Source organism: Mesorhizobium sp. BR1-1-6, assembly GCF_020165355.1.
GTDB lineage: Bacteria > Pseudomonadota > Alphaproteobacteria > Rhizobiales > Rhizobiaceae > Mesorhizobium.
This window is the reverse complement of record NZ_JAIUHZ010000005.1, coordinates 282,534-338,347: the sequence shown is the minus strand read 5'-3', so window position 1 is coordinate 338,347 and position 55,814 is coordinate 282,534. Positions and strand designations below refer to the sequence as shown.

Sequence of the window (55,814 nt, the reverse complement as noted above, 5' to 3'; positions counted from 1 at the left end):
CGCCGGCGAGCCAGACATGGCCGGGCTCAAGCGTCCGCGGCTTGAAGTTCAGCCGGGCAAGCGCCTGTTGGAGCGCGGCGTTCTCGCCCTTATTTTTGGTGCTGTCGCTCACAATCCGTCCCGTCCGCGAAAACGCCGTTGGTAATGCGCGTCGTACAATGAACTCTCGCCAAAGCCTTCCGCCGCCAGCGAGCGGCCGACGAAGATGATGGCCGTACGCTCCATCGGGTCGGCGGCCAGTTGTGCCTCGATGGTTTCCAGCGTGCCGGTCAGCACGCGCTCGTCCGGCCAGGAGGCACGGAAGACGACCGCCACCGGGCAATCGCGGCCATAGAGCGGCGTCAGCTCGGCGACGATGCGATCGATGGCGTGGATGGCAAGATGAATGGCAAGCGTGGCGCCGGTGCGGCCGAAACCGGCCAGCGTTTCGCCAGGCGGCATTTTTGAAGCGCGGCCGGAGACGCGGGTCAGCACCAGGCTCTGGGCGACTTCGGGAATGGTCAGCTCGCGCCGCAGAGCAGCCGCCGCGGCAGCGAAAGAGGGAACGCCCGGCGTCAGCGTGTAGGGAATGCCGTGCCTTTCCAGCCGGCGGATCTGTTCGGCAACCGCGCTCCATACCGACAGGTCACCGGAATGCAGCCGCGCGACATCATGGCCGGCCTTGTGGGCGGCCAGATATTCGGCCTCGATCTCGTCGAGCGACATCGGCGCGGTGTCGATCAGCTTCGTTCCCGGGGCGCAATGCTGCAGCAATTCGGGCGCCACGATCGAGCCGGCATGGAGGCAGACCGGGCAGCTTGCCAGCAGCCGCGCGCCGCGCAGGGTAATGAGGTCGGCGGCGCCCGGACCGGCGCCGATGAAATGCACGGTCATGCCGCGTCTCCGCTGATGGCGATGGCGCAGGTGACCGGGCCGAGCACGATGCGTGGTCCCAGCAGCCTGGCGCCTTCGCCGGCGACGGCCAGCGCCGATGCTTCGGAAACCGACGGTGTGCCGGCCAGACCCTGCGAGAGGCTGGAGTTGCTGAGCGCCTTCGTCGACGCTGCTTTAAGCGCTGCCTCATCGACGACGATGACGGGAAGGTTGAGTGTGCGACCTGCGGCAGCGATCGCCTGTTCATCTTTCTTGAGCATGGCGGTGGCGAGCGACGAGAGCGCCGTCATCGCCAGCCCGTGCGCTTCGAGCGCGGTTTCTATCGCGGCAAGCACGTCCTCGACGCTTACACCCTTTCGGCTGCCGACGCCCGCGACCATCATGGCTTGATCCAACTCCATTGGGTAACCGGCATCGCCGGCCGCCAGGCCTGCATCGAACCGACAGGCGCGGCGCGGGATATGGCGATGCGGGTCAGATCGCCCCCGAGCTCGGTATGACGGGCAAGAAGCAGCGTCTCCATTTCCAGCGTCACCGCATTGGCAACGAGGCGGCCGCCGGTGCGCAGCGCCTTGATGGCGGCGGCCAGCACGCCGGCGTCGCTGCCGCCGCCGCCAATGAAAATCGCGTCTGGCGTATCGAGCCTTGCAAGCGCCTTGGGTGCGCTGCCTTCGACTACGATGAGTCCGGGAACGCCGCAGGCAGCAGCGTTGTGGCCGATGCGGGCGGCGCGGATCGGGTCGGCTTCGATGGCAACAGTGCGCATCGAAGGGTGGGTGAGCATCCATTCGATGCCGATGGAACCGGAGCCGGCGCCAATATCCCACAGCAGTTCGCCGCGCCTCGGCGCCAGCGCCGACAGCGTGATGGCGCGGATCTCATGCTTGGTGATCTGGCCGTCATGGTCGAACAGATGATCGGCGAGGCCTGATGTCAAAGGCAGGATACGCGCATCCGGACCAGATTGAATTTCGAGCGCCAGCACATTGAGCGGATTGATGTTTTCGAGGTTGAAGGCATCGGCCCGGGCCGTGCGCAGGTTCTCGTTCGGCCCGCCCAATGCCTCCAGGATCGTCAACCGCGAGGCGCCGAAATCAAGCTCGGTGAGCAGGCGGGCGATTGCCGCCGGTGCATCGCCGTCGGATGTCAGGGCCAGGATGCGTGCGTTGGGTTGCAGCAATGGCCGGATCAGGTCGATGGGGCGGCCATGCAGCGAGACGGTTTCGATGTCCTGCAGCGCCCAGCCAAGGCGAGCGGCCGCCAGCGAAATGGCCGACGGCGCGGGAATGACATGCATCTCCCGCGGCATGACCTTGCGGGCGAGGGTGACGCCGACGCCGTGGAAAAAGGGATCGCCGGAGGCAAGAACGCAAACGCGCTTGCCGGCGAGCGACAGCACGTCGTGCATCTTGGCATCGAAGGGAACCGGCCATGGGCGCGGATCGCCCTTGGCGAATGATGAGACGAGCGCCAGATGCCGCTTGCCGCCAAAGATGATTTCAGCGTCGGCGATCCGCTGCTTGGCCTCGTCGCCGAGACCGGCTACACCGTCCTCGCCTATGCCAACGATGGTGAGCCATTTTTGGTTGGCGCCGCGTAGACTCTTAGCAGGCATGATGACCCACCGCATTCTGATCCTCGGCGGAACCACCGAAGCCCGGCAACTGGCTGGAAAACTGGCAGCCGGTTACTCGGTGATGCTGTCGCTGGCGGGCCGCACCGAAAGCCCGGTGACGCAGGGCGTGCCGGTACGCAGTGGAGGGTTTGGCGGCGCCGATGGTCTGGCCGCCTATCTCAAGGAGACAAGCATCGAGCTGCTGATCGACGCCACGCATCCCTACGCGGCGCGAATTTCCGCCAATGCGGCGCAGGCCGCGCGCATGGCTGGGGTGCCGATCGTCGCTCTGCGCCGTCCCGGCTGGGAGCCTGTCGAGGGCGATCGCTGGACGCAGGTCTATACGACAGGCGATGCCGTGCAGGCGCTTGGACCGGCGCCGCGCCGTGTATTCCTGGCTCTCGGCCGGCAGGAGGTCGCGGCTTTCGAAGCCGCGCCCCAGCACCACTATCTCATCCGCAGCGTCGATCCGGTCGAGCCGAAGCTGGCAGTGCCCGATGCCACCTATCTCCTGGCGCGCGGGCCGTTTCGCGAGGCGGAGGAACACACGCTGCTCCAGCGGCACGGCATCGACATCGTCGTATCCAAGAACAGCGGCGGCGCGGCGACTTATGGCAAGATCGCCGCGGCGCGGGCGCTTGGCCTCGACGTCGTCATGGTGCGCAGGCCTGCGCTGCCGGAGATTCCTTCGGCTGCGACCGTTGATCAGCTTGCCGACATGGTCGATCATCTTGTCGAGCCTGCCGCGGAGCGCGGCGTGTAAACCAGCGCCGGCCTGTTACCGCGCCTGATGATCCGGGTTTCTGGCGAACCGATGATGATGCAGGTTGCCATATCCGCCTTGTCGGCATCGGCATCCGCCAGCAGGAACACCTCGATGCGCTCATCGGGCCGGCCTGCGGCACGGCCGAATATAACGGGCGTGGTGCCCGGCAGAATGGCCTTCAGACATTCGAAGGCGCGGCCAAGCTGCCAGGGGCGCGCCTTGCTGATGGGATTGTAAAGCGCGATGACGAAGCCGGCGCCGGCGGCCGCCAGCAGGCGCAGTTCGACCAAGTCCCATGGCTTCAGATTGTCGGACAGCGAGATGGCGCAGAAATCATGGCCGAGCGGTGCCCCGATGCGGGCAGCGACAGCGAGCATGGCGGTGACGCCAGGCACGATTGCGAGATCGATCGCGCGCCATTCGGAGGGGCCGGCTTCGATCGCCTCGCAGACGGCCGCCGCCATGGCGAAGACGCCTGGATCGCCCCCGGAGACGACGGCGACATTGTGACCTTCGGCCGCCTTCGCCAGCGCCTCGTTGGAGCGGGCAAGCTCTTCGCGATTGTCGGAGGCGATGCGGGTCTGGTCCGGGCGCAATTCCAGCCGGTCGAGATAGGGCTTGTAGCCGTAGAAGAAGCTTGCCTCGGCGACGGCGTGGCTCGCCTGCGGCGTCACCTGATCGGCGTTGCCAGGTCCGAGCCCGATGACAGTGAGGCGGCCGCTCATGCGCCACCCGCCGACGCGACAGGGCGTCCGGACCAGCCGGCAACGAGCACAATGGCGAAATAGGGCGCCTTGTCGTCCGGCTTGTCGGTGAGCCGCATCGAGACGCTGCCCGGCATGGTGCCGCGCTCGACATAGACGGCGCGTGTCAGCTTGCCGGTGGCCTCCAGCGCCCGCCGGATTTTGGGCAGGTTGCGGCCGACCTTCATGATAACGGCGGCATCGGTGTCGGCGAGGCGCCGGGTCAGTTCGAACTCGCTCATCGTGCCCGGCAGCACGGTCAGCACGTCGTCGCCCTGGACGATCGGCAGGCCGGTCGCCGACCAGCAGCCCGACATGGCGGTAACGCCGGGAATGACCTCGGTCGGAAAACGATGGGCGAGGCGCACATGCAGATGCATGTAGGAGCCATAGAAGAGCGGATCGCCTTCCGACAGCACGGCGACCATCCTACCGGCATCCAGATGACCGGCAACGGTCTCGGCGGACTCCTCGTAGAAGGCCGATATCTGCGCGCGGTAATCGTCGTGATCCTTGTCGATCTCCGTGGTCACGGGATAGAGCAACGGCAGTTCCAGCATGTCGGGCCGGAAGCGCGTTTCGACGATGGCGCGCGCATTGCTGTTGTTGCCGCGCTTGGCGAAATACGCCACCACATCGGCCTCGGCCAGCGCACGCGCGGCCTTCAGCGTCAACAGTTCCGGGTCGCCGGGACCGGTACCGACGCCGACCAGGCGGCCCCTCGGGCCGGTTTTGGGGAGCGCGTTCACAGGCCGGGCCTCGCGAGAGAATTGAGGGCTGCCGCGGTCATGGCGCTGCCGCCAAGCCTGCCGCGCACGATTGCATAGGGTACGCCGTAGGAATTCTGCGCCAGCGCGTCCTTCGATTCGGCGGCACCAACGAAGCCCACCGGCATGCCGATGATGGCGGCCGGTTTCGGCGCACCGTCGCGCAGCTTCTCCAGAAGATAGAAGAGTGCGGTCGGCGCATTGCCGATGGCCACCACCGAACCGGCGATGCGCTCGCCCCACAGGTCGATCGCGGCGGCAGAACGTGTGTTGCCGATCGTCCTGGCGATTTCATGCGTGCGCGGGTCGCGCAAGGTGCAGATCACCTCGTTGCCGGCAGGCAGACGGGCGCGGGTGACGCCGTGCGAGACCATTTCGGCGTCGCAGAAGATCGGCGCGCCGGCGGCAAGCGCGGCCCGTGCGGCGGAAACGAAATCGCTGGAGAAGACAAAATTCTTGGCGGCTTCCACTTGGCCGCAGGCATGGATCATGCGGACCGCGACATCGGCCTCTGCTTCGGAAAAGCGCGCGAGATCAGCCTCGGCGCAGATGATGGCAAAGGAGCGTTCGTAGATCGCCGTGCCGTCGTGGATGTAGTCGTAGGCGACCATTGTCATTCCTGTCGATAAGCCTCTGCGATGTCGGCCGGCCCCAGCCTCGTCAGGCAGGCGGCGGCGGTCTCGCCCTGATAGCGTTCGCTGCGGATTGCCGCCGCGACGCGGCCGATGCCGCGCGCGGCGTCATAGCCCGGCCTGTAACCGGCAGGAAGGGCCTTTGCCGTCGCGTTCACGACAAGTCCGGCTCCATTTTCGCCGCCGACCACGGTCAGCGCCGCTGGGCCGGGATGCGCGCAACCCTTGGCGCAGCCAGAAACATGCAAGGTGAAGTCAAGACTATCGGCGTTTTCGGTGGCGATCGCCTCGGCAATGTCGCGCGTGGCGATGCGACCCGAGGCGCAAGCCGGCGCGCCGGGACAAGCAGCGATGCGCGTGCGCGGGTCGGTGGGGGCGGTGACGAAGCCGAGGGTGGCGGCTGTTTGCTGGAGGGAAGGATTGGCGGCTGGTGGCTGGCCGAGGAAGAGCAGGGCGCGGCCCGGGGCGAGGCGGATTTCTGACGTGCCGAGAGTGACGGCGCTTTGAGCGAGGGCGATGAGCCTTTCGGTGGGCATGCTGCCGTAGGGGAGACCGATGCCGAGAGTGGGGACGTCGCCGGCTAAGGGGAAAAGGCCGATAGGTTTGCGCGAGGCGCCCCCCTCTGTCCTGCCGGACATCTCCCCCTCGAGGGGGGAGATCGGCGGCTTCGACGTCGGCTTTTCTTTAGCAGCACCGGAAATTGGCGAAACCGTCGGTGACCACGTAATCTCCCCCCTTGAGGGGGAGATGTCCGGCAGGACAGAGGGGGGCGCCTCGCGCAAACTTGTCAGGCATAGCCAACCCGCCAGAGACACCAACTGCCGCTCCGACAAATCCCTTGCGTGAGCATCGCGGCCTTTCTCGGCGATCATCCTTAGAGCCGCGACGGCTATATCACGAGCCACACCTTCATCAGCAACCGCGAGCAGCCTTGCATTCCGCCCGTCACCGGCAACCGACACCCGCCAGCGGATTCCCGCCTCGGTGCTCACCGCCTTCAGCCGCACGTCGGCCGTCACAGCATCCATCGTCAGTTGCCCGCCACCGTCGACAACGACCGAAACCTTCGGCCCGAGCCGCTGCGACAGCCCGGCGTCCTCGACCGCTTCCCTGATCCGATCAGCCAGCGGCCTGGGGTCGACGATCTCCTGCGGATCGATGCCGGCCAGTGGTCCGGTCTCCACTGGTACGCCAGTGCGGACCACAATGCCCAGCGCATCGACTTCCTTCGCCAGCAGGGTTGCACTTTGCGTGGTCAATCCGCGTATTTGCAAGCTGCCGCGCGCTGTCACTTCCATGATGCCGTTGCCGTGCCGCAGGGCGGATTCTGCCAGCCCGATCAGAAGCTTCGGCGACAATCCGCCAGAAGATGGGCCTCCGGCGACCGGGTTGAGCCGCACCAGCAGGCCGTCGCCGGTCTGCATCGGCGCCGAAAGGACCGGGCAGGCGCCGCGGCGTGAATAGGCGTTCATGCCGCCAACTCCCGTGCCTCGGCGATCAGTGCCGCAAGGTCGTCGTCGATCGAATTGCGCAAGGGATGCCACAGGCCCCGCCGGCGCGCCGACAGGAGGCGTTCGGCAATGGCCTTCGCGGCGGCCGGGTTTTCGCGCAGGATGAAGGCGCGGACGTCCGCATCGCCGAGATAGGCATCGTGCACGGCCTCTATAAGCGCGCCTGGTATGGCCTGTGTGGTTTCGGCGAAGCCAACCAGCCTGTCGACGGTTTCGGCGAATTCCGAGGCGCCGCGGGGGCCGTGGCGCATCTGGCCCGCTATGAAGCGGGCGTTGACGGCGCGGGCGCGCACGACGCGCGTCACGGCCTCACTAACTGAACGCGGCTTCGGCCTCTGCGGATCGGTCGTGTCGAGCACGATGACGTCGGCATTCCTGCCAAGCGCTGCAAGGGCGGCCGAGAAGCCGCCGATGAAAGCGACATCGGCCGAGCCTTCGAGGATGTCGCGGCCGGGATCGTCGCCGGTGTGGACGAGAAGATCGGCTTCGGCGATGCGGTTCTCGAATGCGCCGGGCGCGGCGATCCCCTCACCGCCGGCGCCGCCATAGGAATGCGACGTGGCATCGAGATAGGCGCGGCCGATTTCCTCGCGCGCCGCCCAGTCACCGCTCGACAGGATTTCCTCGACGCCAGCGCCGTAAGTGCCAGGCGAGGTGCCAAAGATGCGCGGGCTGATCTTGCCCTCGGCGCGGGTCCTTGCGGCGAGCGGATTTTCCGAATCGACCTCGTCGCGCGCGGCAACGGCGTTGGCAGCGGCATCGATCAGCGCGATCTGGGTCGGGAACATGTCGCGGAACAGGCCCGATATGCGCCAGGTGACGTCGACGCGCGGGCGGCCAAGCGCTGCCGGCGCCAACACCTCGATGCCGGTGACGCGACCTGTGGCGGCATCCCATTGCGGTCGGCAGCCCATCAGCGAAAGCCCCTGCGCGATCTCTTCGCCGCCGGTGCGCAAAGACGCCGAACCCCAAAGGTCGATGATCAGCGAGCGCGGCCAGTCGCCATGCGATTGCATATAGGCGCGCACCACTTCCTCGGCGGCAGCCTTGCCGATGTCGTAAGCCGTCGGCGTCGGCATGGCGCGCGGGTCCGACGTGAACAGGTTGCGGCCGGTGGGCAGAACGTCGGAACGCCCGCGCGCGGGCGCGCCGGCCGGGCCCGCGGTGACATGACGACCGTCGAGCGCGGCAAGAAGGGCGGCCTTTTCGGCCTCGGCGCTTTGCCGGCGCATAAGGTCGGGCTCTTCGTCGGGCGCGCGGCCGTAGACATGCAGCCCATCCTTGATAGCGAAATCCTTCAGGTCGCAGAGCCAGGCATCGATGCGGCGCAGGGCCTCGTCCGGCGCGTCGGTGCGGGCAACGCCGGCCTCCGCGGCGAGGCCCGTCGTCTGCGCGGTTTCGACGATCAGACTGGCCAGACGGTCGCGGCGGCGGCGGTCGAGACCGTCAGCCTGGGCGTATTCGTCGACCAGCCGTTCGAGCCTGTGCTGGTTCTTGTCCAATCCGGCGCCGGTGAGCGGCGGCGGCAGATGGCCGAGCGTGACGGCGGCGATCCGCCGCTTCGCCTGCGCCGCCTCGCCGGGATTGGAGACGATAAAGGGATAGATGACGGGCAGGGGACCGGTGACGATCTCGGGGAAGCAGCTTTGCGAAAGCGCAACCGTCTTGCCCGGCAGCCATTCCAGCGTGCCATGCGCGCCAACATGGATGAGCGCATGGACGCCGAGCAATTTGCGCAGCCACAGGCCGAAGGCGAGCAACGCATGGCGCGGCGGCAGCGTCGGGTCGTGATAGTCGGCGCGGCGGTCGGCCGAGCGGCCGCGGTCTGGAGCCAGCGCCACGGTGATGTTGCCGAAGGTCGCGGCGCGGAAGGGGAATTTGGCGGCGGGCAGCGCTCCCTCTGTCCTGCCGGACATCTCCCCCGCAAGGGGGGAGATTGGCAGTTTCGACGCTGGAGCTACTCTTGCAACGTTGGAGATTGGCGAAGACAGAGATGACGGCGTAATCTCCCCCCTTGCGGGGGAGATGTCCGGCAGGACAGAGGGGGATGCCTCGCGCAAACCTGTCTCGCCTTCGGCTTTGCCCCAAGCTGCTTCTACGGCAGCAATTGCTGCGCCCGGCAATTCCGTTGAGAAGGCAAGGTACTCATCCAACTCCAACCCAGCCTTGCTGCGCTCCAGCGCATCCAGCAACGCACGCGACGTTTGGGGAATTCCCTCAACTACATAGCCCTGTTCCTGGAGGTCGTGCAGCATCGCCAGCACGCTGGATGGCACATCCAACCCGACCGCATAGCCGGTGCGGCCGGGAGCGCTCGGGTAATCGGGGATCAGAATGGCGACCTTGCGCTCGGCGCGCGGCGTTTCCCGAAGCCTGATGAAGGCCGCGACCCGGTCCGCCACCTGTTCGACGCGATCGGGCTCCGGCCGGTTGGCAAAGGCGCGGTGGCCGAGCGCCGGGTCGGTCTCGCTTTCGCCCTTGAACGAAACGGCGCCGGCGAGGATGCGGCCGTCCAGTTCGGGCAGAACGACATGCATGGCGAGGTCGGCGGGGGCCAGCCCGCGCTGGTTCTTCTCCCATACGTCGCGGCGGGTGGTGGCGACGATGACCTGGAAGACGGGAACGCCGGCGCGGTCGAACAGGGTTTCGACGCCGGGTTCGGCGCCGGACGCGAAAGCGGTCGCGGTGATGATGGCGGCGGGCTTGGGCTGGGCAATCGCGGTTTCAACAAAAGCCAGAGATTCCGGGTCTTTCAGGCTGGAGACAAAGATCGGCACCGGCAGCATGCCGCGCTGCCGTAGCGCCTCGAAAAGCGCGTCGATGGGCGCGACATCGGCGGCGAGCAGCATCGAGCGGTAGAAGAGGATGGGAATCACGGGTGGGTTGACGTTGCCGGCGTCGAGTTCCGTCACACCCCCCTCTGTCCTACCGGACATCTCCCCCGCAAGGGGGGAGATTGCTCTTTCATCGACGATTTCGCCTATCGCGGATGGTCGAGATAAATCCCTGTCCAAGGGGACAGAAGAGGAGCCGGCCTTGATGACAGCCGATCTCCCCCCTTGCGGAGGAGATGTCCTGCCGGACAGAGGGGGGTGTGAAGGATCGTCAACATTCGATAAGTCCGGCTTCTCCACGACTCCGCGCCCCGGCTCATAAAACCCGGCTTTCGGCACGCTTACCGGCTCGGCAATCTCGCCATCAGACCCCGCCAACCGCGCCAGCCTGCGCACCAGCGCGCTCATATTGGCCGGGCCGCCCTGGCGGAAATAATTGAGCAGCCCGTCCAGTTCCTCGCGCGGCAGCGTCGAGGCTTCGATCAGCCTGATATCCTCGTCGTGGCTTTCACCGGGAAGTAATGCCAGCTTTATGCCGCGCTCACGGGCAACCACGGCCAACTGGTCGCAGCCGTAGCGCCACCACTCGTAACCGCCGAGAATACGCACCAGAATGACTTTGGCGTGACGGGCGACGCTGTCGATCCAGAGGTCGACGGACATGGGGTGGCGCAGGTCGCGCAGCGCGGCCAGCCGCATCGTGGGCAGCCGATCGGCGTCGCCTTTCCAGGCCGCTGCCAGTCCGGCCAGGTCGCTGTCCGTGAAGGACAGCGCCACCATTTCCGCCGGCGTCTGCCGCAGATCGACCGGCTCGGCGAGATCGTCGAGCGAGGCGGATGTGGTGGTGAGGATGTGCATCGCGGTCGGTGTTGCCTCAGCCGGCGAGGATATGCTCGATCGCCGGGCGGTTCAGCCCCTTGAGGCCGATGACGACCAGGCGCGAGCGGCGGTCGTCGTCAGCCGTCCAGGCGCGGTCATAATAATGATTGACGCGCGGACCGACCGCCTGCAGCAACAGCCGCATCGGCTTGCCGCCGACCTCGACGAAGCCTTTCACCCGCAGCACGTTCTCCTGTTCGGCGGCGGTCGCGACGCGCTTTGCCAGGTCGTCCGGGTTGGCGATCGAGGGGATGTCGACGATGAACGTATCGAAGTCGTCGTGCTCGTGGTCGAAGGCGCCGTCATGATGGGACTTGCGGTTCTCGATGTCGTCCTCGACGGCGAGGCCTAGCCCGAGCAGCACGGACGGATCGACCTTGCCATGAGCCGTCGGCACGACCTTCACGGCGCGGGCGGAGTGTTCGCCAATGATGGCGTTGGCGCGAGCCGAACCTGCGGCATCCATCAGGTCGCTCTTCGACAGGATGATGAGGTCGGCGCAGGCGATCTGGTCCTCGAACACCTCCTCGACGGGGTCGTCGTGGTCCAGTGTCTGGTCCTGCGCGCGTTGCGCCTGCAGGGCGTCCATGTCGTTGGCGACGCGCCCCTCGGCCAATGCCGGACCGTCGACCACGGCGATCACGCCGTCGACTGTCACCCGGCTCTTCACTGTCGGCCACTGGAAGGCCTGGACCAGCGGCTTGGGCAGAGCCAAGCCTGAGGTCTCGATCAGGATGTGGTCGACCTTCGGCGTCAGCGACAGGATCTGGTCGAGCGCCGGGACGAAATCGTCGGCGACGGTGCAGCAGATGCAGCCATTGGCCAGTTCGACGATGTTTTCCTCCGGGCAGGTGTCGATGCCGCAGCCCTTGAGGATCTCGCCGTCGATTCCGATGTCGCCGAATTCGTTGACGATGATGGCGATCCGCTTGCCGCCCGCGTTTTCCAGGAGATGGCGGACCAGCGTGGTCTTGCCGGCACCCAGGAAGCCGGTGACCACGGTACAGGGGACGCGGGAGAGAGTGGCGGCGGAAACTGCGGCGGTCATGATCAGTCCTTCAGCATGTCGAGGGGAGGAATGCGGGCGACGAGGCCGCGCTTGAGGGAATCCGGGCGACCACGCCACGGAATGAGGCCGTTGGTCGAAGCGGCGAAGAGTTTCGCGCCGGTGACGAGATCGGCGCCGCTGGCGATGTTCAGGTCGCCGAAGACATAACTCCAGCAGCCGTCGCGAAGAATCGCGGCACTGAGACGGCGCTTGCAGTTGCCGAGGCATTCGACGGTGCGGACACGGACATTGTCGGCCGTTGCGGCTTGGCGCGTATCTTGAGCCAAAACTTCGCCGGCGCGGGGATGGGCATCGGAACCGGTCTCGTCGCGGCAGGAAGCGCAGATGATGACAGTGACGCCGGCCAAGGCGTCGCTATCGCCAGACAAGTCGCTATCGCCAGACAAAATGTCCGCTGTTTCAGCCGGGAAACTGCTGTCGCGTTCCAAATCGGGCTCCTTGCCCGGAAAACCCGCCGGGCGATCGGATTCTTATGTCTCAGACGGCAGGTCTCCTGGCTCGCGGGTCATCGCCTTCGTGCCGCCTTCCCGGGACCGTCCCAGTGGTTTTCGGCCTTGGCTCGTCGCTTACAGTTGCGGGGACAGCCGCGGATTTGAAATCGAGATTTCGCACCGCATTCCCTCTTGGCTCCTCCCTTTGCCGAGAGGAGACCGTCTGGAATGGATTTAGGCTCTTGCAGGCGGCGGTGTCAACGCGCGTCTACGACACGGCAATGTCGGCGAGCGGCTGCCCAAGGTCGCCGGCGGGCGTAACCTCGATCCGTTCGAGGCCGAGCCAGCCCTGCATCTGCGTCAATTCCTGGAAGAGTTGCGCGGCGGTTTCAGGCGGCGCGCTGGGCTCGGCATAGGCCGCGTGGACGCGTAGCACGCTGGCCGGCCGGTCGGCCTTGAGGTCGACGCGCGCCACGATCCTGTCGCCGAGCAGGAACGGCAGGACGTAATAGCCGTATTGCCGCTTTTCGGCAGGGGTGTAGATTTCTATGCGGTAGTGGAAATCGAACAGCCGCTCCGTGCGCGAGCGCTCGAAAACGACCGGATCGAACGGCGCCAGCAAGGCGCGGGCCTCGATTTTTCGTGGAATACGGGCCTCCTTATGGAGGTAAGCCGGTTTGTTCCAGCCCTCGACACGCATCGGCACCAGCTCGCCTGTTTCAACCAGCTCCTCCAGCCGGCCCTTCATGTCGGCCGGCGACAGGCGGAAATAGTCGCGCAGGTCGCTTGCTGTCGCGACGCCATGAGCGCGGGCGGATATCCGCAGCAATTCCCGATGCGCGTCCTCGGCAGACGGCACCGGCAGATCGAGGATCGCCTGCGGCAGTACGCGCTCGGGCAAATCATAGAAGCGTTCGAAGCCACGGCGGTGCGCGGTGGTGATGCGTCCTGCCCAGAACAGCCATTCGAAGGCATGCTTGGCGTGGCTCCAGCCCCACCAGCCGCCGGACCCTTTCTGGCCTTCGAGCGCGGAGGCGGCGATCGGGCCGCGCTCCGCGACCTCGCGGTAGATCTCTTCGATATAGGCGGCGTGCTCGCGGCCCCATTTGGCGAGACCCAGATACATTTCATCGCCACGCTCCGCGCGCTGCATGCGCCAACGCATCAGGGGATAGGTCTCGACCGGCAGGAAGGAAGCCTCGTGCGCCCAGTATTCGAAAACCGTGCGCTTGCGCGTGACGGCGGCGTTGTCGAGCAAGGCGAACGGGTAGGGGCCAAGGCGCGAGTAGAGCGGCATGTAGTGAGCGCGCACCACCGCGCTGACGGAATCGATCTGCAGCAGGCCGGTGCGCGAGAGCACGCGGGCGAAGTGGCGTCGGTCGGGCGTGCCGGCGGGGCGGGGATCAGTGAACCCTTGGGCGGCGAGCGCGATGCGCCGGGCCGTGGCAAGCGAGATCTTTTCCTTCATTCGGATGCGACTCTGATGGCTTGTTGAGCGTCGTTCGGACGGTTGATTCCGGCCATGCTAGCAGGGTTTTGGCGGCAACTCTGTCAGGAGAGAAAAGTGGAGTAAAAAGCGAAGGAAATCAAACAGGAGCGGATCGGACCAGTTTCTTCCCTTCTGCCGTCCAGGCCAGTGTTTTGAACAAGGTTTGACTTGCTTCGCCGGAAGCGCTGCGCTAACCCTCGCCGCGTTGCAGCAAAGGCCCCCTAAAACGGTTCAGCGGTTAAACTGTCACGCTTCCGCAATAGGGTCTGGTGCTGTAATCAAAATGGATTGGCGCCAACGGAAAGCCGCAGCATGAACGCACTTCTCAGTTCGTACCTGCCCATCGTCCTGTTTATCGCAGTGGCGGCGGCTGTCGGCGTCGCGCTTATCGTGGCGCCGTTCCTGGTGGCCTATCGCAATCCCGACCCGGAAAAGCTTTCCGCCTACGAATGCGGGTTCAACTCGTTCGATGACGCCCGTATGAAGTTCGACATCCGCTTCTACCTGGTGTCGATCCTGTTCATCATCTTCGACCTGGAAGTGGCCTTCCTGTTTCCGTGGGCGGTGTCGTTCTCGAAAATCGGCATGCTCGGTTTCTGGTCGATGATGGTGTTTTTGGCGGTGCTGACCATCGGCTTTGCCTATGAATGGAAAAAAGGAGCGCTCGAATGGGATTGAGCGACAGTTCCGGCACGCTCGTCGCGCCGAAGCCCAAGGGTCTGATCGATCCCAATACCGGCAGGCCGGTTGGGTCCGATGATCCGTTCTTCCTCGAAATCAACAACGAACTCGCCGACAAGGGCTTTCTCGTCACCTCGACCGAGGCGCTGATCACCTGGGCGCGCAGCGGCTCGCTGATGTTCATGACCTTCGGTCTCGCCTGCTGCGCCGTCGAGATGATCCACACCTCGATGCCGCGCTACGATTCGGAGCGGTTCGGTGTTGCTCCTCGCGCGTCTCCGCGCCAGTCCGACATCATGATCGTTGCCGGCACGCTGACCAACAAGATGGCCCCGGCGCTGCGCAAGGTGTACGACCAGATGCCGGAGCCGCGCTACGTAATCTCGATGGGCTCCTGCGCCAATGGCGGCGGCTATTACCACTATTCCTATTCGGTGGTGCGCGGCTGCGACCGCATCGTGCCGGTCGACATCTATGTGCCCGGCTGTCCGCCGAGCGCCGAAGCGCTGCTCTATGGCATTCTTCTGCTGCAGAAGAAGATCCGCCGCACCGGCACGATCGAACGGTAAATCCATGGCCGCATCCCTGAGCGAACTGTCGACCTATCTCGGCGAAAAATTGATTGGCCGCGTCAATGAAGCAGTGTTCGCCTATGGCGAACTCACCATCCATGTCGAACCGCGCGATCTGATCGAAGTGGTGACTTTCCTGCGCGACGATCCGCGCTGCCAATTCATCTCGGTCATCGATGTCTGCGGCGCCGATTATCCGTCACGGGCCAAGCGCTTCGACGTCGTCTATCACCTGTTGTCGCCGAAGCAGAACGTGCGTATCCGCATCAAGGTGCAGGCCGACGAGGAGACGATGGTGCCGTCGATCACCGGCGTCTATCCCGGCGCCGACTGGTTCGAGCGCGAGACCTACGATCTCTATGGCGTGCTGTTTTCGGGTCACCCCGATCTGCGGCGCATTCTCACCGATTACGGTTTCGACGGTCACCCGCTGCGCAAGGATTTCCCGCTGACCGGCTTCGTCGAGGTGCGTTACGACGACGAAGCCAAGCGCGTCATCTACGAGCCGGTGGAACTGAAGCAGGAATTCCGCAATTTCGATTTTCTGTCCCCATGGGAAGGCACCGATTACGTGCTGCCAGGGGATGAGAAGGCAAAGCAGTAATGGCCGAAACTTCCGTCCGCAATTTTAACATCAACTTCGGACCGCAACACCCTGCCGCGCATGGTGTTTTGAGATTGGTTCTGGAGTTGGACGGCGAAGTGGTCGATCGTGTCGATCCGCATATCGGGCTCTTGCATCGCGGCACCGAAAAGCTGATCGAGCACAAAACCTACCTGCAGGCAGTGCCTTATCTCGACCGGCTCGACTATTGCGCGCCGATGAACCAGGAGCATGCCTTCGCACTGGCCGCCGAGCGCCTGCTCGGCATCGAGGTGCCGAAGCGCGGTCAGCTGATCCGCGTGCTCTACTGCGAGATCGGCCGCATCATGTCGCACATCCTCAATGTGACGACGCAGGCGCTGGACGTCGGCGCGCTGACGCCGCCTCTGTGGGGCTTCGTCGAGCGCGAAAAGCTGATGGTGTTCTATGAGCGCGCCTCGGGTTCGCGCATGCATGCCGCCTATTTCCGTCCGGGCGGCGTCCACCAGGACCTGCCGCAGAAGCTGCTCGAGGACATCGGCAAGTGGATCGATCCGTTCCTGAAGTCGATCGACGACCTCGATCAGTTGCTGACCGGCAATCGCATCTTCAAGCAGCGTAATGTCGATATCGGCACGGTTTCGCTGGCCGACGCCTGGGCCTGGGGCTTTTCCGGCGTCATGGTGCGTGGCTCGGGCGCTGCCTGGGACCTGCGCAGATCGCAGCCCTATGAATGCTATTCGGAGCTCGATTTCGATATTCCGATCGGCAAGAACGGCGACTGTTTCGACCGCTACCTCGTGCGCATGGAAGAGATGCGCCAGTCGGCGAAGATCATGCGCCAGTGCATCGATCTCCTGCTCGGCAAGGAAAGCGCCGGGCCGGTGTCGAACCTCGACGGCAAGGTCGTGCCGCCAAAGCGCCAGGCGATGAAGCGCTCGATGGAAGCGCTGATCCACCACTTCAAGCTCTACACCGAGGGCTACCGCGTGCCGGCCGGCGAGGTCTATGCGGCGGTCGAGGCGCCCAAGGGCGAGTTCGGCGTCTATTTGGTCTCCGACGGCACCAACAAGCCTTATCGCTGCAAGCTGCGCGCGCCCGGTTTCGCGCATCTCCAGGCCATGGATTTCCTGTGCCGCGGTCACATGCTGGCCGACGTCACCGCCGTCCTCGGCTCCCTCGACATCGTGTTTGGTGAGGTCGATCGCTAAATGTCAGTCCGTCGTCTCGCAGAAGCCAGCGTCCAGCCAGCATCCTTCGCCTTCAACCGGGCGAACGCGGCCGCGGCCAAGCAATGGATCAAGAAGTACCCGAAGGGCCGGGAACAGTCTGCGATCATTCCACTGCTGATGCTGGCGCAGGAGCAGGAAGGCTGGGTCACCAAGGCGGCGATCGAGACGATTTCGGACATGCTCGGCATGCCGCGCATCCGCGGGCTCGAGGTCGCGACCTTCTACACGCAGTACCAGCTGAATCCTGTCGGCACGCGGGCGCACATCCAGGTTTGCGGCACCACGCCCTGCATGCTGCGCGGCTCGGAAGCGCTGATGGACGTGTGCCGCTCCAAGATCCACCATGACCAGTTCCACACCAACGACAAGGGAACGCTGTCGTGGGAAGAGGTCGAATGCCTCGGCGCCTGCGTCAACGCGCCGATGGTCATGATCTTCAAGGACACGTTCGAAGACCTGACGCCGGAACGGCTGGCCGAAATCATTGATCTCTACGATGCGGGCAAGGGGGCCTCGGTGACGCCGGGGCCGCAGAACGGCCGCACCGGCTCGGAGCCGGCCGCCGGCCTCACGACGCTGAAAAGCGAGAAGGCGATCCTCAAGTCGACCCGTGACAGGGAGGCCAGGGAAGCCGCCAAGGCCGCCAAGGCGGCACCCGACGCGATCATCGCGGCGCCGGTGCCAACGCCGGCCGCCACCCCTGTCGCGCCGTCCAATGCCAGCAAGCCGAAAACCGATGCGGCTGAAACCAGCCCGGCGCTGAAAACGCCGTCGCCGGCCAAGGTCGCGTCGGCAACGGAAAAAGCGGCGAGCGTCGCGGCTCCCCGCCACTCGGCGACAAACGCCAACAAGGCGGCGCCCGAGGTCGAGAAAGTTTTGAAGCCGCGCAGCGGCCCCCTGAACAAGGCTGAGCCGGCTTCCGCGTTCAAGTCGCCGGAAACCAAGCTTCCCGCCAAAGCGGCCAAGCCTTCGTTGGAAGACAAGAACCGGCCGGCCGGCATCGCCAGGCCGGCGCTGGTCGACGATCTCAAGCTGATCTCCGGCGTCGGCCCGAGGACCGAGAGCATCCTGCATTCGCTCGGCATCTTCACCTTCGCCCAGGTTGCGTCTTGGAAGAAGGCCGAACGGGAGTGGGTGGACAGCTATCTCTCCTTCCGCGGCCGCATCGAGCGAGACGACTGGGTCAAGCAGGCCAAGGCGCTCGCCAAGGGCGGCGTCGCCGAATATATCCGCGTCTTCGGCAAGAAGCCGGTCTGAGGGACGAACAATGCTTCAGGACAAAGACCGCATCTTCACCAACATCTACGGCCTCTTCGACAAGTCGCTGGCCGGCGCAATGGCGCGAGGCGCCTGGGACAACACGCCCGGCATCGTCGCCAAGGGGCGCGAGTGGATTGTCAACGAGATGAAGGCGTCGGGCCTGCGCGGCCGCGGCGGCGCCGGTTTCCCGACCGGCCTGAAATGGTCGTTCATGCCCAAGCAGAGCGATGGCCGGCCGAGTTATCTCGTCATCAATGCCGACGAATCCGAGCCCGGTACCTGCAAGGACCGCGACATTCTGCGCAACGATCCGCACACGCTGGTCGAAGGCGCCTTGCTCGCCGGCTTCGCCATGGGCGCGGTCGCGGCCTACATCTATGTGCGCGGCGAGTTCATCCGCGAGCGCGAGGCGCTGCAGCGTGCCATCGACGAGGCCTATGAGGCCAGGCTGATCGGCAAGGGCAACACTTCAGGCTACGATTTCGACGTCTATATGCACCATGGCGCCGGGGCTTATATCTGCGGCGAGGAGACGGCGCTGCTCGAAAGCCTCGAGGGAAAGAAGGGCCAGCCCAGGCTGAAGCCACCATTTCCGGCTAATGTCGGCCTTTATGGCTGCCCGACCACCGTCAACAACGTCGAATCGATCGCGGTGGCGCCGACGATCCTGCGCCGGGGCGCGGCCTGGTTCTCATCCTTCGGCCGGCCCAACAACGTCGGCACCAAGCTGTTCTGCGTCTCCGGCCACGTCAACAATCCGTGCACCGTCGAAGAGGCGATGTCGATCCCGTTCCGCGAGCTGATCGAGACGCATTGCGGCGGCATCCGTGGCGGCTGGGACAATCTTCTGGCGGTCATTCCTGGCGGCGCCTCGGTGCCGCTGGTGCCGGCCGAGCAGATCATCGATACGCCGATGGATTTCGACGCGCTGCGCGACCTCAAATCCGGCCTCGGCACGGCGGCCGTCATCGTCATGGACAAGTCGACCGATGTCGTCAAAGCCATCGCGCGGCTGTCCTACTTCTACAAGCATGAGAGCTGCGGCCAATGCACGCCGTGCCGTGAAGGCACCGGCTGGATGTGGCGGGTGATGGAACGGCTGGTGCGCGGCGAGGCGCAGAAGCGCGAGATCGATATGCTGCTCGACGTGACCAAGCAGGTCGAAGGCCACACGATCTGCGCGCTGGGCGACGCGGCCGCTTGGCCGATCCAGGGCCTGATGCGGCACTTCCGCGGCGAGGTGGAGCGGCGCATCGACGAGTTTTCGCGCAACGCGCACCGGGCCGAGCCGGTGTTGGTGGCGGCGGAATAGAGAAGCATTGAATGGGCGATAGCCCGGAGCGAGAAGAACGGGGCGGGGCGAACGAAGAAACGACCAGGAGAATTCTATGGCGCCGTATTCGACACCCCACCCGTTGATGCCCAATTTGGACCAGATCGAGAAGATGAACCAGGACCTGACCAGGATGATGCCGAAGGAGATGGCCGGCGCCGTCAACCTTCTGGCGCACCCTGTCGCGGGCGCGGCGGCGATGTCGGCCCTGGGGCTTGGGCTCGCCAACCACGCTTTCGGCGTCTGGTTGGGCGCGCTGTCGGGCGCAGCCGAGGCGTCGCAACGCCTCATGCAGCCGCTCATCGAGGATTTCGAGGCGCGCGTCGAACAATTCGAGGATGCGAGCCTTTCATCCACCAGAGCGCGGGCGACGGCCAAGACCCTGATTGCGGAGGCGCAGTCCTTCGCGCAGGAAGTCACCGACATTGCCGCCAGGGAGGCCGCCACCACGGTGCCGGCGGCACAGGCGGGGCGGTCAGCGGACGAGCTTTCGGATGTGCTGCTGCCCGAGGATTTCCGGCAGCCCAAGGCTATTGAGAGACCGGCGAAGCCTTCGGATCTCAAGAAGATATCGGGCATCGGCCCGAAGCTGGAGACGGTGCTCAACGGGCTCGGCATATGGACGTTCCGCCAGATCGCCGACTGGTCGCCCGAAGAGATCGCCTGGGTCGACGACTACCTCTCGTTCAACGGCCGTATCGTGCGCGACGACTGGATTGCCCAGGCGGCCGCGCTCGCGCCTGCCGGCAAGGCCAGGAAATAGGGGGCGGCGATGCAGGTTCACGACCAGCGCGATGTCCTTGATGTGCGCAGCGCCATCCTTATGAATTCGAGTTTCGATGACGTGACCATGTCCAACACGCGGTTGCACAATGTGAACCTGTCGGTGGCGATGATCCTGCGCGCCAACCTGAGCAACGCCAAGGTGGAAGACGCAAACCTTTCGAATGCGCATTTCACCAATGTGAATATGAGCAATGTGAAGATAGAAAACGCGCAGGTCGCCGGCATGATGATCAATGGCATCAGCCTCGGCGACCTGTTCCATGCATATGAGACGGCGAAGACCGCCGGGGGCAATTGATGGCAAAGCTCAAGGTCGACGGGAAAGAAATCACTGTACCCGACCATTACACGCTGCTGCAGGCGGCAGAGGACGCGGGCGCCGAAGTGCCGCGCTTCTGCTTCCACGAGCGGTTGTCGATCGCCGGCAATTGCCGCATGTGCCTGATCGAGGTGAAGGGCGGGCCGCCCAAGCCGCAAGCGTCCTGCGCCATGGGCGTGCGCGACCTGCGTCCTGGTCCGAACGGAGAAGCGCCGGAAATCTTCACCAACACGCCGATGGTCAAGAAGGCCAGGGAAGGCGTGATGGAATTCCTGCTGATCAACCATCCGCTGGATTGCCCGATCTGCGACCAGGGCGGCGAATGCGACCTGCAGGACCAGGCGATGGCCTTCGGCGTTGATTCCTCGCGCTATCACGAGAACAAGCGCGCGGTCGAAGACAAGTATATCGGCCCGCTGGTCAAGACGGTGATGAACCGCTGCATCCACTGCACGCGCTGCGTTCGCTTCACCACCGAGGTTGCCGGCATTTCCGAACTCGGCCTGATCGGCCGCGGCGAGGATGCCGAGATCACCACCTATCTCGAGCAGGCGATGACCTCGGAGCTGCAGGGCAATGTCATCGACCTGTGCCCCGTCGGCGCGCTGACCTCCAAGCCTTTCGCCTTCCAGGCACGGCCGTGGGAACTGACCAAGACCGAATCCATCGACGTCATGGATGCCGTCGGCTCGGCGATCCGCGTCGACAGCCGCGGCCGCGAGGTGATGCGCATCCTGCCGCGCGTCAACGAGGCGGTGAACGAGGAATGGATCTCCGACAAGACCCGGTTCATCTGGGACGGCCTGCGCACGCAGCGCCTCGACCGGCCCTATGTGCGCAAGGACGGTAAGCTGGCCCCGGCGAGCTGGGCCGAGGCCTTCGCGGCAATCAAGGACGCCGTGTCGAAGACTACGCCCGAGAAGATCGGCGCCATAGCAGGCGATCTTGCCGCGGTCGAGGAAATCTACGCGCTGAAGCTCCTGATGGCCGCACTCGGTTCGAAGAACATGGATTGCCGCCAGGACGGCGCCGCGCTCGACCCGTCGCTTGGCCGGGCAAGCTACATTTTCAACCCCACCATCGAAGGCATCGAACAGGCGGACGCGGTGTTGATCATCGGCGCCAATCCGCGCTTCGAAGCCTCGGTGCTCAACGCCCGCATCCGCAAGCGCTGGCGGGTCGGCAATCTGCCGGTCGGCGTCATCGGCGATGTCGGGGATACACGCTATGACTACGAACTGCTGGGCGCAGGACCGGAATCGCTCAAGGATCTGGCTGACGGCGATGGCAAGTTCTTCCAGGTGCTGAAGAAGGCCACGCATCCGCTCATCATCGTCGGCCAGGGCGCGCTGGCACGCCCCGATGGCGCGGCGGTGCTCGGCCAGGCAGCGAAGCTCGCCATGGCCGTGAACGCCGCGCGCGCGGACTGGAACGGCTTTGCCGTGCTGCACAATGCGGCTGGACGCGTCGGCGGCCTCGACCTTGGCTTCGTGCCGAGCGAGGGCGGCAGGAACGTCGCCGGCATGCTGGGCGAGACGGACGTGCTGTTCCTGCTCGGCGCCGACGAGATCGACATGGCAAAGACCGGCGGCGCTTTCGTCGTCTATGTGGGCACCCATGGCGACGCCGGCGCGCACCGCGCCAACGTCATCCTGCCGGGCGCTGCCTACACCGAGAAGTCGGGCACCTATGTCAACACGGAAGGGCGCGTGCAGCAGACCAACCGCGCCGGCTTCGCGCCGGGCGACGCGCGCGAGGATTGGGCCATCGTCAGGGCATTGTCGGATGTACTGGGCAAGAAGTTGCCGTTTGATTCGCTGCCGCAGCTGCGCGCTAAACTCTACGGCGAATACCCGCATCTTGCCCGCATCGACCAGGTTGCTGCGGGCAATGCCGAGGATATCGCCAATGTGGCGAAGCTTGGCGGACGGCTGAACAAGGGCACGTTCACGTCGCCGGTCCAGGACTTCTACCTGACCAACCCGATCGCGCGGGCCTCTGCCGTGATGGCGGAATGCTCGGCGCTTGCCAAGAGCGGCTTCAAGCAGGCGGCGGAATAAGCATGGACACCTTCTTCTCCTTTTACGTGCTGCCGGCGCTGATCATCGTGTTGAAGTCGGTCGTACTGATCGTCGTGCTTCTCATCGCCGTCGCCTACCTGCTCTATGCAGACCGCAAGATCTGGGCGGCGGTGCAACTGCGCCGCGGCCCGAACGTCGTCGGCCCCTGGGGCACGCTGCAGGCTTTCGCCGACCTGTTGAAGTTCGTCTTCAAGGAGCCGGTGATCCCGTCCGGCGCCAACAAGGGCGTGTTCCTTTTGGCGCCATTGGTATCGGCGGTTCTGGCGATCTCGGCCTGGGCGGTCATTCCGGTCAGCCAGGGCTGGGCCGTCGCCAACGTCAATGTCGGTATCCTCTATGTCTTCGCCATCTCCTCGCTCGAGGTCTATGGCGTGATCATGGGCGGCTGGGCGTCCAATTCGAAATATCCGTTCCTCGGGGCGCTGCGTTCGGCCGCACAAATGGTGTCCTACGAGGTCTCGATCGGCTTCGTCATCGTCACCGTGCTGCTTTGCGTCGGCTCGCTCAACCTGTCCGACATCGTGCTGTCGCAGCAGGATGGGCTCGGCACCAGGCTCGGCCTGCCCAACACCTTCCTCGACTGGCACTGGCTGTCGCTGTTGCCGATGTTCGTCATCTTCTTCATCTCGGCGCTAGCCGAGACGAATCGCCCGCCTTTCGACCTCGTCGAAGCCGAATCGGAACTGGTCGCCGGCCACATGGTCGAATATTCGTCGACGCCGTTCCTGCTGTTCTTCCTCGGCGAATATGTCGCCGTCGTGCTGATGTGCGCGCTGGCCACCATCCTGTTCCTCGGCGGCTGGCTGCCGCCGTTCGACTTCGCGCCCTTCACCTGGGTGCCGGGGGTGATCTGGTTCGTGCTCAAGATCTGCCTGATGTTCTTCATGTTCTCCATGGTGAAAGCGTTCGTGCCGCGTTACCGCTACGACCAGCTGATGCGGCTTGGCTGGAAGGTGTTCCTGCCGATCTCGCTGTTCATGGTGGTGCTGACCGCCGCCTTCCTCAAGATCACGGGGTTTGCGTGATGTCCGCTCTGTCCCAGGCCGCCAAATCGCTGCTGCTGAAGGATTTCGTCAGCGCCTTCTTCTTGTCGATGCGCCAGTTCTTCGCGCCGAAGGAGACGATCAATTATCCGCACGAGAAAGGGCCGGTGAGCCCACGCTTCCGGGGCGAGCATGCCTTGCGCCGTTATCCCAATGGCGAGGAACGCTGCATCGCCTGCAAATTGTGCGAGGCGATCTGTCCGGCGCAGGCCATCACCATCGAGGCCGGCCCGCGCCGCAACGACGGCACGCGCCGTACCGTGCGCTACGACATCGATATGGTGAAGTGCATCTATTGCGGCTTCTGCCAGGAAGCCTGCCCGGTCGACGCCATCGTCGAGGGGCCGAATTTCGAATTCGCGACCGAGACGCGCGAGGAACTCTACTACGACAAGGACAGGCTGCTGGCGAATGGCGACCGGTGGGAGCGCGAACTGGCGCGCAACATCTCGCTGGACGCACCGTACCGCTGATATCGCATGGACAGGGGCGAGGGCCCTTGTCCGGGGATGACCCGAAGCATTTCAGGCAAGGTCATCCCTCAGGACTTCAGAGTTGCCCATGTTTCTTTGCGCCGGGTCTTTCAACCCGGTTGGAACATGGGCTAGGACAACGCGGCTTCGCACCGGAGGCGGAACGAAGCCACAGACAACAAACAGGACGAACGTCCTGTTTGGACAGGAACCCGGGGGAACCCCAATGCTGAGTGGACTAGAGGCGGCCTTTTTCTACCTCTTCGCCTTTGTCGCCGTGGCGTCGGCGTTCATGGTCATTTCGTCGCGCAACCCCGTGCATTCGGTGCTGTTCCTGATCCTGACCTTCTTCAACGCCGCCGGCCTGTTCATGCTGACGGGCGCCGAGTTCCTGGCGATGATCCTGCTCGTCGTCTATGTCGGCGCTGTCATGGTGCTGTTCCTGTTCGTCGTCATGATGCTCGACGTCGACTTCGCCGAGATGAAGGAGGGCGCTCTGCAATATGCGCCGATCGGCGCGCTGGTCGGACTGATCCTGGCGGCGGAACTGATCGTGGTGCTCGGCGGCTATACCTTCGCGCCGCAGCTCGCCTCGACGGTATCGAAGCCGATTCCCGATCTCGCGGCGCGCTCGAATACGGCAGCGCTCGGCGACATCCTCTATACGGACTACCTCTACTACTTCCAGATCTCGGGCCTCGTGCTGCTGGTGGCCATGATCGGTGCCATCGTTTTGACGCTGCGCCACAAGGAAGGGGTCAAGCGGCAGTCGATCGCAGCCCAGGTCGCCCGCACGGCGGCGACGGGCATGGAAATCCGCAAGGTCAAGTCGGGCGAAGGAGTCTGAGATGGTCGTCGGCATCGCACATTATCTGACCGTATCGGCGATCCTTTTCACGCTCGGCGTGTTCGGCATCTTCCTGAACCGTAAGAACGTGATCGTCATCCTGATGTCGGTCGAGTTGATCCTGCTTGCGGTCAACATCAATTTCGTCGCCTTTTCGGCGGCTCTCGGCGACCTCGTCGGCCAGGTGTTCGCGCTGTTCGTGCTGACGGTCGCAGCGGCGGAGGCCGCCATCGGACTTGCCATTCTCGTCGTCTTCTTCCGCAACCGCGGCTCGATCGCGGTCGAAGACGTGAACATGATGAAGGGTTGACGGAACCACCATGTACCAGGCCATCGTCTTCCTTCCGCTGCTCGGCTTCCTGATCGTCGGCCTGTTCGGCACGTCGCTCGGCGCCAAGGCGTCCGAATACATCACCTCCGGCTTCCTGGTGATCGCGGCGGTGCTGTCGTGGGTTGCTTTCTTCACCGTCGGCTTCGGCCATGGCGAGGTGTTCACCGTGCCGGTGCTGCGCTGGATCCAGTCCGGCGGACTGGAGGCGTCCTGGGCGCTCAGGATCGACACTCTGACGGTGGTCATGCTGGTGGTGGTCAACACCGTGTCGGCGCTGGTCCATATCTACTCGATCGGCTACATGCACCACGATCCGAACCGGCCGCGTTTCTTTGCCTATCTGTCGCTGTTCACCTTCGCCATGCTGATGCTGGTGACGGCCGACAACCTCGTGCAGATGTTCTTCGGTTGGGAAGGGGTGGGCCTGGCGTCCTACCTGCTGATCGGCTTCTGGTACAAGAAGCCCTCGGCCAACGCCGCGGCCATCAAGGCCTTCGTCGTCAACCGCGTCGGCGATTTCGGCTTCGCGCTCGGCATCTTCGGCGTGTTCGTGCTGTTCGGCTCGGTCAATCTCGGCACCATCTTCGCCAATGCGGCGACGTTCATCCCGGCTGAAGGCGCCCCGCAAGGTGCTGCGGTGCTGACCTTCCTCGGTTATGCGCTGGATAAGCAGGCAGCGATGACGATCGTCTGCCTGCTGCTGTTCATGGGTGCCATGGGCAAGTCGGCGCAGGTGCCGCTGCACACCTGGCTGCCGGACGCCATGGAAGGCCCGACGCCGGTCTCGGCGCTCATCCATGCCGCCACCATGGTGACGGCCGGCGTGTTCATGCTGGCGCGGCTGTCGCCGCTGTTCGAGCTGTCGCATTCGGCGCTGACGGTGGTGACCTTCATCGGCGCCTTCACCGCCTTCTTCGCGGCGACCGTCGGCCTCGTCCAGAACGACATCAAGCGCGTCATCGCCTATTCGACCTGCTCGCAACTTGGCTACATGTTCGTGGCGCTCGGCGTCGGCGCCTATGGTGCGGCGATCTTCCACCTGTTCACGCATGCCTTCTTCAAGGCGCTGCTGTTCCTCGGCTCGGGCTCGGTCATCCATGCGGTTTCCGACGAGCAGGACATGCGCAAGATGGGCGGCCTGAGGACGCTGATCCCGACGACCTACTGGATGATGGTAATCGGCACCCTGGCGCTGACCGGCGTCGGCATTCCGGTCACCGTTATCGGCACCGCCGGGTTCTTCTCCAAGGATGCCATCATCGAGACGGCCTTTGCCGGGCATAATTCCGTGGCGGGCCTCGCCTTCGTGCTGCTGGTGATCGCCGCCGGCTTCACCTCCTTCTATTCCTGGCGGCTGATCTTCATGACCTTCCACGGCAGGCCGCGGGCGAGCCATGAGGTGATGCACCATGTCCATGAATCGCCGCCGGTGATGCTGGTGCCGCTGTTCGTGCTGGCGGCGGGCGCGCTGTTTGCCGGCATCATCTTCCACGGTGCCTTCATTGGCGAAGGCTATGCCGAATTCTGGAAGGCGTCGCTGTTCACACTGCCGGACAATCACATCCTGCACGACATTCACGAACTGCCGCTATGGGTCGAGCTGTCGCCGTTCATCGCCATGCTGATCGGCCTGGCGCTGGCGTGGAAGTTCTACATCCGCTCGCCGGAAATGCCGGTCAATCTGGCCGCCCAGCATCGCGGGCTCTATGCCTTCCTGCTCAACAAATGGTATTTCGACGAGCTCTATGACTTCCTCTTTGTGCGGCCGGCCAAACGCCTCGGTTCCTTCCTGTGGAAGACCGGCGACGGCACCGTCATCGATGGTCTCGGGCCTGACGGCATTTCGGCACGCGTCGTCGATGTCACCAACCGCGTCGTCAAGTTGCAGACCGGCTATCTCTATCACTATGCCTTCGCCATGCTGATCGGCGTTGCCGCATTCGTCACCTGGATGATGCTCTGATGACCGCTTGGCCAATTCTCTCGCTGGTCACCTTCCTGCCGTTGGTTGGTGTGCTGCTCATCCTGTTCATCAACGACGACAGCGAAAACGCACGCCGCAACATCCGCGCCATCGCGCTGCTGACGACGACGTTCACCTTCATCGTCTCGCTGTTCATCTGGACCGGCTTCGACAATTCGCAAGCCGGCTTCCAGTTCGTCGAGAAGGTCGCCTGGCTCGATTCCGGCATCTCCTACCATATGGGCGTCGACGGCATTTCGATGCTGTTCGTCATTCTGACCACATTCCTGATGCCGCTCTGTATCCTGGCGTCGTGGGAAGCGATCGAGAAGCGCGTCAAGGCCTACATGATCGCCTTCCTGCTGCTCGAAACGCTGATGATCGGCGTGTTCTGCGCGCTCGACATCGTGCTGTTCTACGTCTTCTTCGAAGCCGGCCTGATCCCGATGTTCATCATCATCGGCGTCTGGGGCGGCAAGCGCCGCGTCTATGCCTCCTTCAAGTTCTTCCTCTACACGCTCGCCGGCTCGGTGCTGATGCTGCTCGCCATCATGGCGATGTTCTACCAGTCCGGCACGACCGATATCCCGACGCTGTTGACGCACAATTTCCCCGCCAACATGCAGACATGGCTGTGGCTCGCCTTCTTCGCCTCCTTCGCGGTGAAGATGCCGATGTGGCCGGTGCATACCTGGCTGCCGGATGCGCATGTCGAGGCGCCGACAGCCGGTTCGGTGATCCTGGCCGCCATTCTGTTGAAGATGGGCGGATACGGCTTCCTGCGGTTCTCCTTGCCGATGTTCCCGCTGGCCTCCGAGATGTTCGCGCCGCTGGTCTTCGCACTTTCGGTCGTCGCCATCATCTACACCTCGCTGGTGGCGCTGATGCAGGAGGACATGAAGAAGCTGATCGCCTATTCGTCGGTCGCCCATATGGGCTTCGTGACCATGGGCATCTTCGCCATGAACCAGGAAGGCGTGCAGGGCGCGATCTTCCAGATGCTCAGCCACGGCCTGGTCTCGGGCGCGCTGTTCCTGTGCGTCGGCGTCATCTATGACCGCATGCACACGCGTGAGATCGCCGCCTATGGCGGCCTGGTCAACAACATGCCGAAATACGCCACCGTGTTCCTGATCTTCACCATGGCCAATGTCGGCCTGCCGGGCACGTCAGGCTTCGTCGGCGAGTTCCTGACCATGCTCGGCGTGTTCCGGGTCAATACCTGGGTGGCGTTCTTCGCTGCCACCGGCGTCATCCTGTCGGCCGCCTACGCGCTTTGGCTCTACCGCCGGGTGATCTTCGGCGCGCTGACCAAGGACAGCCTCAAGGGCCTGCTCGACCTGTCGACACGCGAGAAGGCGATCATCTATCCGCTGGTTGTGCTGGTCATCTTCTTCGGCGTCTATCCCGCTCCCGTCTTCGACGCGACGGCCCAGTCGGTCAAGTCGCTCGTCACCAATGTCACCGCATCCATCGGCGCCGCGCAGACCGCGGCGGCGAACTGACCCAGGGGTTTTGCGAACCATGACGCCGGACCTTCTCTCCAGCCTGTCGCTCTCGACGCCCGAGCTGATCCTTGCCATCGGCGCGCTCGCGCTGCTGATGGTCGGGGCCTATTCGCGCGCCAACACCGCCAACACCGTAACCGGCCTTGCCGTCGCCGTGCTGGTGATATCGGGCGCCTGGCTGATCTTTTCCACCGGGCAGGGCAGTGCCTACGGCAATGCCTTCATCCAGGATTCCTTTGCCCGCTTCATGAAGCTGCTGGCGCTGGTGGGCTCGGCGGTGACGCTGATCATGTCGATGCGCTTCGCCAGGGCGGAGCGGTTCGACAAGTTCGAATATCCGGTGCTGATCCTTCTGTGCACGCTCGGCATGATGCTGATGATCTCCGCCAACGGCATGATCGGGCTTTATCTCGGCCTCGAGCTTCAGTCGCTGGCGATCTATGTCTTGTGCGCGATCAACCGCGAGAACCTGCGCTCGACCGAGGCGGGCCTGAAGTACTTCGTCCTCGGCGCGCTGTCGTCGGGCATGCTGCTCTATGGCATCAGCCTGGTCTATGGTTATACCGGCAACACCGGGTTCCAGGAGATCGCGACGGCGCTGGGCGGCGGAGAGCGCCAGCTTGGCCTCGTCTTCGGCCTGGTCTTCGTGCTGGCCGGCCTCGCCTTCAAGATCTCGGCGGTGCCGTTCCACATGTGGACGCCCGACGTCTATGAGGGTGCGCCGACACCGGTGACGGCTTTCCTGGCGGCGGCACCCAAAATGGCGGCTATGGCGCTGATCGTGCGCGTCACCATGGGCGCGTTCAAGCCGATCGCTTCCGACTGGCAGCAGATCATCGTCTTCATCTCCATCGCCTCGATGGCGCTCGGCTCTTTCGCGGCGATCGGCCAGACCAACATCAAGCGCCTGATGGCCTACTCCTCGATCGGCCACATGGGCTACGCGCTGGTTGGCCTTGCCGCCAACAGCCAGGCCGGCGTGCGCGGCGTCGCGATCTACATGCTGATCTATCTGGTGATGACGCTCGGCACCTTCGCCTTCATTCTCGCCATGCGGCGCAAGGAAGGCAATGTCGAGCAGATCAGCGACCTGGCAGGCCTGTCCTCGACCAACCCGATCATGGCGACGATCCTGACCATCCTGATGTTCTCGCTGGCCGGCATCCCGCCGCTCGCCGGCTTCTGGGGGAAGTGGTACGTCTTTCTCGCCGCCATCAATGCCAACCTCTACGCGCTGGCGATCATCGGCGTGCTGGCCTCGGTAGTGGGCGCCTATTATTACCTGCGCATCATCAAGATCATGTGGTTCGACGAACCGGTCGGCGGCTTCGTGCCGATGGCCAGTGAATTGCGCCTCGTACTCGGTGTCTCCGGCGCTTTCGTGCTGTTCTATGTGCTGATCGGCGGTCCGATCGGCGCCTATGCCGAAGCCGCCGCCAAGACATTCTTCTGACGGGATGGCATTTCGGCTGGCTCCAACCTCGGCGTCGGAAGGATTCCGGCTGGAGGCGCATGACAGCGTCGGCTCCACCAATGCGCTGGCGCTGGATCACGCCCGGGCCGGCGACCCCGGCAGATTGTGGGTCGTTTCCAAGAAACAGGAAAGCGGGCGCGGGCGGCGCGGCCGCGTCTGGGCGACACCCGAGGGAAATCTGGCGGCGACGCTGCTCGTCCTCACCGGGGGCGAGCTTCGACTCGCCGCGACGCTCGGTTTCGTCGCCGGCCTGGCGCTGGCCGATGCGCTCGATGCCGTGGTGCCGGGGGGCCGGATCGCCATCGGCCTCGACGGCGGCAATGAAGGCAAGAACCGTTTCGAGCTGAAATGGCCGAACGACGTGCTCGCCTCCGGCGCCAAGCTCGCCGGCATCCTGCTGGAATCGGCCATGCTGGACGGCGGCCGTTTCGCGGTGGCGGTCGGCATCGGCGTCAATGTTGTGGCGTACCCTGAGGATTTGCCGTATCCCGCGACGTCGCTTCACGCACTGGGTGCGGCATGCGATGCCGAAACGCTGTTCCTGGCGCTGTCGGATGCCTGGAGCGAGAATGCCCGCCTGTGGGACGACGGGCGGGGACTTGCCGCCGTCAGGCGGCGCTGGCTGGCACGCGCGGCAGGGCTTGGCGGCGAGGTTGCTGTCAGAATTGACGGTAATGTGGTGCGCGGGGTGTTCGAGACCATTGACGAGGACTGCCGTTTCGTGATCCGCGACGATGAGGGCTCGGTTTTGACGATCGCCGCCGGCGATGTGCATTTCGGCGCGGTCGCATCCGCCCGGGTATAGTTTTGTTTTTGCGCAATTCCAGACGGAAAACCGTTACAGACTTTTCCCGGAATTGCTTCAATGGCTTGGCCTGAGGGCCAGGAAGGAAAAAATCATGGCGAAAGCGGAAAACGCCGAACTCGTCTTCGTGCCGCTGGGCGGCGTCGGCGAGATCGGTATGAACTTCGCTCTCTACGGCTATGGTCCGCCGAGCGCGCGCGAATGGATCGTCATCGACGTCGGCGTCACCTTTCCCGACGCGGCGCATCCGGGCGTCGACCTGATCCTGCCCGACACGCGCTTCATCGAAGAGAACATCGCCAATTTGCGCGGTATCGTGATCACCCACGCGCATGAGGACCACTATGGCGCGCTGCTGGATATCTGGCCGAGGCTCAAGGCGCCGGTGTGGATGACGCCGTTCAGCGCCGGGCTGCTGGAAGCCAAGCGCCAGGGCGAGCAGGGCGCGCCGAAGATCCCGCTGACCATCTACCGCGCGGGCGAAAAATTCACTGTCGGTCCGTTCGAAATCGAGGCGATCCCGGTCGCGCATTCGATTCCCGAACCGATGTCGCTGGCCATCACCTCGCCGGCAGGCACCGTCATCCACACCGGCGACTGGAAGATCGACCCGGCGCCGACGATCGGACCCAAGACCGACGAAGCACGGTTCCGCGCCTATGGCGACAAGGGCGTGCTGGCGCTGGTCTGCGATTCGACCAATGCTATGCGCGAAGGCGAATCGCCATCGGAAGTCGCGGTCGGCGAGGGGCTGAAAGGGGTTATCCAGGCCGCCAAGGGCCGCGTCGCCGTCACCACCTTCTCCTCCAATGTCGGCCGTATCGTTTCCATCGCCAAGGCGGCGCGCGATGCCGGCCGTCAGTGCCTGGTGCTCGGCCGGTCGCTGAAGCGCGTCATCGATGTCGCCGGCGAACTCGGCTACATGGACGGTCTGCCTGAGTTCATCGCCGAGGAGGATTTCGGCTTCATTCCGCGCGAAAACCTGGTCGTCATCTGCACCGGCAGCCAGGGCGAGCCGCTGGCGGCGCTTGCCAAGCTCTCGCGCGACGAGATGAAGTCGGTGTCGCTGACGGCCGGCGACACGGTGGTGTTTTCCTCGCGTACCATTCCCGGCAACGAGAAGGCGATCCTCGAAATTAAGAACCGCCTCGTCGATCTCGGCATCAAGATCATCGAGGACGGCGATGCGCTGGTTCATGTCTCCGGCCATCCGCGGCGCAGCGAATTGCGCAAGATGTATGAATGGGTACGGCCGCAGATCGGCGTTCCAGTGCATGGCGAGGCCGCGCATCTGGTGGCGCAGGGCTCGCTGATGTCGACGTCGGGCATCGGCCAGGTGGCGCAGGTGCGCGACGGCGACATGCTGCGGCTTGCTCCCGGCCCTGCCACGATCATCGACCAGGTGCCGTTCGGCCGCATCTACAAGGACGGCAGGTTGATCGGCACCGACCAGGCGATGGGCATTCGCGACCGTCGCAAACTGTCCTTTGCCGGCCATGTCGCGGTCAATGTGGTGCTGGACGAGAAGTATGAGCTCGCCGGCGATCCCGATCTGGTCGCAATCGGCGTCGCCGAGGCCGACGCCAGAGGCGAGACGCTGGAGGACCTGATGATCGATGCGGCAATCGGCGCGGTGGACTCCATCCCCCGTCAGCGCCGAAAAGACCTCGATCTGGTGCAGGAGGCGGTACGCCGTGCCGTACGTGGCGCCGCCAACGAAGCCTGGGGCAAGAAACCGCTGGTGACTGTATTTGTCACGCGGTGACGAATAGGGGAATAGGGGAATAAGGCAGTAGGGGAGTAGGGGAGAATGAGCCGTTGCTTTTCTTCTGTCTTGTTTCCCTACTCCCTTACTCCCCTAAAGCGGAGCGCTCTATGCTTGGACGCCTGAACCATGTCGCGCTTGCGGTGCCGGATCTGGCTGCGGCTGTCGCTTGCTATCGCGACACGCTAGGCGCCGAAGTGAGCGAACCACAGGCGCTGCCCGGGCATGGCGTCACCGTGGTGTTCGTCAATGTCGGCAACACCAAGATCGAGTTGCTGGAGCCGCTCGGCGAGGGTTCGCCGATCGCGGCTTTCCTCGAGAAGAACCCGTCGGGCGGCATGCACCATCTCTGCTATGAGGTCGACGATATCCTTACCGCGCGGGACCGGCTCCAGGCGGCCGGCGCCCGGGTTCTGGGCGACGGCAAGCCGAAGACCGGCGCGCATGGCAAGCCTGTGCTGTTCCTGCATCCGAAGGATTTCTTCGGCACGCTGATCGAACTGGAGCAACCATGAGCTGGGTTTCGTTCACCGCACTGTTTTTCGCGACCTGGTGGGTGGTGCTGTTTGCCGTTCTGCCGTTCAGCGTCAGGACGCAGGATGACGATCGTGACGTGACGCTGGGCACGGTGCCTAGCGCGCCGCGCGGACCACATATGCTGCGTGCGGTGATCCGCACCACCGTCGCCACGGCGGTGCTCATGGGCATTTTCTACGGCCTGACGCACGGGCTGGGATATAGCCTCAACGACATCCCGCACATCGTGCCGGAATTCGGCCAGGCCACGGCAAAATAGCAGCATTCAAACCGGCTCTTGCGCTTCGGGCGAGGTCATGCCGCCATTCGGCGCCGGCTCATCTGTTCAGGCTTCAAAAATCATGACGCAGGGTAAGGTGGTTTGGCAACGCATTGCGCTAAGCAGGTGATTGCACAAAAAAAATGCAAGGCACAAGGCCTTGCAATTTAAACGCGTCCGATCTGTTTCCGGTTTCCGGCGGCAGCGAGTAACCGCGCCTAGATCGCATCCTCCCAAGACTTTGACCGCGTAGGAGAACAGATTTTTCTCTGCTCTCTCGGTTATCGGGGCACATTAGCCCAACGGAAATGAAAATGTCACGAAGAATTTTGCCTTGAAACGGGCATTCTCGTGCTGCACTGCACAATAGTACGGCAGGCTTTGCTTGGGAAACCACCAGCCGGGCGTTTTATGCAACCGTGGCTCCTTCGATCGTCCAGCATTCGCGGCGCGCGCGAGGGGTGCTCAAAACGTTTTCATTCCGCGCGCCACGCCGTTCGTAAGCTGAATTTCCGATTTCCGGGTCGATGCGTCCGGGTTCCCATTGCGCCATGAAATGGCTATGAAGCCGGGGCAAGCAAGCCTGCGTCGCACCGATTCTGGCGCGGCCTCCTCATTCACGGACCAGTCCATGCGTTTGTCGCGCTATTTCCTGCCCATCCTCAAAGAGAATCCGCGCGAGGCGGAGATCGTCTCGCATCGGCTGATGCTGCGCGCCGGCATGATCCGCCAGCAGGGGCAGGGCAGTTTTTCCTGGCTGCCGCTGGGCAAACGGGTCCTGGACAAGGTCTGCCAGATCATCCGCGAGGAACAGAACCGCGCCGGCGCGCTGGAAATCCTGATGCCGACCATCCAGTCGGCCGACCTTTGGCGCGAAAGCGGCCGCTATAACGACTACGGCAAGGAGATGTTGCGCATCAAGGACCGCCAGGACCGCGACATGCTTTACGGCCCGACCAACGAGGAAATGGTCACCGAGATCTTCCGCGCCTATGTAAAGTCCTACAAGGACTTGCCGCTCAACCTCTACCACATCCAGTGGAAGTTCCGCGACGAGGTGCGGCCGCGCTTCGGCGTCATGCGGAGCCGGGAATTCCTGATGAAGGATGCCTACTCCTTCGATCTCGACTTCGAAGGCGCGAGAGCCGCCTACAACAGGATGTTCGTGTCCTATCTCCGGACCTTCACCCGCATGGGCCTACAGGCGATCCCGATGCGGGCCGACACCGGTCCGATCGGCGGCGATCTCAGCCATGAATTCATCATCCTGGCCGACACCGGCGAGAGCCAGGTGTTCTGCCATCGCGATTATCTGTCGCTCGGCGTGCCCGGAGCCAACACCGATTTCTCCAACGACGCCGAGATATCAGGCATCGTCAAGACCTGGACGACGCCTTACGCCGCGACCGACGAAATGCATGACGAAGCGGCCTGGGCTGAGGTTCCCGACAGCGACAAGGTTTCGGCGCGCGGCATCGAAGTCGGCCATATCTTCCATTTCGGCGAGAAATACTCCAAGCCGATGGGCGCCAAGGTGACCGGGCCCGACGGCAAGGATCATTTCGCTTCCGGCGGTTCCTACGGCATCGGCCCGTCGCGGCTGGTTGCGGCGATCATCGAAGCCAGCCATGACGAGAACGGCATCATCTGGCCGGAAGCGGTGGCGCCGTTCGACATCGGCCTGATCAACATGAAAGCCGGCGATGCCGATTGCGACCGTGTCTGCGATGAACTCAACGCAGCTTTCACTGCCGCCGGCAAGGATGTGCTCTATGACGACACCGACCAGCGGCCGGGCGGCAAGTTCGCCACCGCCGACCTGATCGGCCTGCCCTGGCAGGTGATCGTCGGACCGCGCGGCGTGGCCGCCGGCGAGGTCGAGATCAAGAACCGCAAGACCGGCGAGCGCGTGACGCTGCCGATCGCCGATGCGAAAAAACGCTTCGGTGCCGCCGCATGAGCGAGGCGGCGGCAGCGAGACCGGCAGGCGCCGGACCGTTTTCCATCTTCGAACGCACGGTGGCGTGGCGCTATCTGCGCTCGCGACGCAAGGAGACGGTGATCTCGGTCATCGCCTCGATCTCCTTCCTCGGCATCATGCTGGGAGTGGCGACGCTGATCGTGGTGATGGCCGTCATGAACGGGTTCAGGGCCGAGCTGCTCACCCGCATCCTCGGCGTAAACGGCCATCTGATCGTGCAGCCGCTGGATTCGCCGCTTGAGGACTATGCGCAGGTCGCCGGCCGCATCAACGGCGTGGCCGGCGTGAAATACGCCATTCCGCTGATCGACGGCCAGGTGCTGGCGCAAGGTAATGTCGGCGGCGGCTCCGGCGCGCTGGTGCGCGGCATCAGGGGCGAGGACCTGGGCAAGATTGCCATCGTCGCCAACAACATCAAGCAGGGCTCGATCGCCGATTTCGACACGGGCGAGGGCGTCGCCATCGGCAAGCGCATGGCGGAGAATCTCGGCCTGGCGCTCGGCGACACGATCACGCTGATCTCGCCGGACGGCGACGTGACGCCGCTCGGCACGACGCCGCGCATGAAAGGCTACAAGATCGCGGCGATCTTCGAAGTCGGCATGTCGGAATATGACGCCTCCATCGTCTACATGCCCTTTTCCGAGGCGCAGCTCTATTTCAACATGGATGGGCGAGCCCAGACGATCGAGATCTATGTCGACAATCCCGATGATGTCGACGCGCTGAAACCGAAGGTGGAAGAGGCGGCGCAGCGACCCATCGACCTCGTCGACTGGCGGCAGCGCAACGAGACCTTCTTTTCCGCCCTGCAGGTGGAGCGCAACGTCATGTTCATGATCCTGACCCTGATCGTTCTGGTGGCGGCGCTCAACATCATCTCCGGGCTGGTCATGCTGGTGAAAGACAAGGGGCACGACATCGCCATCCTGCGCACCATGGGCGCCTCGCGCGGCGCCATCCTGCGCATCTTCCTGATGACGGGCGCGGCGATCGGCGTCACCGGCACCATCGCCGGCGTGCTGCTCGGCGTGGTCATCTGCCTCAACATCGAATCGATCCGCGAGTTCTTTTCCTGGATGACGGGCAAGGTGCTGTTCAATCCGGAGCTCTATTTCCTCAGCCAGTTGCCGGCGAAGATGGATCCGCGCGAGACGACCTATGTCGTCATCATGGCGCTCGGCCTGTCCTTCCTGGCGACGTTGTTTCCGGCATGGCGGGCGGCCCGCCTCGATCCGGTCGAAGCGCTGAGGTACGAATGATGGCGCAGGCCATTATCGAGTTGAAGAGCGTCGAGCGGCACTATGTCCAGGGGCCGCGCAAGCTCACCATTCTGAACGGTGCGGACTTCTCGCTGAAGCGCGGCGAGATGGTGGCGCTGGTGGCGCCGTCCGGCACCGGCAAATCGACGCTGCTGCATACGGCAGGGCTCTTGGAACGGCCCGACGCCGGCGACGTGATTCTCTCCGGCCGGGCCTGCGGCCGGCTATCCGATGACGAGCGCACCTCGATCCGCCGCAACGATGTCGGCTTCGTCTACCAGTTCCACCATCTGCTGCCGGAGTTTTCGGCGCTGGAAAACATCATGATGCCGCAGCTCATCAAAGGGCTGCCGCGCAAGGAGGCGGCCGAGCGCGCGGCGCAGCTGCTCGACTACATGCAGATCGGCAAGCGCGCATCGCACCGGCCGTCCGAACTGTCGGGCGGCGAGCAACAGCGCGTGGCAATCGCACGCGCGGTCGCCAATGCGCCGCTGGTGCTGCTGGCGGACGAGCCCACCGGGAATCTCGACCCGGTCACTGCCTCCTATGTGTTCGAGGCGCTGGAGGCATTGGTGCGGCAATCCGGCCTCGCGGCGCTGATCGCCACCCACAATCACCAGCTGGCAGCGCGCATGGACCGGCGCGTCACCCTGGCCGAGGGCAAGGTGGTGCCGCTCTAAGGGGTACCTCGATGTCCGCTGCGAGATTGGGTTCAACCTTAACAACGTCCAGCGAGATTTCCGCGGGTTTAGTTTGCCTTCGGGGATACTGATCCCTCCGGGAGTCCTCTGGATCAGAACCGCCAGTGAGCCTTCAGTGCGATCAGGGCGGAAGAGATCGCGGTCATCACCAGGATGAGCAGCCAGGGTTACAAAGTTGCGCGAGAGGCGCCACCGGCGGCCTTGCCTCATGCGCTTTCGCCAGCGATCAGCTTGATTGGCGCCTTGGTGTTGCCTCACGTCATCACTCGGCAGTCGTAGCTTACCCACTATTGTCTCGACTGAGATTGAGGGCAGCAGGCGCTCATCCCATACGCTAACTGACGATAGCGTCGCCGACATCTTCCTGACCTGTTGATAGGTCCCGCGCCGTCAACCTTTTCTTAACCCTGCCGGTTTGATCGCTCGAAAATTCCGGCTGCGGACGGATGCCGCTCGTTGACTTTGAAACAAAATTAGAACAAATTGCGAACATATCAACAACAGGAGAGAGTTATGACCGATCTGGTTCAGGATGTCATCTCGCTGGTTTGCATGAGCACCTTCCTCATTTCCATGGCGATCTGGATCGGAGCCATGTGAGGTGACCGTCTCTGCAGTCGCTGTTCCGGCGGACGAAAGTCCGCTTTGCCGTTAAGCCTTTCTTGCCGCCCATGGCGCTAGGGTGTCGCTCCTGAAAGCAGGAGCGCCGCGTGTCGCCCATCGTCGCCGCCTTCCTCGTGGCCAGCAATCTAGGGCTGATTTTTCTCCTGATGAGCGTGCCGCTTGGTTTGCGCACAATCAGGCTCAGCCGCACGGTCGCGGCCGACCGGCAGCGTCTGTGGCAGGCGCTGTGGCCGCTCGGGAGCAATGCCGGCTGGTCCGGCGAAATCCTCTCGGCAGAGATGCTGGGCGAGGAGTGGTCCGCACCAGAATGTCCTGGGAGGGCCGGGACGGCCTGCCGATCGAACGCAAGGCCCTGCTCGAGAATGTCGTGCATGGCAGGTGCTTTTCGATGCGCGTCATCGAGGACACGGCGCTCGATCCGTCTTTCTGGGCGCATTATTGGGAAACCGCGCAGTTGGTCTCGATTGGCGAGGCCACCCGGGTTACGCTCACCCAGACCGACCGTTACCGCGGCGTGGCCTTCCTGGCGTTCCGCTATTTCGCCATGCGCCGCGAACTCGCCAAGCTGGATGGCTGGGCCAGGACAGGGCGGTATCGCAAGGGCGGCTGGTTCGAACATCCGCTGAGCCAGCTCGGCTTCGCCGCTCTCTCGGCATTCATCCTGTGGCCGTTCTTCGGGCTTCACCGCGGCGGGCTTGCTCTGGCCGCGATCCTGACTTCCGTTGTCGCCCTGCACGAGCTCGGCCACATGGCGGCATTCCGCCTGATGGGCCATCGCAGGGCGCGCATGATCTTCATCCCGCTGCTCGGCGGCCTCGCCATTGGCGGCCGGCCCTATGACAGCCGTTTCGAAGTTGCGTTCGTGGCGCTGATGGGCGCCGGGTTCTCTGCTTTCCTGGTGCCGTTGGCGATGATGGGCAGCACGTTTGCAAGCGCGGAAGGGCACTGGCTTGCCGCGACATTGCTGGCGACACTGGCGGGCTGTGCTGCCCTGTTCAACATCGCCAATCTGGTGCCGGTGTGGAAATTCGATGGCGGCCAGGTGCTGCGCCAGATCTGCCCGGGGCCGGTCGCGCTGGCGCTGGCCTCCTTCTTCCTGCTCTCGGCGTTCCTGGCGCTTGGCTGGCGGGCCGGCTTTTCCATCGGCTTTCTGCTCGCGGCCGGCGCGGTCTTTGCAATCCTCAGCCTTCTGACAGCGGGCAGCGGGGTGAGGCCGCGCCACGAACTGAAGCCGATCCGCACGGCCGACCGTTTCGTCATCGCCGGCGCGCTGCTGGCGGTGTTCGTCATCCACGGTTATGGAGTGCTCTGGGCGTCGGCACGGCTGATCTGAGCTGTCCGGGAAGCGTTCAGCCGGCCTCGCGGGCTGTTTCCAAGGGCAAGGCCGTAGCCGGGCCGAAGATATCCTCGAACGCTGATTTCAGCGCCAGATCGAGATCGGCCATCGTCACCGGCAGCCCGAGATCGACGAGGCTGGTGACGCCGTGGTCCTGCACGCCGCACGGCACGATACCACTGAAATGGCCGAGGTCCGGCTCGACATTGATGGCGATGCCGTGAAAACTCACCCAGCGCCTGAGCCGAATACCTATTGCCGCGATCTTGTCCTCCGCGGCAGAGCCGTCCGGCAGGGCAGGGCGATCGGGCCGCACCACCCAGACGCCGACGCGATCCTCACGGCGCTCGCCATTGACGTTGAAGGCGGCGAGCGTGCCGATGATCCATTGTTCGAGGGCGGCGACGAAGGCGCGCACATCCTCCCGGCGGCGTTTCAGGTCGAGCATGACGTAGGCGACGCGCTGGCCCGGCCCATGATAGGTGTATTCGCCGCCGCGGCCGGCCGAAAACACCGGGAACCGGTTGGCGTCGATCAGGTCCTCGCTGCGCGCACTCGTGCCGGCGGTATAGAGCGGCGGATGCTCGACCAGCCAGACCATCTCGCCGGCGGCCCCGCTGCGGATCGCTTCGGCGCGCGCCTCCATGAAGGCAAGCGCCTCGGGGTAGGCGGTGAGGCCGGGCTCGATCGCCCATTCGACGGGCGCCGAACCGGGCAAAGGCAGGAACGACGTGGCGATCTGGCTGCGTTCTGGCATGGGATGTCTCTTGTTGTACTCCATATGGCGATATCGGGCCGAAACGTCCAGTTCGCGGTGCATTTTGGCGCTTTGATCCGTTATGGCAATTCCCAGCGATTAAATGCTCGGGGCGCACTTGTTTCGCCGGAAACGATTTGCTACACGCCGCGAGCCGGTCGGTTCCGGCTCCTACCACGTGCGGTCGTGGCGGAATTGGTAGACGCGCAGCGTTGAGGTCGCTGTGGGGCAACCCGTGGAAGTTCGAGTCTTCTCGACCGCACCATTCTCTCTCCCCAGAATCTGATTTGTAGCGGCACCTCCAGCCCTACGGACACCGCGCATTTCGTTTGATATTCCCGCGCGTTACGCCAGTTTCTTTTTGAGCGTCGGATTTTCCCGAAACCGGTTTCCACTTTCGGGTCCGATGTTCTAGACCTGAGATGCACCTTTTCCAGGATTGCAATGGCGGGAGGCGCTGGTGGAAGGCCAGGACGAACGGACGACCGGCGCTGGGGTCGCTGACGAACACCGCGCCGACATCTACGGTGAGGACGGCGCTGTCCTTTCGTCCTTTCTCGCCCAGATCGGCGCGGCGATCGCCGACCGCGATACGCTCACGCTCAAGCGTGAGGTCGACGACCTGCACCAGTCGGAAATGGGCGACCTGATCGAGGCGCTGCATCCCGACCAGCGGCGCGCCCTTGTCGAGCTTTTGGGGGCCGACTTCGATTTTTCCGCGCTGACCGAGGTCGACGAGGCGATCCGCATGGACATCGTCGACAATCTGCCCAACGCGCAGATTGCCCAGGCGGTGCAGGAACTCGATTCCGACGACGCGGTCTACATCCTCGAGGATCTCGAACCGGAGGACCAGGACGAGATCCTGTCGCAGCTGCCGTTTACCGAGCGCATCAGGCTACGTCGCTCGCTCGACTACCCCGAGGAGACCGCCGGGCGGCGCATGCAGACGGAGTTCGTCGCGGTGCCGCCGTTCTGGACGGTCGGCCAGACCATCGACTACATGCGCGAGGACAAGAACCTTCCCGACCGCTTCAGCCAGATCTTCGTCATCGACCCGAGCTTCAAGCTGCTTGGCGCCATAGACCTCGACCAGATCCTGCGCACCAAGCGCTCGGTCAAGGTCGAGGAGGTCATGCATGAGACGCGGCACGCCATTCCGGCCACGATGGACCAGGAAGAGGCCGCGCGGGAGTTCGAGCAATATGACCTTCTGTCCGCCGCCGTCGTCGACGAGAACGAGCGGCTGGTCGGCGTGCTGACCATCGACGACGTCGTCGACGTCATCCAGCAGGAAGCCGAGGAAGATCTCCTGCGCATGGGCGGCGTCGGCGACGAAGAGCTTTCCGACAGCATCTTTTCGACCTCGCGTTCGCGTGTGCCATGGCTGCTTGTCAATCTCCTGACCGCCTTCCTTGCGGCATCGGTGATCGGCCTGTTCGACCACACGATCGAGCGCATTGTGGCGCTCGCCGTGCTGATGCCGATCGTGGCCGGGATGGGCGGCAATGCCGGTTCGCAGACCATGACCGTCACCGTGCGGGCGCTGGCGACAAGGGATCTCGACATCTACAATGCCGGCCGCATCATTCGCCGCGAGATAGGCGTGGGCTTCATCAACGGCATCGTTTTCGCCATATTGATCGGCATCGTAGCCGCCGTCTGGTTCCGCGATGCCAATCTGGGCGGCATCATCGCCGCGGCCATGATCATCAACATGTTCGTTGCGGCCCTTGCCGGCATCCTGATCCCGCTGCTGCTCGACCGCTTCAAGGTCGATCCCGCGGTCGCTTCGGCGGTCTTTGTCACCACGGTCACCGACGTCGTTGGTTTCTTCGCTTTTCTGGGCCTTGCCACGTGGTGGTTCGGCGTCCATTGATCCGGCTCAATTGACTTTTACGTAAATGCCGTGCGAGGCTCGGCGACAGGCAGACTGCGGCCGATTCCGGCAGGTCTGCCGCGGACGGAGAGCAGCAGTCGCCAATCTCCGGCTATGGGGCGAGAATGCGGGAATATTATTCGATCACCGAGCTGACGCGCGAATTCGACGTCTCGACGCGGACGCTGCGGTTCTACGAGGACGAGGGACTGGTGCAGCCGGTGCGGCGGGGCCGCACGCGGCTGTTTCGTCCATCCGACCGACACTTGATCCGGCAGATCATGCGCGGAAAACGGCTCGGCTTCTCGATCAACGAGATCCGCGAAATCATCCAGATGTACAAGGAACCGCCCGGCGAGGTCGGCCAGCTCAAGCTGATGATCAAGCGCATCGAGGAAAAGCGCGAGGATCTGAGGCAAAAGCGCCGCGACCTCGAGGAGACATTGGCCGAACTCGACCAGGCCGAGGAATCCTGCGTCGAGCGGCTGGTGGAGCTCGGGGTTAATACGTAGCGGACCGCGTTTGAGCGGCCATGGCAAACATTCGAGATTAGCCGAGCCCTCCGAACTTCATCCTAGGGTCTGCGCTGCGTCGCTGCGCTCCTTGCTTCGCCCAGGATGACGACGGAATGGACGTTTCGGCTAATGGCCGAAGTGCGATTCACGGCGGAAACCATGGCGCGGATCAAATCCAGCGCCGCACTCTTTTGGCATAGTCGCGGTATTTTTTGCCGAACTTTGCCGACAGCATCTTTTCTTCCTTTTCCACCGCGACCTTCTGCGTGACGAAGGCGGCGACGAAGGCGAGCGGCAGGAACCAGACGATCCCGGAGATGAAGGCGACGCCAATCAACAGCAGCGTGTTGGCGAGGTACATCGGATTGCGGGTGACGCCGAAAGGACCCGTGGTGACGAGATGGTCCGGGACGGCGTTGGGGTTGAGCGTGGTCTTGGCCCGCGTCATGGTGCGGATGGCGGTGAACCAGAGTGCGGCGACGCCGAACAGCGCCACCCAGCCGGCCGCGTAGAGGAGGTCGCCCAGGAGGTCGCCGATCCAGGGCAGGGGAAAGAGCAGGCCGAGCGCGATACTGATGGCGATGGCGGCGATGTAGATCAGCGGCGGCCACGGTATCAGCCCAGGTTTGGGCGGGGTCTCGGTCATTCGACACCTTCCTCCGTCATCTTGCTGTCGGTCTGGGCCGTGCAGGTGCCGGCGAGATCCGCCAGATGCGCTCTCCATTCGGCGGTCTGGTCGTTCTTGTAGAGCCGATCAAGCGTTGCCTCGCCCTCCAGCGTGTCCAGCATGCACCCACAATAGCTCGAACAGAACTTGCTGTCGCGCTGCTGCTCGCACGAGATCTGGCAGGTCTTGAGAAAGTTCACCTGCGGGGTTTCGACCTTGGCCGGCATTACTTGCGAGAACAACCAGACACTGCCGATCAGCAGCGGCTGGTGAATCAGGTAGAAGGCCAGGCTGTGCCGGCCGATGAAGCCCAGCGGGTTGGACCAGCGCCCGGGTGCCACATCTGCCAGGCGCGCCACGGCGCCGAAGCCGGAGGCAAGCTTGGTCGCTCCGAGGCCCACAAGCACCGCACCGAACCACGGGAACAGCGGGACATAGTCGTTGGAGTGTGGGTTGACCGCGGAAAGGCCGACCCACCACAGCCAGGGGTGATCGAACGATTCCAGCCGAAAATAGAAGGGAATGGCGATGACCGCCGCGGCGATCGGCAGTGTGAGCAGCGCCGGCAGGCGCAGGAATGCCAGCCCGAGCAGGCTCGCCAGCGCGATCTGGTGCAGGATGCCGAAGAAGATCCACCCGTCCGGCGTGGCGATACGGGTGGCGACCGAAATGGCGATCGCCGCTCCGGCGACCATGGCGAAGCGTCTCCAGAAGCCGTTCCAGCGGATCTCTTTGCCATGGGCGAGATACAGGCTGACGCCGACCAGGAACAGGAAGGTCGAGGCGATGCAGCGAGCATAGAACTTCCACCAGCCGAAGGCGGTCAGGCCGGGATCGGTGTAGCCGAAGAATTCCAGGTCCCAGGTGAAATGGTAGCTCGCCATGGCGATCAGCGCGATGCCGCGCAGCATGTCGACGGCGACGATGCGCTTGGTCTTCGGCAACTCCGCGGCGGGCATGGTCGGCGTCTGGATGCTCATGGTCTCGCGATCTGATTCAGCCCCGCACGAGGACTATCACGGTTACGCCGGACAAAAGAAGGCCGTGAGCTTCGATACGGACGATCAGCCGGCGCTGCATCAGGCACCCCTTTAGGCCAGCACCGGAAAGCCTTTGACCGGCTTCGTTTTAACCGGGGCACGTCGGTTTCCTGTTACCGGTCGCGAAATGATGGCCGCAGATTTGGCTGGTGATTCTGCTTTGGGGAAGCAATGTCCACGCATGTGCGCCATCCGATCTGGCTACCGGCCCTCAAGGCCGCGGATGCCCGCACCTTCGCCTCGCTCTACGCGGTCGAATCCTTCGCTCGCGCCACGGTGTCGAGCGTCATCCCGATCCAGGCCTACGAGATCCTCCACAACGAGCAGATCGTCTCGATCCTCTACACCATAGTGGCGATGCTCGGCCTGTCCGTGACCTTGTTCATGCCGATGCTGATCCAGCGTTTCGCGCGGCGCTGGGTCTACACGGCGGGCGCCTGCCTGCTGGCGATCGGCTCGCTGTTCTTCGTCACGCATACGCTCGCCGGGCAATTGGCCGGCATGCTGTGCCGTGTCATGGGCGCCAGCGCGCTGTCGATCACGCTCAACCTCTACATCATGGACCACATCCGCAAGACCGATTTCATGCAGGCCGAATCGCTGCGCATGGCGTGGTCGATGTTTGCCTGGACGGGTGGGCCGACGCTCGGCATCTTTCTCTACACACGCTTCGGCATCTATGCCGCGCATGGCGCGGTCGCCGTATTCGCCTTGGCCCTGCTGGCGTTGTTCTGGACCTACCGGCTCGGCGACAATCCCTCGATCCGGCCGGGCAAGACGCGCCCGGTCAACCCGCTAGCCAATATCGGCCGCTTCGTCGCGCAGCCGAGGCTGAGGCTGGCCTGGCTGATCGCCTTCGGCCGCTCCTGCTTCTGGACGACATTTTTCGTCTATGGCCCGCTGTTCATGGTCATCACCGGTGAGGGCGAACTTGCCGGCGGCATTCTGGTTTCGGCAGGCAACGCGCTTTTGTTCATGGCGATTTTCTGGGGCAAGGCCGGCAAGCGCTTCGGCGGCCGCAGGACCATGACTTTTGCCTATTTCGCCATGTCGGTGGTGCTGCTGGCGGCGGGTGCCGTCGGCGAAAGCGCGCCGCTCGTCACCGGCGCCTTCCTGCTGTGCGGCGCCTTCTTCACCATCGCGCTCGACGCGCTGGGCTCGACCGCCTTCATGCGCTCGGTCCGCTCTTATGAGCGGGCGCAGATGGCTGCGGTCTACCGCACTTATCTCGACTTTTCCGAACTGACGCCGCCGCTGGTCTACTCGGTGGTGCTGGCCTTTTTCGGACTGGGCTCGGTTTTCGTCACGCTCGGCCTGCTTGCGGCGGTCTGCGGTTATGTCACCTGGCGGTATCTGCCGAAGTCGCTGTGAAGCTTACGGCGCAAGCGCAGCATGTCGTTCGCGTACCCAATCGTGGAAGCGGTGGAGGTCGTACTCCTCCGGCATCAGCACGCCGGCCTTATGGCGCATGGAGCGCAGCCCTTTCTGGTTGACCTCGCAGATCGCGGCATCCTCCTCCAGCACCTGGGTGCCGAATCCGACGATGTTGTCGATATCGGTCGCGGCGAGCGCCTCGGGCGCGAACAGCCATTCGGCGGTCAATTCGGTCTGCTCTGGTCCGAGCGGCGCCAGCCGCACGGTTCTGACATAGTCGACATGACCGACGATGAACATCGAGGGCAGGCTGGTGACGTAGGTCTGGCCGGCGGCGTGCTCAGCCGGTGTCAGGCCGGCGAAGACCGGCCCGTGCGTCCGCCCATCGCGCGACCATGTTTCGGCCCCGGCGCGCAGCCCGCCGGAAAACTCCGGCGCGTCGTTGTCAGCGTGGAGGGTCCATTCGGGATCGTCGTGGCGGCTCATCAGGCCGCGGCCATAGATCGGCACCAGCCGCGACAGGTCCTTGTGGACGCCAGGACAATGAAGGCACTCGTTGAAGTTCTCCCAAAAGACCTTCCAATTGCAGTTCATCACCTTGCGCAGCGCATGGCCGGTGACCAGCGCCTCCAGCGGCCAACTGCCAAGATTGCCGGAGGCGGGGTCGAAGGAGGCCTGCGCCGAGCCGGCCGCATCCTTTTGCAGGTTGATGAACACGAAGCCGCGCCACACCGAAAGTGCGACGCCATAAAGCGGATGATCGGCCTTGTCGAAGCCGTCCGGCAGCGATTTCGACGGCACGCGCACGAGGTCGCCGCGAAGCGAATAGGACCAGGCGTGGTAAGGGCAGGTGATCAGTCGCGCCTTCAGTCGGCCCTCGCTCACCTGGCAGAGCTGCGAGCCGCGATGCCGGCAAGTGTTGTGGAAAGCGCGCAACTCGCCGGTTTCGTCGCGCAGCAAGACGATCTCCTGTGTGCCGACGCGGAAGGTGCGGAAATCCAGGGGGTGGGCCAGCTCGGCCTCGCGGCAGACGAGCAGCCAGCTCCGATACCAGATGGCGTCGAGATCCTGTTGATAGGCGCCTGCATCCCAATAGGCCGCCGACGGCAACGTCGCTTCCGCCCGGGTCAAACCATTGTGGGATGCGGGGTTGCTCGAGCTGGGCTGCATGGCTGGCTTCCTGTGATGCGCGCAAGCCGACACCTGGCCGGCAAGATTGTCAATTGGGGCATCGGCGGTTCCAGGACAGCACGGCGTATTCGCGATGGTTGCTGGCGGAATTTGGTTTGCCGCGAGCGCCGATTCTGCCTATAGTCCAGTCTGTCGTCGGTTCCGTTTGGAACCAAGAGGGAATGCGGTGCGGGCTGACCTGTCGCCCAAAGCCGTCGCTGCCCCCGCAACTGTGTGCGGTAGTCCTCTCCATATGCCACTGAAGATTTTCTTCGGGAAGGTGGGGAAGGGCGCTGATCCGCGAGCCAGGAGACCTGCCGGCGACAGGAAACTGACTTCGATGCCCTCGGGTGGAGGGTGAAAGGACAAGGCATGAATACCGCTTCCGTCTCTCTCGGCGCCTCCGTCTCCTCGCAATCGCGCCTCATGCAGCTTGCGCTCGCGGCGCTGCTCGGCCTTTTCGTTGTCGGCTTTGTCGGGTTCTCGCATATCGATGCGGTCCACAATGCCGCCCACGACTATCGCCACTCGATGGCGTTTCCCTGCCACTGATAGGGATTTGACATCATGAACCTGTTTCGCAACGTCGTGTTCATCGCGGCGATCGCAGGGCTCGTGGCAGGTGTCGTTCTCGCCTGCATGCAGGCCTATGCCACCGTGCCGTTGATCCTGAAGGCGGAAGTCTACGAACAGGCCGGCGGCGGCCACCACCACGACCATACCGCACCGGCCCCGACCGACAACAACGCCATGAACTCTGCCGCCCCGGCGGGCAATGCCATGAGCTCCGCCGCGCCGGCAGCCGCTGAAGCTGTTCCGGCTGAAGAGGAAGGCTGGGCGCCGGCCGACGGCTTCGAGCGCTTCGCCTTCAGCGTGCTTGCCAACATCGTCACCGGCATCGGCTTCGCGCTGGTTCTGGTCGCGGTTTCGGAATTCGCGGGCGGCATCGGCAATTGGCGCCAGGGCGCGTTCTGGGGCCTGGCCGGCTTTGCCGTATTCACGCTGGCACCCGGCCTTGGCCTGCCGCCGGAACTGCCGGCGATGCCGGCGGCCGACCTGACGGCACGCCAGATCTGGTGGTGGGCCACCGTGGCGGCGACCGCGGCCGGCATCGGCCTGATCGCCTTCCGCAAGTCGCTGCCGCTTGCGGTCCTTGCCGTCTTGCTGATCATCGCGCCGCATATTGTTGGCGCGCCGCAGCCCGACAGTTTCGAGACTCTGATCCCGGAAGGACTGCACCATCAGTTCGTGGTGGCGGTGACAGTGACCAACCTGGTGTTCTGGTTGGTGCTCGGCGTCGCCGTCGGCGTGGTGCGCGGGCGCTTCACCGGCACGGCGAGCAGCCTGCGCGACAGCTTTGCCTGATCGCGGCAAGCTGACTTTCATCATTGGCGGCGCGCGCTCCGGCAAGAGCGCGCACGCCGAGACGCTGACGATGGCCCTGCCACCGCCCTGGGCCTATATCGCCACGGCGCAAGCCTATGATGACGAGATGAGGGAGCGTATCGCATTGCACCGGTCGCGGCGCGGTAAAGGCTGGACGACCATCGACGCATCGCTTGACCTTGTCGGAGCGCTGGAAGCCTTGCCGGCCAACCAACCGGTGCTGGTCGACTGCCTGACGCTGTGGCTGACCAATCACATGCTTGCCGAACATGACCTCGAGCTCGAATGCCGCCGGTTGGCGGAGGTGCTGTCGCGGCCGCGAGGACCATGCTTCGTGGTGTCCAATGAAGTCGGCTTGGGCATCGTGCCGGACAACGCGCTGGCGCGCCGGTTCCGCGACGCGGCTGGCCGGCTCAACCAGCAGGTCGCGGCGATTGCCGATAATGTCCTGTTGATGGTGGCGGGGCTGCCCCTCAAGGTGAAATGAGATGACCGGTATCGAAGACAGGGATGCGGAACGCCACCGCGCCAAGATGGCCAAGCGCAAGGCAGTGCAGGATGCCGAGGTGGCAAGCAAGACGGTCGAGAAGGGGTTGCTGATCGTCAACACCGGTCCTGGCAAGGGCAAGACGACGGCCGCCTTCGGTTTGGCGCTGCGCATGCTGGGCCATGGCAAGCGTGTCGGCGTCGTCCAATTCATCAAGGGCAAATGGCACACCGGGGAGAAGGATGCTTTTGCTGCTTTCGGCGACCGCGTCGTCTGGCATGCGATGGGCGAGGGCTTTACCTGGGAGACGCAGGATCTGAAGCGCGATATCGCCGCCGCCGAAGCTGCGTGGGGAAAGGCGCTGGAGTTGATCGCCGATGCATCGATCAGCCTGGTCGTGCTCGACGAACTCAACATCGCGCTGCGCTACGATTATCTCGACCTCGACAAGGTCGTTGCCGCGCTGAAGGCCCGCCGTGAGGATCTGCATGTCGTCGTCACCGGCCGCAATGCCAAGCCGGCTCTGGTCGAAGCGGCCGATCTGGTCACCGAGATGGGGCTGGCCAAGCACCATTTCGCGGCCGGCGTGAAGGCGCAGCAGGGGGTGGAGTTTTGAGAGCTGTTGTCCCCTTTTGTGGATGAGCATTCAAGTCGGGTCGCCAAACGCTTCCAGCAGGGCTCACTTCCTTTCCCTCCGGAGGGAGGAAAGGTGGCGCTGCGAAGCAGCGACGGATTGGGGGAAGGCGGTGATCGAACGCGCGGTCCGCAGACAGGCAGGCGCAACCCGGCGGGTGCGAGAACCGCGACTGCCGAGCTCGTCGACCCCCACTCCGTCTCGGCTTCGCCGAGCCACCTCTCCCCCGATCGACGGGGGAGAGGAAAGGCGCGAACCTGTTGCAGCCCGGCTCCCTTCCTCCCCTTCGGGAGAGAACTCACGGGGGGTGAGATCATGCCAGAATGACGATCGCCGAAACCACGCCGAACAGCGCGATCAACAGGCAGTCGGCGACACGATAAAGTTTCAGCGCCCGCCTTATGTCGATGCTGTCGGCTTCGCGCCGGCCGCCTTCGCCCATGAACGCGTCGTCGACCGTTACGCCGCCATAGCTGCGCGGCCCGGCGAGGGCCAGGCCGAGCCCGCCCGCCATCGCCGCCTCCGGCCAGCCGGCATTGGGCGAGCGGTGCTTTTTCGCGTCGCGCCGCACCGCCTGCCATGCGGCTTTCGCGTCGGCGCCTTTCACCAGGAAAGCCGCCAACGTGATGAGCAACGCCGTCAGCCGCGACGCCGGCAGGTTGATCCAATCGTCGAAGCGTGCGGCTGCCCTGCCGAATGCTTCGTGGCGCGGCGTGCGATGGCCGATCATCGAATCGGCGGTGTTGGCGGCCTTGTAGGCGGCGCCGCCGGCGAGGCCGCCGACGCCCGTCCAGAAGGCGGGGGCAACGATGCCGTCGGAAAAATTCTCGGCCAGGCTCTCGATCGCCGCGCGGCAGACGCCGGCCCTGTCGAGGGTTTCGGGATCGCGGCCGACGATGCGCGAGACGGCGGCGCGGCCCATGTCGAGGCCGCCCGAGTCGAGCGCATCGGCGACGGCCTCGACATGCTCATAAAGGCTCCGCTGCGACAGGAACGATGTTGCCAGAAGGGCGGTGATGAACAGTCCCAGGGGAATGAACCAGAGCAGGATCTGCACGCACAGGCCAATTAGCGCCGGCACCAGCACGATGACCAGAAGCGCCTGGACACCACGTTGGCGACGCAGTGCGTCGGGATCAGTGGCGCGGTTGAGCCTGCGATCGAGAAAGGATATCAGCCAGCCAAACCACGTCACGGGATGGCCGATGGCGCGAAACAGCCAGTCGGGGTAGCCCAGCGCGGATTCGATGGCCAATGACAGGAAAGCGATCAGGACTGACATGAAGCTTCTTGAAGGAGCGGTGGACCATGGTGGAAGTCTCGGCCGGGCAAGGGCGCTTTTCCCCAACGCCCCCCAGCCTTTCGTCGACCTCTCGACCGGAATCAATCCGCACTCCTACCCGCTTTTCGAGCTGCCCGCCACCTCGCTGTCGCGATTGCCGGAAGCGGGGCGGGCGCGTGAGCTGACGGCGATCGCAGCCAGTAGCTATGGTGCGCCCTCGCCAGCCAATGTCGTCGCTGCGCCCGGTACGCAGATCCTGCTGCCGCGCGTGGCATCGCTGGTCGCGCCGGGCAGGGCGCTCGTTCTAGGGCCGACCTATGCCGAACATGCCCGCGCGGCGGCGATCGCGGGGCACGAGGTGACCGAAGTCAGCGATTTCGCTGATCTGGCGAATGCCGACCTTGCCGTCGTGGTCAACCCGAACAACCCGGATGGGCGCATCGTCGAGCGCGACCGGCTGCTGGCGCTGGCCGCCGGTTTGCGCGCCAAGGGCGGGCTGCTGGTCGTCGACGAGGCGTTCATGGATGTCGGCCCGCGCGAACACAGCCTTGCCGGCGATGTCGGCCAGGGCGGCATCGTCGTGCTGCGTTCTTTCGGCAAGTTTTTTGGGCTGGCCGGCCTGCGGCTTGGATTCGCGCTTGCCGATGCGCCGACGGCCCAACGGCTGGAAACGCAATTCGGACCTTGGGCCGTCGCCGGCCCGGCGCTGGAATATGGCATTCGCGCACTTGCCGATATCGGCTGGCAGGACGCGATGCGCGCGTCGCTGGCGGAGGTATCGGCTCGGCTCGACGGGCTGTTCGGTCGTTTCGGCGTGCCTGCCGCGGGCGGCACCACATTGTTCCGCTATCTCAGGCTGTCGGATGCCGCCGGCTTGTTTTCTGTGCTTGGGGAACGCGGCATCCTGCTTCGCCATTTCACCGACCGCCCGCATGTCCTGCGGGCCGGCCTGCCGGGGAACGGGGAGGAGTGGCTGCGGCTTGAATCCGCCCTTGCCGAATGGGCGGCCCGGCGCGAGGATCGAGCGGAAGGTATCAAACCATGATCCATGTCTGCTCGCTGGCAAAGGTCGAGGAAACGGTGGCGAGGACCGGCGCCGAGCGGCTGCTGTCGCTGTTGGCCGCCGGCACCGATGTGCTCCGCCCGGCCTCGATCATGAGGGAAAACCATCTGCACCTGGTCATGCACGACATCGCGGCGGCGCAGGATGGCATGACCATGCCGGGCGAGGAGCATGTGCGCAATCTGCTCGATTTCGCGCGCCGCTGGGACCGCGCAAGGCCGATGGTCGTTCACTGTTATGCCGGCATCAGCCGCTCGACAGCCTCCGCCTATATCATCGCTGCCGCGCTGGCGCCGAAACGCGACGAGGCCGAGCTGGCCCGGACGTTGCGGAGGTTGTCGCCTTCGGCGACGCCCAATCCGCGGCTGATCGCGGTGGCCGACGCGCTGCTTGGTCGAGGCGGCCGCATGATCGCGGCAATCGAAGCGATCGGGCGCGGCGCCGATGCCTTTGAAGGCAACCCGTTCGAACTGAGGATCGACGGCTAGAGGCTACTTCAGCCAATCGGCGAGCTTCGCCTTGCGTACGTCCCTAAGCAGGCTGACGAAACCATCAGCCTGATGTTCCGCTGTCAGCCGACCTTTTTCAGCCGTGGCAATGCTGGCGTCGCCGACCACGCCGTTCGGGTTGAGATCGCTGGCGATCCAGGCGAAGGCGTGGGTGCCGGTGTGCCGCAGCAGCGCGAATTCCTTCTCGGCCTTGGCGACATTGGACACGAAATTGTCGGCCCTGGCCATGTCGACGAGATCCGGCCGGAAATGCAGCATCAGCGAGGTCTCGACGTCGCCGCCATGGATGCCGTGGCGGTCCTCGAGTTCGGTGTACATGCCGGCCGGGCGGCCGAAGCGTTGCCAACTGGTCTTCACCGCCAGCATCTTTTCGCGCACCCGCAATTCGCGCGTGACGATGCCCATGATCTCCTCGTTGCCGCCATGCGAGTTGACGACGACCAGCTTGCGCACGCCTGCCCGCGCAATCGACACGCCAAGCTCGGTCCAGGCGTCCGCCAGCGTCGTTGCCGGCAAAGTAAGCGTGCCCGGCGCGTGAAGATGCTCGTTCGATTTGCCCACCGCCTGGACCGGAAGGATGCGGATGTCGAGATCGTCGGGCAGGCGGGCGATCACCGTGTCGAGCATGCCGTTCATGATCGAGGTGTCGGTCGAGACAGGCAGATGCGGTCCATGCTGCTCGATCGCCGCCACCGGCAGCACGGCGATCGTCGCTTCGGGATCGATCGAGGCATATTCGGTGGTCCGATAGTCACCCCACCACACACGTCTTTTTGCTACGGTCATGTCATGCCTCTTCGATGAACGGTGAGACCTAGCGCGAGATACACGGCGTGTCGATCACCCGGCCGCGATGGCCTCGACCTCGACCTTGAATTCAGGCCGGGCAAATCCGCTGACGATCATCAGGGTCGAGGCCGGCGCGGGGTTCGAAAAAAGCCGGTCGCGAACATCCATATAGGGTCTCAGATGCGCGCGGTCGGTGGCATAGGCGTTGATGCGAACGATATCGCCGAGCCCCAGCCCCGCCTCGCCGAGGATCGCGGCGATGTTCTTGAAGCAAAGCTCGGCCTGGGCGCCGGCGTCTTCGGGGATCTGGTCGTCCGCCGTGATCGCGACCTGGCCTGAACACAACACCAGCCGCTTGCCCGGGGGCACTTCGACGCCGTGACTGTAGCGGGCAAAAGGCGGCTTGATCGACTTCGGGGTGAGGAACTTGAACATGGCAATCTCCTGGATACCGCCAGCCTAAGACTGGATTCATCACAGCTTCAAGATGGCGGTGCATGTCGCCGGTGCGATTGTGGACAGGCGTTTAAAAAATAGGCACGATGCCTCCGGTGCAGCACGACCTTTCCGGCGTTCGCAGATGGCTGTGGTGCAGGCGGGCGGGTCCCGGCGCGAGACGCCGGTGGCATGTGTCTTGCTTCTTGAATCTCTGGTGTCGAGCCTGGCGCGTGGCGCGCCGGAGCAAACAAAGGGTGGTGGTGTCGATGTACGGAAAACTGAAGATGTCGGTAGCGGCGGTGGCCGTGCTTGCGGCGAGCACGCTTGGTGCCGCGGCAAATGAAAAAGTCACCTTCGGCACCAACTGGCTGGCCGAGCCGGAACATGGCGGCTACTACCAGGCCGTGGCCGACGGCACCTATGCCGCCTGCGGCCTCGACGTCACCATCATGCAGGGCGGCCCGCAGGTCAGCGGCCGGCCGATGCTCCTGGCCGGCAAGATCGATTTCTACATGGGCGGCAACCTGCTGTCGGCCTTCGACGCCGTCCAGCAAGGCATTCCGATGCGCGTGGTGGCGGCCGATTTCCAGAAGGATCCGCAGGTCATCATGTCCCATCCCGGCGAGGGGCTGGACAAATGGGAGGACCTGAAGAACGCCGAGCAGTACATTCTGGGTGACGAGGGCGCGCAGACCTTCTTCCAGTGGATGATCATCGAACTCGGCTTCGACGCGGCCAAGCGCGTGCCCTACACCTACAACACTGCTCCCTTCCTCGCCAACAACAAGTCGATCCAGCAAGGCTATGTCACCTCCGAGCCGTTCGCGGTCAAAAAGGAAGGCGGCTTCGTGCCCAACCAGTTCCTGCTCGCCGACTATGGCTGGGACACCTATTCGACGACGATCGAGGTGATGCAGGACACGATCGACAAGAAGCCGGAGGTGGTCCAGTGCTTCGTCGATGGCTCGGCCAAGGGCTGGTACAAATATCTCTACGGCGACAACAAGGCCGCCAACGACATGATCAAGAAAGACAATCCTGACATGACGGATGAGCAGATCGCTTTCTCGATCGAGCAGATGAAGAAGTTCGGCCTGGCCGATTCCGGCGACACCGAGAAGCTCGGCATCGGCGCCATGAACGAGGCGCGGATCAAGAGTTTTTACGACAAGATGGTCAAGGCCAAGGTCACGCCCGCCGGCATCGACATCACGAAAGCCTACACGCTGGCCTTCGTCAACAAGGGCGTCGGGCTCGAGCTGAAGAAATAGGCCGTCCCAGCATGATGCGGGAACAGGTAGCGCAGGCGCCGGCGAACGGGTCCGACACGGCTCCGGCATTGTTGGCGCTGCGGGGCGTCGGCAAGGTCTTTTCCAATGGCGTGACGGCGCTCGCCGACGTCGACCTGACGATCCGGGAAGGGGATTTCCTCAGCCTGCTCGGGCCGTCCGGCTGCGGCAAGTCGACGGCGCTGCGGCTGATCGCCGGCCTGTCAACGCCGACCTCCGGCATGCTCGACTGGCGTGCGGGCGGTTCGCTCGACCGCTCGAACATCGGCTTCGTGTTCCAGGAGCCGACATTGCTGCCCTGGGCCAGCGTCTTCGACAATGTCTGGCTGCCGCTCAGGCTGAAGGGCGTCAGCCGCGCCAAGGCGGCACCGGTGGTGACCGAGATGCTGGCAAGGGTTCATCTCACCGGCTTCGAGAACGCCGTGCCGCGCGAATTGTCGGGCGGCATGAAGATGCGCGTCTCGATCGCACGGGCCCTGGTGACCAAGCCGCGCGTGCTTTTGATGGATGAGCCGTTCGCGGCCCTCGACGAAATCACTCGCTTCAAGCTCAACAACGATCTGCTGGAGTTGTGGCAGGACGAGCGCTTCACCGTCGTCTTCGTCACGCATAGCGTCTTCGAAAGCGTGTTTTTGTCCAACAGGGTTGTCGTGATGGCGGCGCGGCCAGGCAGGATCTTCGACGAGCTTGCCATTGATGCGGCCTATCCGCGCGACGAGGCCTTTCGCACCTCACCCGATTATGCGGCGCTGTGCCGGCAGACGTCCGACGTGCTGGTCAAGGCCATCAACTCAATTGCAGGCTCGCATCATGACGGCCATTGACGGTGCATTGAAACTCGACCCCGAGGAAGCACGCCGCGCGCGCCAGGAGCGGCTCGAGCGGATCGGCCGCTGGGTTCTGCCGCTGGCGATCATGATCCTGGCGATCTGGCTGTGGGACCGTATCTGCGTGTGGAATGAAATTCCGCAATACATCCTGCCGCGTCCCGGTGTGGTGCTGGCAACGCTCTACAACGACGCCGGCCTGCTGTTCTCCGCACTGCTGGTCACCTTGCGCATCACCTTCCTCAGTCTGCTCCTTGCCGTCATCGGCGGCGTCGGGCTGGCGGTGCTGTTCGCGCAGTCGAAATGGGTGGAGATGTCGTTCTTTCCCTTCGCCATCGTGCTG

At 64.1% G+C, this 55,814-nt stretch carries 56 protein-coding genes, 1 tRNA gene and 2 riboswitches (2 of these 59 cut by a window edge); of the genes, 38 read left to right on the top strand and 19 right to left on the bottom strand.

The features are described 5' to 3' along the window. The 4 genes in view from cobA to cbiE are tightly spaced (each overlapping or abutting the next) and all read right to left on the bottom strand, a layout consistent with a single transcriptional unit that may run on beyond the window. Window positions 1-112: the start of a uroporphyrinogen-III C-methyltransferase gene (cobA, locus tag LB545_RS13620; RefSeq protein ID WP_140495562.1), read on the bottom strand. Its footprint begins 707 nt before the window's first position; 112 of the gene's 819 nt are visible here — the first part of the coding sequence; it begins with the start codon at window positions 110-112; its stop codon lies beyond the left edge, outside the window. Next, window positions 109-873 (bottom strand): precorrin-4 C(11)-methyltransferase, encoded by a 765-nt coding sequence (cobM, locus tag LB545_RS13615; protein ID WP_140495563.1) that lies wholly within the window; start codon window positions 871-873, stop codon window positions 109-111. Before cobM ends, cobA begins: the two co-directional genes overlap by 4 nt. Then, window positions 870-1,256 carry a cobalamin biosynthesis protein gene (locus LB545_RS13610; protein ID WP_224705231.1) on the bottom strand — a complete coding sequence of 129 codons (387 nt, stop codon included), beginning with the start codon at window positions 1,254-1,256 and terminating at the stop codon, window positions 870-872. Before LB545_RS13610 ends, cobM begins: the two co-directional genes overlap by 4 nt. Continuing rightward, the gene (cbiE, locus tag LB545_RS13605; protein ID WP_140879881.1) at window positions 1,253-2,488 is read right to left on the bottom strand and encodes a precorrin-6y C5,15-methyltransferase (decarboxylating) subunit CbiE; all 1,236 of its coding nucleotides are present in this window, start codon (window positions 2,486-2,488) and stop codon (window positions 1,253-1,255) included. The genes LB545_RS13610 and cbiE overlap by 4 nt, the downstream gene beginning before the upstream one ends. A 1-nt stretch (window position 2,489) precedes the next feature. Between cbiE and LB545_RS13600 the strand changes: the two genes are divergently transcribed. Further along, window positions 2,490-3,251, top strand: a complete 762-nt coding sequence (locus tag LB545_RS13600) for a cobalt-precorrin-6A reductase (protein ID WP_140879882.1) — start codon at window positions 2,490-2,492, stop codon at window positions 3,249-3,251. On the opposite strand, the gene LB545_RS13595 is transcribed toward LB545_RS13600, so the two are convergent. The 8 genes from LB545_RS13595 to LB545_RS13560 form a co-directional block, all read right to left on the bottom strand. Continuing rightward, entirely contained in the window at window positions 3,215-3,979 is a 765-nt protein-coding gene (locus tag LB545_RS13595) for a precorrin-3B C(17)-methyltransferase (protein ID WP_140495567.1), read from the bottom strand. The two genes, LB545_RS13600 and LB545_RS13595, sit on opposite strands and share 37 nt — an antisense overlap. Then, window positions 3,976-4,746: a precorrin-2 C(20)-methyltransferase gene (locus LB545_RS13590; RefSeq protein WP_224705230.1), complete on the bottom strand. Its 771-nt coding sequence runs from the start codon at window positions 4,744-4,746 to the stop codon at window positions 3,976-3,978. Before LB545_RS13590 ends, LB545_RS13595 begins: the two co-directional genes overlap by 4 nt. Beyond that, window positions 4,743-5,375 carry a precorrin-8X methylmutase gene (locus LB545_RS13585; RefSeq protein WP_224705229.1) on the bottom strand — a complete coding sequence of 211 codons (633 nt, stop codon included), beginning with the start codon at window positions 5,373-5,375 and terminating at the stop codon, window positions 4,743-4,745. Before LB545_RS13585 ends, LB545_RS13590 begins: the two co-directional genes overlap by 4 nt. A 2-nt stretch (window positions 5,376-5,377) precedes the next feature. Next, window positions 5,378-6,868 carry a precorrin-3B synthase gene (gene cobG, locus LB545_RS13580; RefSeq protein WP_224705227.1) on the bottom strand — a complete coding sequence of 497 codons (1,491 nt, stop codon included), beginning with the start codon at window positions 6,866-6,868 and terminating at the stop codon, window positions 5,378-5,380. Continuing rightward, window positions 6,865-10,599, bottom strand: a complete 3,735-nt coding sequence (gene cobN / locus LB545_RS13575) for a cobaltochelatase subunit CobN (RefSeq protein ID WP_224705225.1) — start codon at window positions 10,597-10,599, stop codon at window positions 6,865-6,867. Before cobN ends, cobG begins: the two co-directional genes overlap by 4 nt. A 16-nt stretch (window positions 10,600-10,615) precedes the next feature. Next, complete coding sequence (cobW, locus tag LB545_RS13570; RefSeq protein WP_140495572.1) at window positions 10,616-11,668, bottom strand: cobalamin biosynthesis protein CobW; 1,053 nt, start codon at window positions 11,666-11,668, stop codon at window positions 10,616-10,618. A 2-nt stretch (window positions 11,669-11,670) separates the two neighbouring features. Further along, entirely contained in the window at window positions 11,671-12,117 is a 447-nt protein-coding gene (locus tag LB545_RS13565) for a DUF1636 family protein (RefSeq protein WP_140495573.1), read from the bottom strand. Between the two features lie 37 nt (window positions 12,118-12,154). After that, window positions 12,155-12,359, bottom strand: a riboswitch (cobalamin riboswitch). Between the two features lie 29 nt (window positions 12,360-12,388). Continuing rightward, entirely contained in the window at window positions 12,389-13,588 is a 1,200-nt protein-coding gene (locus LB545_RS13560) for a winged helix-turn-helix domain-containing protein (RefSeq protein WP_224705223.1), read from the bottom strand. Window positions 13,589-13,921: 333 nt separating this feature from the next. Between LB545_RS13560 and LB545_RS13555 the strand changes: the two genes are divergently transcribed. The 24 genes from LB545_RS13555 (at window position 13,922) to LB545_RS13440 (ending at window position 39,362) form a co-directional block, all read left to right on the top strand. Further along, window positions 13,922-14,287, top strand: a complete 366-nt coding sequence (locus LB545_RS13555; protein WP_140495575.1) for an NADH-quinone oxidoreductase subunit A — start codon at window positions 13,922-13,924, stop codon at window positions 14,285-14,287. After that, window positions 14,278-14,859, top strand: a complete 582-nt coding sequence (locus LB545_RS13550) for a NuoB/complex I 20 kDa subunit family protein (protein WP_140495576.1) — start codon at window positions 14,278-14,280, stop codon at window positions 14,857-14,859. The genes LB545_RS13555 and LB545_RS13550 overlap by 10 nt, the downstream gene beginning before the upstream one ends. A gap of 4 nt (window positions 14,860-14,863) precedes the next feature. Beyond that, a complete protein-coding gene (locus tag LB545_RS13545; protein ID WP_140495577.1) occupies window positions 14,864-15,466 on the top strand; it encodes an NADH-quinone oxidoreductase subunit C in 603 nt (200 codons plus the stop codon). Next, on the top strand, window positions 15,466-16,656 hold the full coding sequence (locus tag LB545_RS13540; RefSeq protein ID WP_140495578.1) for an NADH-quinone oxidoreductase subunit D: 1,191 nt from the start codon (window positions 15,466-15,468) through the stop codon (window positions 16,654-16,656). The genes LB545_RS13545 and LB545_RS13540 overlap by 1 nt, the downstream gene beginning before the upstream one ends. Next, on the top strand, window positions 16,657-17,934 hold the full coding sequence (locus tag LB545_RS13535) for an NADH-quinone oxidoreductase subunit E (RefSeq protein ID WP_140495579.1): 1,278 nt from the start codon (window positions 16,657-16,659) through the stop codon (window positions 17,932-17,934). A gap of 10 nt (window positions 17,935-17,944) precedes the next feature. After that, complete coding sequence (gene nuoF, locus LB545_RS13530) at window positions 17,945-19,249, top strand: NADH-quinone oxidoreductase subunit NuoF (protein WP_140516413.1); 1,305 nt, start codon at window positions 17,945-17,947, stop codon at window positions 19,247-19,249. 76 nt (window positions 19,250-19,325) lie between these two features. Beyond that, on the top strand, window positions 19,326-20,033 hold the full coding sequence (locus tag LB545_RS13525) for an NADH-ubiquinone dehydrogenase (RefSeq protein ID WP_224619838.1): 708 nt from the start codon (window positions 19,326-19,328) through the stop codon (window positions 20,031-20,033). Window positions 20,034-20,042: 9 nt separating this feature from the next. Beyond that, entirely contained in the window at window positions 20,043-20,354 is a 312-nt protein-coding gene (locus LB545_RS13520) for a pentapeptide repeat-containing protein (protein ID WP_140516410.1), read from the top strand. After that, a complete protein-coding gene (gene nuoG / locus LB545_RS13515) occupies window positions 20,354-22,435 on the top strand; it encodes an NADH-quinone oxidoreductase subunit NuoG (RefSeq protein WP_224705221.1) in 2,082 nt (693 codons plus the stop codon). The genes LB545_RS13520 and nuoG overlap by 1 nt, the downstream gene beginning before the upstream one ends. A 2-nt stretch (window positions 22,436-22,437) precedes the next feature. Then, entirely contained in the window at window positions 22,438-23,481 is a 1,044-nt protein-coding gene (gene nuoH / locus LB545_RS13510; protein WP_140495583.1) for an NADH-quinone oxidoreductase subunit NuoH, read from the top strand. Continuing rightward, entirely contained in the window at window positions 23,481-23,972 is a 492-nt protein-coding gene (gene nuoI / locus LB545_RS13505) for an NADH-quinone oxidoreductase subunit NuoI (protein ID WP_140495584.1), read from the top strand. The genes nuoH and nuoI overlap by 1 nt, the downstream gene beginning before the upstream one ends. Window positions 23,973-24,198: 226 nt before the next feature. Continuing rightward, entirely contained in the window at window positions 24,199-24,819 is a 621-nt protein-coding gene (locus LB545_RS13500; RefSeq protein ID WP_140495585.1) for an NADH-quinone oxidoreductase subunit J, read from the top strand. Window position 24,820: 1 nt separating this feature from the next. Then, on the top strand, window positions 24,821-25,129 hold the full coding sequence (gene nuoK, locus LB545_RS13495) for an NADH-quinone oxidoreductase subunit NuoK (RefSeq protein ID WP_019858930.1): 309 nt from the start codon (window positions 24,821-24,823) through the stop codon (window positions 25,127-25,129). Window positions 25,130-25,139: 10 nt separating this feature from the next. Beyond that, window positions 25,140-27,113 carry an NADH-quinone oxidoreductase subunit L gene (gene nuoL, locus LB545_RS13490; protein WP_140516407.1) on the top strand — a complete coding sequence of 658 codons (1,974 nt, stop codon included), beginning with the start codon at window positions 25,140-25,142 and terminating at the stop codon, window positions 27,111-27,113. Next, entirely contained in the window at window positions 27,113-28,618 is a 1,506-nt protein-coding gene (locus LB545_RS13485; RefSeq protein ID WP_140495587.1) for an NADH-quinone oxidoreductase subunit M, read from the top strand. The genes nuoL and LB545_RS13485 overlap by 1 nt, the downstream gene beginning before the upstream one ends. A gap of 19 nt (window positions 28,619-28,637) precedes the next feature. Then, window positions 28,638-30,074, top strand: a complete 1,437-nt coding sequence (nuoN, locus tag LB545_RS13480) for an NADH-quinone oxidoreductase subunit NuoN (RefSeq protein ID WP_224705218.1) — start codon at window positions 28,638-28,640, stop codon at window positions 30,072-30,074. A gap of 4 nt (window positions 30,075-30,078) precedes the next feature. After that, the gene (locus tag LB545_RS13475) at window positions 30,079-30,900 is read left to right on the top strand and encodes a biotin--[acetyl-CoA-carboxylase] ligase (RefSeq protein WP_140656949.1); all 822 of its coding nucleotides are present in this window, start codon (window positions 30,079-30,081) and stop codon (window positions 30,898-30,900) included. Between the two features lie 94 nt (window positions 30,901-30,994). After that, window positions 30,995-32,665 (top strand): ribonuclease J, encoded by a 1,671-nt coding sequence (locus LB545_RS13470; protein WP_140495590.1) that lies wholly within the window; start codon window positions 30,995-30,997, stop codon window positions 32,663-32,665. Window positions 32,666-32,775: 110 nt separating this feature from the next. Next, window positions 32,776-33,180 (top strand): methylmalonyl-CoA epimerase, encoded by a 405-nt coding sequence (gene mce, locus LB545_RS13465; protein WP_140495591.1) that lies wholly within the window; start codon window positions 32,776-32,778, stop codon window positions 33,178-33,180. Then, window positions 33,177-33,461: a DUF1467 family protein gene (locus tag LB545_RS13460; RefSeq protein WP_140495592.1), complete on the top strand. Its 285-nt coding sequence runs from the start codon at window positions 33,177-33,179 to the stop codon at window positions 33,459-33,461. The genes mce and LB545_RS13460 overlap by 4 nt, the downstream gene beginning before the upstream one ends. 631 nt (window positions 33,462-34,092) lie before the next feature. Further along, on the top strand, window positions 34,093-35,421 hold the full coding sequence (gene proS / locus LB545_RS13455) for a proline--tRNA ligase (RefSeq protein WP_140495593.1): 1,329 nt from the start codon (window positions 34,093-34,095) through the stop codon (window positions 35,419-35,421). Further along, window positions 35,418-36,704 (top strand): lipoprotein-releasing ABC transporter permease subunit, encoded by a 1,287-nt coding sequence (locus tag LB545_RS13450; protein WP_140495594.1) that lies wholly within the window; start codon window positions 35,418-35,420, stop codon window positions 36,702-36,704. Before proS ends, LB545_RS13450 begins: the two co-directional genes overlap by 4 nt. Beyond that, window positions 36,704-37,384, top strand: coding sequence for an ABC transporter ATP-binding protein (locus LB545_RS13445; protein ID WP_140495870.1), 681 nt, complete (start codon window positions 36,704-36,706; stop codon window positions 37,382-37,384). Before LB545_RS13450 ends, LB545_RS13445 begins: the two co-directional genes overlap by 1 nt. Before the next feature lie 937 nt (window positions 37,385-38,321). Continuing rightward, window positions 38,322-39,362, top strand: coding sequence for a site-2 protease family protein (locus LB545_RS13440; RefSeq protein ID WP_224705216.1), 1,041 nt, complete (start codon window positions 38,322-38,324; stop codon window positions 39,360-39,362). A 16-nt stretch (window positions 39,363-39,378) separates the two neighbouring features. Here the strand turns inward: LB545_RS13440 and lipB are convergent, their stop codons facing one another. Continuing rightward, window positions 39,379-40,122, bottom strand: coding sequence for a lipoyl(octanoyl) transferase LipB (gene lipB, locus LB545_RS13435; protein ID WP_140670243.1), 744 nt, complete (start codon window positions 40,120-40,122; stop codon window positions 39,379-39,381). A 180-nt stretch (window positions 40,123-40,302) separates the two neighbouring features. Between lipB and LB545_RS13430 the strand changes: the two genes are divergently transcribed. From LB545_RS13430 to LB545_RS13420, 3 genes are all read left to right on the top strand, one after another. Further along, a tRNA-Leu gene (locus tag LB545_RS13430) sits at window positions 40,303-40,387 on the top strand. 195 nt (window positions 40,388-40,582) lie between these two features. Next, window positions 40,583-42,001, top strand: coding sequence for a magnesium transporter (mgtE, locus tag LB545_RS13425; protein WP_140495597.1), 1,419 nt, complete (start codon window positions 40,583-40,585; stop codon window positions 41,999-42,001). 125 nt (window positions 42,002-42,126) lie between these two features. After that, window positions 42,127-42,513 carry a MerR family transcriptional regulator gene (locus LB545_RS13420; RefSeq protein ID WP_006203215.1) on the top strand — a complete coding sequence of 129 codons (387 nt, stop codon included), beginning with the start codon at window positions 42,127-42,129 and terminating at the stop codon, window positions 42,511-42,513. A 172-nt stretch (window positions 42,514-42,685) separates the two neighbouring features. Here LB545_RS13420 and LB545_RS13415 read toward each other — a convergent pair whose 3' ends face one another. Then, a complete protein-coding gene (locus tag LB545_RS13415) occupies window positions 42,686-43,162 on the bottom strand; it encodes a methyltransferase family protein (protein WP_140664606.1) in 477 nt (158 codons plus the stop codon). Continuing rightward, window positions 43,159-44,163 carry a DUF1624 domain-containing protein gene (locus LB545_RS13410; RefSeq protein WP_140664603.1) on the bottom strand — a complete coding sequence of 335 codons (1,005 nt, stop codon included), beginning with the start codon at window positions 44,161-44,163 and terminating at the stop codon, window positions 43,159-43,161. Before LB545_RS13410 ends, LB545_RS13415 begins: the two co-directional genes overlap by 4 nt. A gap of 231 nt (window positions 44,164-44,394) precedes the next feature. On the opposite strand from LB545_RS13410, the gene LB545_RS13405 reads away from it, so the two are divergent. Then, window positions 44,395-45,594, top strand: coding sequence for an MFS transporter (locus tag LB545_RS13405; RefSeq protein ID WP_140495600.1), 1,200 nt, complete (start codon window positions 44,395-44,397; stop codon window positions 45,592-45,594). A gap of 3 nt (window positions 45,595-45,597) precedes the next feature. On the opposite strand, the gene LB545_RS13400 is transcribed toward LB545_RS13405, so the two are convergent. Continuing rightward, a complete protein-coding gene (locus tag LB545_RS13400) occupies window positions 45,598-46,767 on the bottom strand; it encodes an aromatic ring-hydroxylating oxygenase subunit alpha (protein WP_140579844.1) in 1,170 nt (389 codons plus the stop codon). A 140-nt stretch (window positions 46,768-46,907) separates the two neighbouring features. After that, a riboswitch (cobalamin riboswitch) is annotated at window positions 46,908-47,104 on the top strand. A gap of 35 nt (window positions 47,105-47,139) precedes the next feature. On the opposite strand from LB545_RS13400, the gene LB545_RS13395 reads away from it, so the two are divergent. From LB545_RS13395 to cobO, 4 genes are read left to right on the top strand one after another with little or no spacing between them, the layout of a single operon-like run. Further along, entirely contained in the window at window positions 47,140-47,319 is a 180-nt protein-coding gene (locus LB545_RS13395) for a CbtB domain-containing protein (RefSeq protein WP_140579843.1), read from the top strand. Window positions 47,320-47,334: 15 nt separating this feature from the next. After that, on the top strand, window positions 47,335-48,132 hold the full coding sequence (locus LB545_RS13390; RefSeq protein WP_224705214.1) for a CbtA family protein: 798 nt from the start codon (window positions 47,335-47,337) through the stop codon (window positions 48,130-48,132). Then, window positions 48,125-48,640, top strand: a complete 516-nt coding sequence (gene cobU, locus LB545_RS13385) for a bifunctional adenosylcobinamide kinase/adenosylcobinamide-phosphate guanylyltransferase (RefSeq protein ID WP_224705211.1) — start codon at window positions 48,125-48,127, stop codon at window positions 48,638-48,640. The genes LB545_RS13390 and cobU overlap by 8 nt, the downstream gene beginning before the upstream one ends. Before the next feature lies 1 nt (window position 48,641). Then, complete coding sequence (cobO, locus tag LB545_RS13380; RefSeq protein ID WP_224705210.1) at window positions 48,642-49,256, top strand: cob(I)yrinic acid a,c-diamide adenosyltransferase; 615 nt, start codon at window positions 48,642-48,644, stop codon at window positions 49,254-49,256. Window positions 49,257-49,587: 331 nt separating this feature from the next. Here the strand turns inward: cobO and cbiB are convergent, their stop codons facing one another. Beyond that, window positions 49,588-50,556, bottom strand: coding sequence for an adenosylcobinamide-phosphate synthase CbiB (gene cbiB, locus LB545_RS13375; RefSeq protein WP_140521134.1), 969 nt, complete (start codon window positions 50,554-50,556; stop codon window positions 49,588-49,590). On the opposite strand from cbiB, the gene cobD reads away from it, so the two are divergent. Together cobD and LB545_RS13365 are read left to right on the top strand one after the other, a co-directional pair. Further along, on the top strand, window positions 50,555-51,601 hold the full coding sequence (gene cobD, locus LB545_RS13370; protein WP_140521133.1) for a threonine-phosphate decarboxylase CobD: 1,047 nt from the start codon (window positions 50,555-50,557) through the stop codon (window positions 51,599-51,601). The genes cbiB and cobD overlap by 2 nt on opposite strands. Then, window positions 51,598-52,107, top strand: coding sequence for a tyrosine phosphatase family protein (locus tag LB545_RS13365; protein ID WP_140495608.1), 510 nt, complete (start codon window positions 51,598-51,600; stop codon window positions 52,105-52,107). The genes cobD and LB545_RS13365 overlap by 4 nt, the downstream gene beginning before the upstream one ends. Before the next feature lie 3 nt (window positions 52,108-52,110). Here the strand turns inward: LB545_RS13365 and LB545_RS13360 are convergent, their stop codons facing one another. Next, window positions 52,111-52,914, bottom strand: coding sequence for a creatininase family protein (locus LB545_RS13360; RefSeq protein ID WP_140495609.1), 804 nt, complete (start codon window positions 52,912-52,914; stop codon window positions 52,111-52,113). Window positions 52,915-52,968: 54 nt separating this feature from the next. Continuing rightward, window positions 52,969-53,352: a RidA family protein gene (locus LB545_RS13355; protein WP_140521132.1), complete on the bottom strand. Its 384-nt coding sequence runs from the start codon at window positions 53,350-53,352 to the stop codon at window positions 52,969-52,971. A 269-nt stretch (window positions 53,353-53,621) separates the two neighbouring features. On the opposite strand from LB545_RS13355, the gene LB545_RS13350 reads away from it, so the two are divergent. The 3 genes in view from LB545_RS13350 to LB545_RS13340 are tightly spaced (at most 11 nt apart) and all read left to right on the top strand, a layout consistent with a single transcriptional unit that may run on beyond the window. Then, window positions 53,622-54,626 carry an ABC transporter substrate-binding protein gene (locus LB545_RS13350; RefSeq protein ID WP_140521131.1) on the top strand — a complete coding sequence of 335 codons (1,005 nt, stop codon included), beginning with the start codon at window positions 53,622-53,624 and terminating at the stop codon, window positions 54,624-54,626. An 11-nt stretch (window positions 54,627-54,637) separates the two neighbouring features. Further along, a complete protein-coding gene (locus LB545_RS13345; RefSeq protein WP_140495612.1) occupies window positions 54,638-55,468 on the top strand; it encodes an ABC transporter ATP-binding protein in 831 nt (276 codons plus the stop codon). Beyond that, a protein-coding gene (locus LB545_RS13340) for an ABC transporter permease (protein ID WP_140495613.1) crosses the window boundary here: on the top strand, window positions 55,455-55,814 show its beginning. Its footprint extends 489 nt past the window's final position; 360 of the gene's 849 nt are visible here — the first part of the coding sequence; its start codon is at window positions 55,455-55,457; the stop codon falls past the right edge of the window. Before LB545_RS13345 ends, LB545_RS13340 begins: the two co-directional genes overlap by 14 nt.

Bases quoted from the DNA above. Each gene is read 5' to 3' on its own strand.
- nuoH (WP_140495583.1), top strand. From the start codon at position 22,438: ATGGACACCTTCTTCTCCTTTTACGTGCTGCCGGCGCTGATCATCGTG.
- proS (WP_140495593.1), top strand. From the start codon at position 34,093: ATGCGTTTGTCGCGCTATTTCCTGCCCATCCTCAAAGAGAATCCGCGC.
- LB545_RS13355 (WP_140521132.1), bottom strand. From the start codon at position 53,352: ATGTTCAAGTTCCTCACCCCGAAGTCGATCAAGCCGCCTTTTGCCCGC.
- LB545_RS13555 (WP_140495575.1), top strand. From the start codon at position 13,922: ATGAACGCACTTCTCAGTTCGTACCTGCCCATCGTCCTGTTTATCGCA.
- LB545_RS13395 (WP_140579843.1), top strand. From the start codon at position 47,140: ATGAATACCGCTTCCGTCTCTCTCGGCGCCTCCGTCTCCTCGCAATCG.
- LB545_RS13560 (WP_224705223.1), bottom strand. From the start codon at position 13,588: ATGAAGGAAAAGATCTCGCTTGCCACGGCCCGGCGCATCGCGCTCGCC.
- LB545_RS13535 (WP_140495579.1), top strand. From the start codon at position 16,657: ATGTCAGTCCGTCGTCTCGCAGAAGCCAGCGTCCAGCCAGCATCCTTC.
- cobW (WP_140495572.1), bottom strand. From the start codon at position 11,668: ATGACCGCCGCAGTTTCCGCCGCCACTCTCTCCCGCGTCCCCTGTACC.
- LB545_RS13360 (WP_140495609.1), bottom strand. From the start codon at position 52,914: ATGACCGTAGCAAAAAGACGTGTGTGGTGGGGTGACTATCGGACCACC.
- LB545_RS13550 (WP_140495576.1), top strand. From the start codon at position 14,278: ATGGGATTGAGCGACAGTTCCGGCACGCTCGTCGCGCCGAAGCCCAAG.
- LB545_RS13445 (WP_140495870.1), top strand. From the start codon at position 36,704: ATGGCGCAGGCCATTATCGAGTTGAAGAGCGTCGAGCGGCACTATGTC.
- cbiB (WP_140521134.1), bottom strand. From the start codon at position 50,556: ATGTCAGTCCTGATCGCTTTCCTGTCATTGGCCATCGAATCCGCGCTG.
- LB545_RS13525 (WP_224619838.1), top strand. From the start codon at position 19,326: ATGGCGCCGTATTCGACACCCCACCCGTTGATGCCCAATTTGGACCAG.
- LB545_RS13420 (WP_006203215.1), top strand. From the start codon at position 42,127: ATGCGGGAATATTATTCGATCACCGAGCTGACGCGCGAATTCGACGTC.
- LB545_RS13460 (WP_140495592.1), top strand. From the start codon at position 33,177: ATGAGCTGGGTTTCGTTCACCGCACTGTTTTTCGCGACCTGGTGGGTG.
- LB545_RS13400 (WP_140579844.1), bottom strand. From the start codon at position 46,767: ATGCAGCCCAGCTCGAGCAACCCCGCATCCCACAATGGTTTGACCCGG.
- nuoK (WP_019858930.1), top strand. From the start codon at position 24,821: ATGGTCGTCGGCATCGCACATTATCTGACCGTATCGGCGATCCTTTTC.
- LB545_RS13600 (WP_140879882.1), top strand. From the start codon at position 2,490: ATGACCCACCGCATTCTGATCCTCGGCGGAACCACCGAAGCCCGGCAA.
- mce (WP_140495591.1), top strand. From the start codon at position 32,776: ATGCTTGGACGCCTGAACCATGTCGCGCTTGCGGTGCCGGATCTGGCT.
- LB545_RS13610 (WP_224705231.1), bottom strand. From the start codon at position 1,256: ATGATGGTCGCGGGCGTCGGCAGCCGAAAGGGTGTAAGCGTCGAGGAC.
- LB545_RS13415 (WP_140664606.1), bottom strand. From the start codon at position 43,162: ATGACCGAGACCCCGCCCAAACCTGGGCTGATACCGTGGCCGCCGCTG.
- LB545_RS13475 (WP_140656949.1), top strand. From the start codon at position 30,079: ATGGCATTTCGGCTGGCTCCAACCTCGGCGTCGGAAGGATTCCGGCTG.
- LB545_RS13345 (WP_140495612.1), top strand. From the start codon at position 54,638: ATGATGCGGGAACAGGTAGCGCAGGCGCCGGCGAACGGGTCCGACACG.
- cobG (WP_224705227.1), bottom strand. From the start codon at position 6,868: ATGAACGCCTATTCACGCCGCGGCGCCTGCCCGGTCCTTTCGGCGCCG.
- LB545_RS13485 (WP_140495587.1), top strand. From the start codon at position 27,113: ATGACCGCTTGGCCAATTCTCTCGCTGGTCACCTTCCTGCCGTTGGTT.
- cobN (WP_224705225.1), bottom strand. From the start codon at position 10,599: ATGCACATCCTCACCACCACATCCGCCTCGCTCGACGATCTCGCCGAG.
- LB545_RS13410 (WP_140664603.1), bottom strand. From the start codon at position 44,163: ATGAGCATCCAGACGCCGACCATGCCCGCCGCGGAGTTGCCGAAGACC.
- cobD (WP_140521133.1), top strand. From the start codon at position 50,555: ATGAAGCTTCTTGAAGGAGCGGTGGACCATGGTGGAAGTCTCGGCCGG.
- LB545_RS13520 (WP_140516410.1), top strand. From the start codon at position 20,043: ATGCAGGTTCACGACCAGCGCGATGTCCTTGATGTGCGCAGCGCCATC.
- cobO (WP_224705210.1), top strand. From the start codon at position 48,642: ATGACCGGTATCGAAGACAGGGATGCGGAACGCCACCGCGCCAAGATG.
- nuoI (WP_140495584.1), top strand. From the start codon at position 23,481: ATGTCCGCTCTGTCCCAGGCCGCCAAATCGCTGCTGCTGAAGGATTTC.
- LB545_RS13405 (WP_140495600.1), top strand. From the start codon at position 44,395: ATGTCCACGCATGTGCGCCATCCGATCTGGCTACCGGCCCTCAAGGCC.
- nuoG (WP_224705221.1), top strand. From the start codon at position 20,354: ATGGCAAAGCTCAAGGTCGACGGGAAAGAAATCACTGTACCCGACCAT.
- nuoN (WP_224705218.1), top strand. From the start codon at position 28,638: ATGACGCCGGACCTTCTCTCCAGCCTGTCGCTCTCGACGCCCGAGCTG.
- nuoL (WP_140516407.1), top strand. From the start codon at position 25,140: ATGTACCAGGCCATCGTCTTCCTTCCGCTGCTCGGCTTCCTGATCGTC.
- LB545_RS13390 (WP_224705214.1), top strand. From the start codon at position 47,335: ATGAACCTGTTTCGCAACGTCGTGTTCATCGCGGCGATCGCAGGGCTC.
- LB545_RS13500 (WP_140495585.1), top strand. From the start codon at position 24,199: ATGCTGAGTGGACTAGAGGCGGCCTTTTTCTACCTCTTCGCCTTTGTC.
- LB545_RS13585 (WP_224705229.1), bottom strand. From the start codon at position 5,375: ATGGTCGCCTACGACTACATCCACGACGGCACGGCGATCTACGAACGC.
- LB545_RS13450 (WP_140495594.1), top strand. From the start codon at position 35,418: ATGAGCGAGGCGGCGGCAGCGAGACCGGCAGGCGCCGGACCGTTTTCC.
- LB545_RS13595 (WP_140495567.1), bottom strand. From the start codon at position 3,979: ATGAGCGGCCGCCTCACTGTCATCGGGCTCGGACCTGGCAACGCCGAT.
- LB545_RS13470 (WP_140495590.1), top strand. From the start codon at position 30,995: ATGGCGAAAGCGGAAAACGCCGAACTCGTCTTCGTGCCGCTGGGCGGC.
- LB545_RS13540 (WP_140495578.1), top strand. From the start codon at position 15,466: ATGGCCGAAACTTCCGTCCGCAATTTTAACATCAACTTCGGACCGCAA.
- LB545_RS13545 (WP_140495577.1), top strand. From the start codon at position 14,864: ATGGCCGCATCCCTGAGCGAACTGTCGACCTATCTCGGCGAAAAATTG.
- cbiE (WP_140879881.1), bottom strand. From the start codon at position 2,488: ATGCCTGCTAAGAGTCTACGCGGCGCCAACCAAAAATGGCTCACCATC.
- cobM (WP_140495563.1), bottom strand. From the start codon at position 873: ATGACCGTGCATTTCATCGGCGCCGGTCCGGGCGCCGCCGACCTCATT.
- LB545_RS13365 (WP_140495608.1), top strand. From the start codon at position 51,598: ATGATCCATGTCTGCTCGCTGGCAAAGGTCGAGGAAACGGTGGCGAGG.
- LB545_RS13350 (WP_140521131.1), top strand. From the start codon at position 53,622: ATGTACGGAAAACTGAAGATGTCGGTAGCGGCGGTGGCCGTGCTTGCG.
- nuoF (WP_140516413.1), top strand. From the start codon at position 17,945: ATGCTTCAGGACAAAGACCGCATCTTCACCAACATCTACGGCCTCTTC.
- lipB (WP_140670243.1), bottom strand. From the start codon at position 40,122: ATGCCAGAACGCAGCCAGATCGCCACGTCGTTCCTGCCTTTGCCCGGT.